Origin of the sequence: Aeromicrobium sp. 636, from assembly GCF_024433585.1 — a bacterium.
In the GTDB taxonomy this organism is placed as follows: domain Bacteria; phylum Actinomycetota; class Actinomycetes; order Propionibacteriales; family Nocardioidaceae; genus Aeromicrobium; species Aeromicrobium senzhongii.
In genome coordinates, this window is sequence record NZ_WNJU01000002.1 from 1 (window position 1) to 57,431 (window position 57,431).

Here is a 57,431-nt window from a genome sequence, read left to right on the forward strand (position 1 = left end):
GCCTACGCCGACACCCTCGCCGCAGCCGGACGCACCCAAGAAGCCATCACCTGGTTCCACCGCGTCGCCGGCACCGACACCCACGGACTCACCGACGCCCAAGACCGCATCAACCAACTCGAAAACTAGGCGTCCAACGACAAGGACCCTGCATCCCGCCCTCTGGGGCTCGGATGCAGGGTCCTTCGTCGTTGAGGATCAGCTGGTGGGCGGTCCGACGAGCAGGGCCGCACCGGTCAGGACGGCGACCGCCACGAGGCCGACGGCCACGCCCTGGACGGGCTTGCGGACGAGCCAGGCGACAACGCGATCGAGCGTGCCGGCGGGCTGCTCGGTGGTGAGCCGCCAGCGGTCGGGCAGGGCACCGCGGCGCTCGCTCGCGACGTCGAACCAGACCGTGAAGAACGGGGGAACGGCTGCCAGCAGGCCCAGGGTCGTGCGCTTGAGGCTCCACCGGGCATCGATCGCCACGACGACGGTGGTGACGACGTAGGCGACGAAGACCACCCCGTGGATCATTCCGCCGATGCGTACTCCCAGCTCGGTCGTGTCGGTGACGTACTTGAGGAACATGCCGGTCAGCAGCAGGGCCCAAGTGATGGCCTCGGCGATGGCGACCGTGCGGAACAGACGACGGGGGGACATGTCTCCATTGTCCCGGGTGGGACAAGCCCTGGGGACGCCCCGCTGGTCACTCGGCCGTCAGTCCTGCGGTCCCTCGTCCTCGCTGCGACGCCGGGCGATCAGGTACGCACCGGCAGCGACGAGCAGGAGGGCCGCCGCGGTGATCCAACCGGCAGGACCACCGGCTCCGGGGAGTTCCCCGAACCACGGGCCAGCGGGGTTGGTGTCCCCGTCAGGACTGAGGGGACCGGGAGTCGGGGGAGTGCGCGGGGTGGGCGTCGCGTTGTCGTCATTGGTGATCGTGCAGGTGATGTTCGTGCCGTTGGCCACGGTGAGCAACGGGCCCTCGGGCGGGCGAACTCCCGTGCAGACCCAGTCGCCGGCGGTGTAGCCGGCCGGGCCGTCGGCCTCCGTGAGGTCGTACCGTCCGGCATCGACCGTCGCGCCGGTCACCGCCTCGGTGCCGGTCGTGCCGGAGATCGGCGTCGGGCCATCAGCAGACAGCGTCCAGTCGGTCGCCTCGCCCGTGCCACCGTTGTCGTTCACGACCTCCTTGATCAGCGTGAGCGTGGCGGGCTGGTCGTCGTTCACGATCGTGCACGACACGTCAGCGCCGATCGGAACCGTGACCGTGTTTCCCTCGACCTCTGCGGCCGTACAACTCCAGTCGCCGGCGGTGTAACCGGCCGGGCCGTCGGCCTCCGTGAGGTCGTACGCTCCGACCTGCACCGGGACCCGGGTGACCTCCGGGCTGCCGGTAGCGCCGGTGATCCCCGCCGTCGGTCCGTCAGCCGAGAGCGTCCAGTCGGTCGCCTCGGCCGTGCCGCCGTTGTCGTTCACGACGTCCTTGACCAGGGTCAGCGTGGCCTGCCGGTCGCGGTTGACGATCGTGCACGTCACGGCACCGCCGTTGGCGACCGTGAGGCTCGCGCCCTCGACCTCTCCGCCCGTACAGCTCCAGTCACCGGCGTCGTAGCCGGCCGGACCGTCGGCCTCCGAGAGGTCGTACTGTCCGGCGTTCACCGTCGCGCCGGTCACCGCCTCAGTGCCGGTCGTGCCGGAGATCGTCGTCGGGCCATCAGCGGTCAGCGTCCATTCGCCGGGCTCGGCCGTGCCGCCGTCGTCGTTCTCGACCTCCTTGACCAAGGTGAGCGTGGCGGGCTGGTCGTCATTGGTGATCGTGCAGGTGGCCGTCTCTCCGTTGGCCAGGATCAGCGAGGACCCCTCCGACGTCCCCCCGGCCCATTCACAGGTCCAGTCGCCGGCGTCGTAGCCGGCCGGACCGTCGGCCTCCGTGAGGATGTACGCTCCGGCGTCCACCGTCGCGCCGGTCACCGCCTCGGTGCCGGTCGTGCCGGAGATCGGCGTCGGACCATCAGCAGTCAGGGTCCAGTCGGTCGCCTCGGCCGTGCCGCCGTTGTCGTTCTGGACCTCCTTGACCAGCGTGAGCGTGGCGGGCTGGTCGTCGTTGGTGATGGTGCAGGTCACGGCACCGCCGTTGGCGACCGTGACGGTCGTGCCCTCGACCGTGGCACCCGTGCAGGTCCAGTCCGAGGCGGTGTAGCCGGCCGGCCCGTCGGCCTCGGACAGGTCATACTGCCCGGCATCGACCGTCGCGCCGGTCACCGCCTCGGAGCCGGTCGTGCCGGAGATCGTCGTCGGGCCGTCAGCAGACAGCGTCCAGGCAGTCGCCTCGGCCGTGCCGCCGTTGTCGTTCACGACGTCCTTGACGAGGGTGAGCGTGGCGGGTTGGTCGTCATTGGTGATCGTGCAGGTCACGTCGGCACCGCTGGCGACCGTGACGGTGATTCCCTCGAGCTCTCCACCGGCACAGCTCCAGTCACCGGGGAGGTACCCGCCCGGACCGCCAGCCTCCGAGAGGTCGTACTGCCCGGCATCGACGGTCGCGCCGGTCACCGCCTCGGAACCGGTCGTGCCGGTGATGAGCGTCGGCCCCTCGGCGGTCAGCGTCCAGGCAGTCGCCTCGGCCGTGCCGCCGTTGTCGTTCTCGACCTCCTTGACCAACGTGAGCGTGGCGGGCTGGTCGTCGTTGGTGATGGTGCAGGTCGCGTCACCGCCGTTGGCGACCGTCACGGTCGTGCCCTCGAGGGTCGCGCCCGTGCAGGTCCAGTCCGAGGCGGTGTAGCCGGCCGGCCCGTCGGCCTCCGACAGGTCGTACGATCCGGCCTCCACCGTCGCGCCGGTCACCGCCTCGGATCCGGTCGCACCGCTGATCGTCGTCGGACCGTCAGCAGTCAGCGTCCACTCCGTCGCCTCGGCCGTGCCGCCGTTGTCGTTCACGACCTCCTTGACCAACGTCAACGCCGCCGGCGCATCGTCATTGGTGATCGTGCACGTCAGGTCCTGGCCCAGACCCACCGACACCGAACCATCCACGACCGGGACGGGACCATCCGGACCGATGCAGACCCAGTCCGAAGCCCCGTAACCCGCGGGCCCGCCCGACTCGGACAGAGCGTACGACCCGACCTCGACGGCACGGCCGGTCACCGCGTCGGTGCCGGTCGTACCGCTGAGCGGCGTCGGGCCGTCAGCGGACAGCGTCCAGTCGGTCGGCTCCGCCGTCCCGCCGGCGTTGTTCACCACGTCCTTCACCAACGTCAAGGTGGGCTGCTGTGCCGTGTTCGTGATCGTGCACGTGACGTCAGCGCCGTTGGCCAACGTCAGCGACGTCCCCTCCAGCGTCCCGCCGTCCCCTTCGCAGGTCCAGTCTCCTGCGTCGTAGCCGGCCGGTCCGTCCTCGCTCAGGTCGTAGGTTCCCGAGATCACGTCCTCGTCGGTCACGCCGTTCGCGCCGTTGCCGCTGACCGGGTCCTGGCCGGTGATCCCGTCCGGCGTCGCGGTCAGCGTCCAGTCCGCTGGCTCGTCGGTGGCGCCGGTCTCCCCGGTGTCCACCTGCTTGCGCAACGTCAGCTGCGCCGGGTCGTCGTCGTTCACGAAGGTGCACACCACCGTCTCCCCGGCACCGACCGTCACGGTCCGGATGTCGCGGGTCGCACCATCGGATTCGCAGTTCACCGCGACCAACGTGTATCCGGGGACCCCGGTCTCACCCAGCGCGTACGGGTGGCCCGGTCGCACCTCGTACGTCGTGCCGGCCGTGGTCCCGGGCCCCGAGTAGGTCTCGAGACCTGCCACCGGTGGGTCGTCGCCGGGAGTCGCGCTCAGCGTGAAGTCGCCGGGCTCGGCGGTCCCGCTGCCCTCGTTCACCACGTCCTTGATGAGCGTGAGGCGACCGGTCTGGTTCGTGGCGGTGCACTGCACCCGCTCGCCGAACGGCACGGTGACGGCGCCGTTGAGGCCGTCGGCGAAGCCCGGGACCTGCTCGCCGTCGGCATCGATGCGGATGCACGCCCAGGAGCCCGTCGACAACGGATAGGTGTCGGTGGACCGGACGTCGTTCTGGACGTACGTCGGAGGTCCGCCTGCCTCGGCCAGCTGGTACGGAACCAGTGCCGTGACGACCTGATCAGTGACGGGCTCGCTCCCCGCCGTGCCGCTCGGGCCGGGCAGTTGGCCGGCCGGTTCGTCCGGCGCCGGGAGCGCCGAGAGGTCCCACGACGTCGGGGGCTCGGTCCCGACCACGTTCTTGGCGAGCGTCAGTCGGGACTCGCAGTCGACGGTGTTGCGGATGGTCAAGGTGTTGGCACCGGCTGCCAGCGTCCGGTCGGACCCGTCCGGGATCGGGATCGGCGTGACCGCGGCGCCGTTGACCTCGACGATCGCGGGCTCGCCGATCGTGCACAGGTCGGCGTCGATGCTCGACTCTGCGATGACGACGTCCTCGTCCACGGTGACGGTGTCGCCCTCGCTGTAGCCGGGACGTGTGACACCCCAGTCCTGGCGGGAGGCGGCTGCGCCGTCGGGGCCGGTCAGGGTCAGCTCCGCCGTGAGTCCACCGGGCTGGTTGCCGTTCGGGACGGGGGCAGCACCGTTGATGACCCATTCCTTGTCGACGGTGATCGAGGCGGGCGCGACGGCCTGGTTGTAGACGATGCAGCTCACGGGGGCAGAGCTCGGCACATCGACGGTGAAACCGGTCGCACCCGAGTTCGTGACCGGGACAGCCTCCTCGGTGGCAAGGTTGCGACAGACGCCGTTGAACCCGTCGACGGGGAACAGCGCCTCGCCCTCCTGCTCGGTCTCGTTCACCGTGATCGCACCCGTGGTCACGCCACCGCCGAAGGTGATCGGGAAGTTGACGCCGCTGGTGGCATCGGTCGTTGCGCTGGTGGTCGGCAGGCTCACGCCCGGCGTGGTGGTCGCCGCGTCGAACGTCCATCCTGCTCCGCCCGGCGTCGCGTTCGTGATGTCGCCGTCCGGACCGACGATCTGCTTGATCACCGACAGCGACTCTTCGCAGTCGCCGAGGGCGAGCTGTCGGAGGGCGGCTCCCACGGCGTCGTAGTTCGCGACCTGGAAGTAGTCGGCGGTCTCGGCGTTGCTGCCGTCGTAGGCCGTCGGACCGGAGATCGCTCGCAGATTCAGGGCGGTGGCGGGGGTGCTCACGCCGGCGCCGACGCCGACCGCCAGGACGCGCGTGCCTTTGGCCTTCAGGGCGTTGGCGGAGAAGACGCCGTTCTCCACCTCGCGGATCCGGCTGAAGTTACCCGGTCCTTGCTGGGGCTGCGAGTAGAAGGTCGGGTCTCCGTCGGTGATCACGACCACGAGGTCGTAGGTGGGGGCAGCCTGTGCCGGAGCCGCGAGCCCTCGGTCCCAGTTCGTTCCGCCGCCGGAGGTCCAGGACTGGTAGCGCGCCTTGAACGTGTCCGCGCCCTGCTGCGTGGCGACCGAGGTGAGTCCGGGGTAGTTCTGCGTCGCCCCGGTGGCCGGCGACACGGTGGAGAACGAGAACAGGGCCAGCCGCGACGGCGTGCCGACGAGGGAGTCGGCGAAGGTGTCCGTCGCCGCCTTGAGGTCCTCGAGCTGCGACGACGTCACCGAGCCAGACAGGTCCTGGACGACCGCCACGTCGAGGCCACAGCTCTGGGTCGGGGCCGGATTGATCCGGGACTGCTGCCACACTCCGCCGGAGGCAGCACGGTTCGTGTTGCCCGTCGCGATCATGAAGTCCGACGTCGAGCTGTAGGTGTTCCCGGCACGGAGCGTCGACCCGGTCCGGAACTCGTACGCCGTGGTCTGCGAGCTCGTGCCGTCGCCGTTGCCCGTCCGGAACGAGGAGTTGACCGAGAATCCCTCCGGCGCGCCGACCTGCACCACCCAGAAACGGCGATCGCAGTTGGCTCCGGAGGTGATGCCGATACACGTGTTGATGGCGCTCGTCTGGGTGTCCGGGACGACGAAGCTGCAGTCACCGTCCCCGTCCGACACGCAGGTCGCCCACGCGTCGGCGACGGGGGTCGTGGGGGCCGTGGTCCCGTTGTAGAGCCGCAGCGTCACGCCGGCCAGGCTCGACACGGCGTTCGTCCCCACGCGGTCGGCGCCGACCTGGACGTTGATGACCGCGTTGTTGCCCGTTGCCGGCGGGACCTCCGCAGGCAGGACTGTCGGTACAGCGCCCATGGGCGGTGCTCCGAGGACAGCCAGCAGCAGCAGCGCCGCTGCGGACGCCATGAAGCGGCCGGTTCGCCTGGTCCAGATTCCCCTGTTGTCCATGTGGATCCCCCGATCCGGACATGCGCGCTCACGCACGTATGAGAACCATGCTGCCCCAGATTGGACGAATGAGCACGGGTCAGCCGAACCGGCGGCCAGGAAGTGGCCCTCGCCAGGTCAGCGGTCGGCGGGGCCGAAGACGAGGTGGAAACGTCGGATCACGAGGTGAGCGAGCGGGCGCAGGTCGGCGAGCTGCGCCAACGGGCCCGCGGCCTCGAAGGTCCAGCCCACCCGTGCGGGTGAGACGGCGGCCGAGCCGCGGACGGGCGTGACCAGTGCGCGACCATCGCGCTCCTGGGCCACCCGGAAACCGGCTGGCGTCTTGAGCGTCCCGCGGATGCGACGCAGGCGGGCCGAGGCGATCCCGACGGCCCGGAGCCCGTGGTCCTCGAAGTCGGCGAGCTCCTTCGGGATGGCCCACAGGGCCCGCCCGCCGGCACGCGAGGCGGGACTGTCGACCCAGATGTCGGGGATGTGCACGAAGAGCCGCAGGCCACGGCGGACGAGGACCGCCGCCATGAGCTCGTGATAGGTCAACGGGCTCGGCGCGGTGTACTGCAGCAGCACGGCCCCCACGATCGCCCGTCCCCGGATCGTCACCAGTCGCGTGCCGGGAGGGGCGCTCAGGCCCTGCGCCGGCAACAGCCCGACGGTGACCAGGCCGTGGCCGTACAGGTCCCACGGCTCGCTGGGAAAGCTCGTCACGTCCACAGGAACTCCTCGTCGTGCACCTCGGCGACCGCCGCTTCGTAGGTGTGCGTCCCGCCGGGCCAGTTCGACGTGATCCGGCCGGTCTCGGGGTGGTGGTACCAGCTCATGCACGACGCCCAGGCCGAGTGGGCCAGATCGTGCTGGACGCGGTCGTCCCAGCGCTGCTCGGCCTCCGCACGGGCCTGCACGCGGCGTGCTCCGTGATGATCCATCCGGTCCAGTGTGGCGCGGATGTGGCGGGCCTGGGCCTCGAGCATCGTGATGATCGATCCGCCGCCGAGATTGGTGTTCGGCCCGTAGGCCAGGAAGAGGTTCGGGAACCCGGGCACGTGGATGCCCAGGTGGGCTCGCGCCCCGCCGCTCCACGCCTCGTGGAGGTCACCCCCGGGCCCCGTCACCTCGATGCCGTGCAGGAAGTCCTGGGTGTCGAAGCCGGTGGCGAAGCAGATCGCGTCCACCTCGTGCCACGGTCCGTCCGCCGTCCGGATCGCGTCCGGCCGCACCTCGGCGAGAGCGTGGGGCACCAGCCGGACGTGGTCCCGGGTCAGGGTCGGGTAGTAGTCGTTGGAGAACAGGATGCGCTTGCAGCCGACCTGGTGACGCGGCGTGAGGTGCCGGCGCAGCTCCTCGTCCCGGACGCGCAGGCGCAGGTGCGCCGAGGCGAGTCGCTCGATCACGGTGGCCACGGTCGAGTCCGGGTCCAGGCCGCGGGAGAACTGCTGGGTCACCCAGTCGATCGGGCGTCGCTCGCGCTGGGCGCGGTCGCGGTACCAGTCCGGATAGGCGCCGTCCGGCTTGGGCAGGATGTGGTTGGCCGAGCGTTGCAGCACCACGAGCTCGCGGGCGACCTCGGCCAGCCGCGGCACGATCTGCACCGCGGAGGCACCGGTGCCGACCACCGCGACCCGTTGACCGGTCAGGTCCACCGCGTCGTCCCAGCTGCCGGCGTGCAGGACGGTGCCCGCGAACGACTCCCACCCCTCGACGTCCGGCGCGCTCGGCTCGGAGAGCTGTCCGACGGCGCTGATCAGCACGTCGACGGACTCGGTGGTGCCGTCGTCGAACCCGACGTGCCAGGCGTCCTGGTCCCACCGGGCCGAGACGACGCGCGCGCCGAAGCGGGTCCGCTCCGTGACGCCGTACTGGTCCGCGACCCGCCCCAGGTACGCGAGGATCTCGGCCTGGGCGGGGTAGCGGCGGGTCCAGTCGCCGTTCGGCGCGAACGAGAACGAGTAGAGGGGGCCCGGGACGTCGCACGCCGCGCCCGGATAGGTGTTGTCACGCCAGACGCCACCGACGGTCTCGGCGCGCTCCCACAGACGCACGTCGGAGTAGCCGTGCGTGAGCAGCTCGGCGGCCGTCCCGATGCCGCCGAAGCCGGTGCCGATGATGCCGATCGAGGTCATGGTGCCTCCGTCCCGGTGACGGTCAGGACGGCGGAGCACACGTCGGCGTGCACCGTCGCGCGGTCGAGCGTCTCCTGCACGAGCCACTCGCGGCACAGCGCCTTGACGTAGGCGGCGACGGGGCGGAGTCGGGCGCGCAGGGCGGCGTCGTCGGGCAGGGCCAGGGCGTCCAGCACGAGTCGCGCGGCGCGGTCGTCGGCCTCGTCGACGATGACCTGGACGTCGGAGTCGCCGTGCAGGTTCGCCGCTCCGGAGGCGGCGACCCAGGCCTGGCCGTAGGTGGTGGCCGCGTCCAGGATCCAGTCGATCGTGCGGGACACCCGCTCGGGCAGGGGGAGCGTCGAGAGGTCGGGCAGTGCGGCGTCGGGCATCATCACCGACTCGCGCATGACCTCCAGGAACAGCTCGCGCTTGCTGCCGAAGTAGTGGTGGACCAGGCCGCGGGTCACGTCGGCGGCCCGGGCGAGCTCGGTGGTGGAGACCTGGTCGTAGGGCCGGCTCGCGTAGAGCACCGCCGCGGCGTCGAGGATCGACCGGCGTCGGGAGTCGGGCGCGAGTCGGGTGCGGGCGGGGGACATGGGAGCAGTCTCGTGAGCCTATTGGCAGATTGTCAATAGAGCCCTACTGTGAGGTCGCGTGAAGGACTTCGACTATGACGTGGCCGTCGTCGGCTCGGGCTTCGGCGGCAGTGTGACGGCGCTGCGCCTCGTGGAGAAGGGCTACCGCGTGGTCGTCCTCGAGGCCGGCCGGCGCTTCGCGGACGACGAGTTCGCCAAGACCTCGTGGGACGTCCGCCGGTACCTGTGGGCGCCGTGGGCGCGGTGCTTCGGCCTGCTACGGGTCACGCCGTTGCGCGACGTCCTCATCGCGAGCGGCGCCGGGGTGGGCGGCGGATCGCTGGTCTACGCCAACACGCTCTACCAGCCCGGTGACGAGTACTTCGAGGATCCGCGCTGGGCGCACATCACCGACTGGCGTGACGAGCTGGCCCCGCACTACGACCAGGCCCGCCGGATGCTCGGCGTCGTCACGTACCCCGGGATGACCGAGCCCGACCGGTGGATGGCCGACATCGCCGCCGAGATGGGCGTCTCCGACACGGTGCACCCCGCCGACGTCGGCGTCCTGTTCGGCGACCGCCCGGGGCTGCCGTTGGCCGATCCGTTCTTCGGAGGGCGCGGGCCGGAACGCACGACCTGCACCGAGTGCGGCGCCTGCATGACCGGCTGCCGCGTGGGGGCGAAGAACACCCTCGTGAAGAACTACCTGTACCTGGCCGAGCAGGCCGGGGTCGAGGTCCGGCCGCTGACGACGGTCGTGGACGTGAAGCCCCACCGCGGTGGATACCGCGTGTCGACGCGGGCGTCGGGAGCGGCGTGGAAGCGGGACCGGCTCACGGCCGAGCAGGTCGTGTTCGCGGGCAACTCGCTGAACACCCAGAACCTGCTGCACCGGCTCAAGCGCCGTTCGTTGCCGCGGATCTCGCCCATGCTGGGCAAGCTCGCGCGGACCAACTCCGAGTCCGTCCTGACGGCCCGTGACACCGATCGCCGGGCCGACCACACCCGCGGCCTCGCGATCACCTCGTCGTTCCACCCCGATCCGCAGACCCACGTCGAGCCGGTGCGGTACGGGCCGGGCTCGGGCGTGATCGGGCTGCTCAACGCACACCTGGTCGACCCGGTCGAAGGGCTGCCGCGGTGGCGGGCGGCGATCCGGACCTATCGCAAGCTCGGATTCCGGGCGGCGTGGCGGCTGCACGACCCGCGGCGCTGGGCCGAGCAGTCGCTCGTGATCCTCACGATGCAGACGTTGGACAACTCGGTGACGACGTTCCTGCGGCGGCGGCCCTGGGGGCTGAGCATGACGACCCGCCAGGGCGAGGGGGACCCGAATCCGGAGTGGATCGAGGTCTCCCACCAGATCGCGCGACGCCTGGCCGCACGCTTCGGAGGCGTGGCGGGTGGATCGATGGCGGACCTCGTGGGCGTCCCCCTGACGGCGCACTTCATCGGCGGCTGCGTCATCGGTGCCACGCCCGAGCACGGCGTGATCGACCCGTACCACCGGATGTTCGGGCACCCGGGCCTGCACGTGATCGACGGCTCGACGATCAGCGCCAATCTCGGCGTGAACCCCTCGCTGACGATCACCGCCCAGGCCGAGCGCGCCCTGGCGATGTGGCCCAACCGCGGTGACGCCGACCAGCGCCCACCGCTCGGCGAGCCCTACCGGCGGGTGCCGCTCGTGGCGCCGCGGAATCCGCAGGTCCCGGTCGGCGCGCCGGCCGAGCTGACCTGGGCGTGACGCACGACCGAGGCCCCCGGAGCCGGCTCCCTGACGGAGCGGTCCCGGAGGCCTCGGTGTGCCTCAGTCGAGGGTGAGCCCTTCCGCGGGCGTGATCCGTGCACCGCGGCGGGCGGGCAGGGTCGACGCCGCCAGGCCGGCCAGCGCGGCCACCACGAGCACCGCCGCCAGCTGGGCCCACGGCACGACGAGGCGCGCGTCCTCCATGAGGGGCGCCACGACCGTCCGGACGCCGAACCAGGCGTAGAGGACCCCGAGCCCTGTCCCGAGCACGGCCGCGACGAGGGCCAGCAACATCCCCTCTGCAGCGAGCATCCGCCGCAGCCCGCGCCGGGTCAGGCCGAGCGCCCGCAGCAGCGCGTGCTCACGGGACCGCTCCAGGATCGAGAGCCCGACCGTGTTCGCGATGCCGACGAGGGCGATCAGGACACCGACGCCCAGCAGGCCGAGCACGGCCCACACCAGGACGTCGAGCTGCGTCGCCACCCACTGCTGGTCCGTGAGGTTGTCGGTCACGTCGAGGCCGGTGCTCCGCGTGGCCGTCCGGAGCGCCTCGCCGAGCTCGTCCCCGTCCGCTCCGTCGTCGGCCAGGACCCACAGCGCTTGGGTGGTGGGCTCCGTCGTGAGCTGTTCCAGCACGGCGGGTGAGACGATCGCGGCGGCGCCCGAGCCCAAGGGCTCGAGCCGGGTGTCGACCGCGACGGTGCCTGCCTTCGTGCGCAGGGTCAAGCGGTCGGGCACGCCCTCGTCGAACGTCGTGATCAGTGCGTGGGGCACGATGATCTCGGTGTCGCGAGCCCGGGTGCTGCCCGGATCGAGCGTCCGGGCGCGCGCGGCGTCGGACGGTGCGATGACGGGCAGCCGACCCATCTCGGTCTCGACCACCGCCCCGGTGACGGGCAGGACCTCGTCGACGCCCTCGAGTCCGCGCACGCGCTCGATCGTCTCGACGGCGATCGGACCGCCGCCCGCGAGCGCGTAGTCGACCGGGTACTCGGCGTTCATCCCCTGGGCCACGACCTGACGCGCGCTCGTCATGCCGGTCAGCACGGCCGTGGCGAGGGTGACGCCCACCAGCAGCGACGCGGTGGTGGCCGCGCTGCGCCGGGGGTTGCGCACGGCGTTCGCGGCGGCGACCCGGAACGGCCCGCCCGCCCGGCCGCCGGTGCGGCCCACCAGTCGCAGCATCGCCGGCACCAGGACCGGCCCCAGCAGCAGGACGCCGACGAAGGACACCATGCCGGCGACCAGCATGAGCTCCATCGAGGTGACCAGGTCGGCGGTGACCAGACCGGCGGCGCCCGCGGCCGTGACGAGCAGGCCCAGGGCGATCCGCACACGACCAGAGGTCGTCCGCGCCGTCGGCTGCTCGGCCGGCCGGAGTGCGGCCAGAGGGCTCACCCGCAGGACCGAGCGGGTCGGGAACCAGGCCGCGACGACCGTCGTCAGCAGGCCACCGACGAAGGCCGCGCCCATCCAGACCGGCGAGAACGAGACGGCACCGAAGTTCTCCTCGCCCGCGAGGAGGCGGACGAGCGCTCCCAGTCCGATCCCGCCGGCGATGCCCGCGACGATGCCGGCGGTGGCGGCGAGCAGGGCGAGCACCAGCGCCTCGGTCCGGACCGAGCGCAGGACCTGGCGGCGGGTCGCGCCGACGCAGCGCAGCAGCGCGAAGTCGCGGCTGCGCTGGGCGAACAGGATCGTGAACGTGTTCGCGATGACCAGCACGGCGACGAACCCGGCGACAGCGGCGAAGAGCAGCAGCAGCATCGCCAGGATGTCGACGCCGTTGTTCATCGCGACGATGCGCTCGGCGACGTAGTCGTCGCGGCTCTGCACCTGCGATTCCACGGCCTCGGACAGAGCCTGCCGGGCGCCGGCGACGTCTCCGTCGCGGACGTCGTACGCGACGGACTCGGCCATCGTGTCGGTCGCCGCCTGCAGGGCGGGCCACGGCACGTCGACATCGCCGCCGGCAGGCGAGGAGGGGCCACTGAATCCGACGACGGTGAGCTCCTGCGCCAGGTCGCCGTCGCCCACGGTGATGCGGTCGCCGAGCCCGATCTCATGGGCGGTGGCCATGCTGCGGGTCATGAGCGCCTCGTCGTCGGCCCGCGGGGCGCGGCCCTCGGCGATCTCCTGCGAGCGCAGGCCGGAGTCGGTCGAGACGGTGCCGATCTCCACGTCACTGCCCAGGGACCCGGACGGCCCGTCGACCTGCCCCTTGGCCGTGGCCAGGACCGACGCGCGGTCGCCGCGCTCGCGAGCGACGGCCAGCGTCCGGGCGACGTCCTCGTCCTGGGCCATCCAGTACCCGTCGCTGACGATGAGCTCGGCGTCCGGATAGGCCTTCTCCACGGTGACCGCGACGGCGTTGCGCGCGCCCGACCCGAGGGCGTCGATCACCACGACGAAGGCGACCGCGATCGTGACCGCGAGCAGCGCGGCGACGTACCGGCGGGTGTAGGTCCGCAGCGACGCGATCAGGACGGTCCTCATCGGACACCGGCCTCGAGGGTGGCGGCGACCTGCTCGCGCGAGGGAGCGACCAGGTGCTCGCGGATCCTGCCGTCGGCCAGGACGACGACGTCGTCGGCGTACGCGGCCGCGTCGAGCTCGTGCGTCACCATGATCACCGTGTGGCCGAGGTCGGTCACGCTGCGGCGCAGGAACGAGAGCACCTCGCCGGACGCCGTGCTGTCGAGGTTGCCCGTCGGCTCGTCGGCGAACACGACGTCGGCGTCCGACGCCAGGGCGCGCGCGATCGCCACGCGCTGTTGCTGGCCGCCCGAGAGCTCGCCGGGGCGGTGGTCGAGGCGGTCCCGCAGACCCAGGACGTCGATGACCTGCTCGATCCGCTCGGTCGCGCCGGGTTCGAGGCGCCGGCCCGCCAGCTCGAACGGCAGCATGATGTTCTGCCGCGCCGTCAGCATCGGCAGCAGGTTGAACGCCTGGAAGACGAAGCCCAGCCGGTCGCGACGGAAGCAGGTCAGCTGGTCATCGCCGAGCGAGGTCAGCTCGACGCCCCCGATCGCGACCGTACCCTCGGTCGGACGGTCCAGGCCGGCGAGGCAGTGCATCAGCGTGGACTTGCCGGAGCCCGACGGGCCCATGATCGCGGTGAAGCGGCCCGGCGCCAGATCGAGGTCCACGGACCGCAGCGCATGCACCGTGGTGTCGCCGTGGCCGTAGGTCTTGGACAGGCCGCGCACGGTCGCCGCGGGCGGCGCGTCGTGGGCCGGGAGCGGGTGGGAGAAGGAGGTCGAGGTCATGGCTCGACGCTAGGTGCGCGGACGGGTCCGGGGCGTCGCCGTACGGACGGATCTTCGGGTCAGACCACGGTATGACCCGGACCCCTCAGTCGGTCAGTCCGGCCTCGAACGCCAGCAGGACCAGATGCACCCGGTCGCGTGAGTCCGTCTTGGCCAGCAGTCGCCCGATGTGGGTCTTGACGGTGGCCTCGGACAGGAAGAGCTCGGCGGCGATCTCGGGATTGCTCAGGCCGCGGGCGATGAGAACCAGCACCTCGCGCTCGCGCTCGGTCACGGCGGCGAGGCGTCGCGCGGCGGCGTCGTCGGTGCGGCGCACCGGCCCGGGATCGGCCAGGAAGTGGTCCAGCAGGCGGCGGGTGGTCGACGGCGCCACGACGGCGTCCCCGGCGTGGACGGCCCGGATCGCGCCCAGCAGGTCCGGCGGCGCCGCGTCCTTGAGCAGGAACGCCGATGCGCCGGCCCGCAACGCAGCGAAGGCGTACTCGTCGAGGTCGAAGGTGGTCAGCACGATGACCTTGGGTCCCGCCTCGCCCGGCGCCAGGCGCCGCGTCGCCTCGACACCGTCGAGCCGCGGCATCCGCACGTCCATCAGCACGACGTCGGCCTCCACGTCGGCCAGCAGGCGCAGGGCCTCCTCGCCGTCACCGGCCTCGCCCACGACGACCAGGTCGTCCTGGCTCTCGACCAGCATCCGAAAGCCCGCACGCACCATCTGCTGGTCGTCGACCAGGGCGACGCGGATGGGGGTGGTCACAGCGGGATCCTCGCACGCACGGCCCAACCGCCTCCGGCCGCGGGACCGACGTGCAGCGTGCCGCCGTGCACCTCGACCCGCTCGCGCATGCCCAGCAGGCCGAGTCCGGACGTCTCGGCGGCCGAGGCGCCGTGGCCGTCGTCGACGACCTCGATCTCGACGGCATCCCCCGGCGCTCGGAGGCGGACGGTGGCCCGCGCCTGCGGACCGGCGTGCTTGCGGACGTTGGTGAGCGACTCCTGGACGAGCCGGAAGACGGTCAGCGCGACGCCGTCGGGGACGTCGGGCAGGGGATCGGGCACCTCGAGGTCCACGTGGTCGTTCGCCGTGACGAGCGAGGGCAGGTCGGCCAGCCCGGGCTGCGGCGCCAGCGCGGGATCCTCGGTGCCCCGCAACAGGCCCAGCAGTCGCCGCATCTCGGTGAGTCCTTCTCGTCCGACCTTCGCCACGGTCTCGAGGGTGCGGACCGCGATCTGGGGGTCCTTGGCGGCGGCGTACCGGGCGCCGTCGGCCTGGACGATCATCACGGACAGGCCGTGGGCGACGACGTCGTGCATCTCCCGCGCGATCCGGGTGCGTTCCTCGGCGGCGGCCAGCACGGCCCGCTGCTCGGCCTCGAGTGCGAGCTGGCGACCGCGCTCGACGAGACCTGCCTCGTACGCCCGGCGGATGCGTGCCTGCGATCCCAGGGCCCAGGCCGCCAGGACGATCGCCGTGATCGACAGCAGGTACGGCAGGAGGTCCTCCAACCCCATGTCGTAGTCGATGTACTCCAGGCCCGGCGGATAGGCGGCGAACTGGGCCGACGTCCACACCCACGAGGCGACGACGGCACCGCACAGGCCCACGAACAGGCCGACCAGAGCGGAGCGACCGGAGCCGTAGCGCGCCAGCGCGTACAGGGCGGCCGGGAATCCGACCTGGCCCCAGACCGGCATGTCGTACGTCGCGGCCTGCAGCACGCTGGCGCCCGCGACGACGGCGAACACCGCGACCGGGTGCCTGCGCCGCCAGAAGAGGGGAACGGTCTGGGCCAACGACAGCAGGGCCGGATAGGGCGACTGCCCGACCAGGAGTGTCAGCGGGAAGGTGGGCAGGACGAGGGCCGAGGCGAGCAGGAAGTCGAACCATCGGGCCGCCCGGGGGCCGAGGCGCCACGGGCTCCGGGACACGTCGACCTGCTCCTTCATGCGCCCGAGCCTAGGGGCCCCGGTCCGCCCCGTCGTCAGACCGTGGTCTGGTCCTGCGTGGGGCGGATGTGACACACGTCATGCCTCCGAGGGAATGTCTGGCCCTCGGGCGAAGTTGATAACGTATGACTCAAGTTGTTTGACCCACAGTTTTCAAGGCATCCGAGCAAGACCGCGAAGCACCACAGGAGGAACCATGGCCCGCGCAGTAGGCATCGACCTGGGCACGACGAACTCCGTCGTCGCCGTACTCGAAGGTGGCGAGCCCACCGTCATCGCGAACGCCGAGGGCGCTCGCACCACCCCGTCCGTCGTCGCATTCGCGAAGGACGGTGAGGTCCTGACCGGCGAGGTCGCCAAGCGTCAGGGCGTCACGAACGTCGACCGCACGATCCGCTCCGTCAAGCGCTACATGGGCACTGACTGGACGACCGAGATCGACGGCAAGACCTTCAACCCCCAGCAGATCAGCGCCTTCGTGCTGCAGAAGCTCAAGCGAGACGCCGAGGCCTACCTGGGCGAGCCGGTCACCGACGCGGTCATCACCGTGCCGGCGTACTTCAACGACCACCAGCGCCAGGCCACCAAGGAGGCCGGCGAGATCGCGGGCCTGAACGTCAGCCGCATCATCAACGAGCCCACCGCGGCCGCCCTGGCCTACGGCCTGGACAAGGCCGACGACCAGACGATCCTCGTCTTCGACCTCGGCGGCGGCACGTTCGACGTGTCCCTGCTGGAGATCGGCGACGGCGTCATCGAGGTCAAGGCCACCAGCGGTGACAACCACCTCGGTGGTGACGACTGGGACAACGCGGTCGTCGACTGGCTGGTCAACAAGTTCAAGGCCCAGACCGGCGTCGACCTGACCAAGGACAAGATGGCCATGCCCCGCATCCGCGAGGCCGCCGAGCGCGCGAAGATCGAGCTGTCCAGCTCGTCCTCGACGTCGATCAACCTGCCCTACATCACGGTCGTCGACGGCAACCCCGTCTTCCTCGACGAGACGCTGACCCGCGCCGAGTTCGAGAAGATCACGTCGGACCTGCTCGAGCGCACCAAGGCGCCGTTCAACAACGTCATCCGTGACGCGGGCGTCACCGTCAAGGACATCGACCACGTCGTGCTGGTCGGCGGCTCGACCCGTATGCCGGCCGTCTCCGAGCTGGTCAAGAGCCTCACCGGCGGCAAAGAGCCCAACAAGGGCGTCAACCCCGACGAGGTCGTCGCGATCGGCGCCAGCCTGCAGGCCGGCGTGCTCAAGGGCGAGGTCAAGGACGTCCTGCTGCTCGACGTGACCCCGCTGTCGCTGGGCATCGAGACCAAGGGCGGCGTCATGACGAAGCTCATCGAGCGGAACACGACGATCCCGACCAAGCGGTCCGAGGTCTTCACGACCGCCGACGACAACCAGCCCTCCGTGGCGATCCAGGTGTACCAGGGCGAGCGCGAGATGGCCGCCGGCAACCAGCTGCTGGCCACCTTCGAGCTGACCGGCCTGCCGCCGGCGCCGCGTGGTGTGCCGCAGATCGAGGTCACGTTCGACATCGACGCCAACGGCATCGTGAACGTGTCCGCGAAGGACCGGGGCACCGGCAAGGAGCAGTCGATGACGATCACCGGCGGGTCCGCCCTGTCGAAGGACGACATCGACAAGATGGTCAAGGACGCCGAGCAGTACGCCGAGGAGGACCGCAAGCGCCGCGAGGCCGTCGAGGTCCGCAACCAGGCCGAGACGCTCGTCCACTCGACCGAGAAGTTCCTGGCCGAGAACGGCGACAAGGTCGGCGAGGACGTCAAGTCCGAGGTCCAGATCGACCTCGACGCCGTGAAGTCCTCGCTCGAGACGGACGACACGGACCTCGTCAAGGAGGCCATCGCGAAGCTGGGCGCCTCCAGCTCCAAGATGGGCGAGGCCATGTACGCCGCCGCGGCCGCCGATGCGCAGGCCACGGACGCCCCGGCCGGCGAGTCCCCCGCCGATGACGACGATGTCGTCGAGGCCGAGATCGTCGATGACGAGGGTGAGCAGAAGTGACCGAGCAGCCGTTCGACGAGGCGACCTCCCCCCAGGGGGAGGCGCCCGCCGGCGGCGAGCCGTCGGCGGAGGAGCCCACGGAGGTCGTGGAGCCTGAACCCCAGGGACCGAGCCTGGAGGACCAGCTGGCGGAGCGCACCGGCGATCTGCAGCGGGTGCAGGCGGAGTTCATCAACTACAAGCGCCGGGTCGAGGACGCTCGCGTCCAGGCGATCGAGACGGGCAAGCAGAAGGTCCTGATCGAGCTGCTGACCGTGCTCGACGACGTGGCCCGCGCGCAGGAGCACGGCGAGCTGACCGGTGGCTTCAAGGCGGTCGCCGACCAGCTGCGCAGCACGCTGGCGAAGTTCGGCCTGGAGCCGTTCGGCGAGACGGGCGAGCCCTTCGACCCGAACCTGCACGAGGCCGTGTTCCACGCCGGCGAGGACCCGAACGTCGCGGTCCAGAGCATCGCCCAGGTGATGCGCACGGGCTACCGTGTCGGCGATCGCGTGCTGCGGCCCGCGGTGGTCGGTGTGGTCGACCCGGGAGTCGCCGCCGAGGCCACCGAAGCGCCGGTGACGACGGAGGAATGACGCATGGTCCGGTACGCCGCTCGTGCCTTCGGGTGCGAGCGGCGTACCGCGGCCTCACGAGAACGAACGAGAGGAGGGGTGAACGATGAGCGCACCGACTGACTGGGCCACCAAGGACTTCTACAAGGTCCTGGGCGTCAAGAAGGACGCCTCGGCGGACGAGATCAAGAAGGCCTACCGCAAGCTGGCCCGCGACAACCACCCCGACTCCAACCCCGGCAACGCCCAGGCCGAGGAGCGGTTCAAGGCGATCTCCGAGGCCTACGGGGTCATCGGCAACGCCGAGAAGCGCAAGCAGTACGACGAGCAGCGCTCCCTGTTCGGGCAGTTCAAGGGCGGCTTCCCGCCCGGCGGCGCGGGCGGTCCCGGCGGTGCCACGTACGGCGGTGGAGTCGACTTCGACCTCAGTGATCTGCTGGGTGGGATCTTCGGCGGTGGCGGCGGGACGCGCGGCGGCGGTGGCCGTCGTCGGCAGGCCCAGCCGCGCCGGGGCGACGACCTCGAGACCGAGGCCACGATCAGCTTCCGTCAGGCCGTCGAGGGCGCGACCGTGCCCCTGCGCCTGACCAGTGACGAGCCGTGCACCATCTGTCACGGCACCGGCGCCAAGCCGGGCACCGTGCCCAAGGTGTGCAGCAACTGCCAGGGCAGCGGCATGCAGACCAGCGCGTCCGGCGGCGTGTTCGCGATGACCGAGCCGTGCTCGGTGTGCCGCGGCCGCGGACTCATCGTCGAGCACCCGTGCGACCTGTGCGGCGGCTCCGGCCGTGCGCCGTCGAGCCGCACGATCAACGTCAAGATCCCCGCCGGCGTCAAGGACGGCCAGCGGATCAAGATCCGCGGCAAGGGTGCCAAGGGCGATGCGGGTGCGCCTGCGGGCGACCTGTATCTGATCGTGCACGTCGAGGGCGACGAGCGGTTCGGCCGCAAGGGTGACGACCTGACCGTCACGGTGCCGCTGCCGTTCGACGACGCGGTGCTCGGCGGTGAGGTGAGCGCTCCGACCATCGACGGGCCCACCGTCACGCTCAAGGTCCCGGCAGGCACGCCGAACGGGCGCACCTTCCGGGCGCGCGGCAAGGGCGGCACCCGTCGCGACGGCTCGCGCGGTGACCTGCTGGTCACCGTCGAGGTCCAGGTGCCGTCGAAGCCCTCGGACGAGATGCGGGCGGCCGTCGAGGCGTATCGGACAGCGAGGACAGGAGCGACGTCATGAGTGACTTCGTCCCCCCGGGCCCCGAGGCCAAGGTGTTCGTCATCAGCGTCGCCGCCGAGCTCTCGGGCCTGCACCCGCAGACCCTGCGGACCTACGACCGGATCGGCCTGGTCGAGGCGGGCCGCACCTCCGGCGGCGGCCGGCGGTACTCGCTGCGCGACATCGAGCTGCTGCGGATGGTCGCCCAGCTGACCGCCGAAGGTCTCGGCCTCGAGGGCGTCAAGCGCGTGATCGCGCTCGAGAACCAGGTGACGGCGCTGCAGGCCAAGGTCGCCGAGCTCCAGGCCGAGCTGGCCCAGACCCGCACGCCGCGCAACCTGCCGGCGCTCTACGGCGAGACCCAGCTGGCCCGCTGGCGCCGGCGCTGACCGCCGCCCCGGTTCGCGCCACTGGCTGCGGCGCCCTCGGTCGGTGGCCTCATCTTCGGCGCCAGCGGTCGACCGACCCCGACTGACCGTCCTCGATCCGGCGGTCGTCGTCGCGGATCTCGATTACGCTCGCGACCATGACTCGGGGCATGACGTGGCGCACGATCCTCCTTCCGGTCCTCCCGTGGATCCTGGCGATCGCGGTGGCGGTCACCCAGTTTGTGGTGATCCCGGACATGGCGGCCGACGTCGGCGGTGACCTGACCTTCACCGCCTACGTGGTGATGTTCGGTGCCGTCATCCCCGTCGCGTGGGCACTGCTCGAGACGTTATGGACCCGCACGGCGGGGTCACCGATCCACCTGGCGTTCGCGCGGACGCTCGGCCTGTCGCTGGTGATGGGCACCGTCCTGGGGCTGACCGGATCGCTCGCGCGGCTGCGGCCGGGCGTCGAGGACATCGTCGTCTCGTCGCGGCGGGACGACGGGTGGCACTACTGGTTCGACGCCTCCCGGGGCGGCGGCAGCATGCTGGCCGACCTGCCGCTCTACCTCGTGGTGAACATCGGCGCGTCGATGCTGGTCGCGCTGCTGCTGGTGATCTTCGTGGTCCTGCCGTGGTTCGCCTTCGTGCGACCGCGGGCGTTCCTCGAGGCGAACATGCTGGAGCTGCACCCGTCGGTGGTCGAGTCCAACATCGTGGCGGCGCGCGTGATGTCGGTGCTGCTGATGTTGGTCTTCGCCGTGCCCACGGCGGTGGTGCTGCTCTCCAACGCCGAGCACACCGCGCTGGCCTGGACGGTGGGCGTCGCCATGACGCTCGTGGGGCTCTGGCTGGTGCGGGTGGTGATGCGCCGACAGGTCGTCGACGAGGAGAAGTGGCGCACCCTGCCGGAGTGGGCGCAGGGTCGGCACACCCGCGGGTCGGCGTTCCGTCCCGACGATCCGCAGTACTGAGCGCCGCCGACTCCGGTCAGCCGTCGCCGGCGGGCGGCGGCGCGTCGCGTCGCCGGCTGAGCTTCCTGCGGCGGTCGATCTCGCCTGCCGTGAGGCCGATCGCCACCGCGATGCCCAAGACGATCTTGAGCCAGCCGAGGTCCCAGTCCGGCCACCACGCGAAGAGCGGCGGCACCCAGCCGAAGTCGTGGGGGACCCAGTCGAACAGGTTCCAGTCGGGCAGGTCGCCCAGCTCACGGCCGAGGGGCTCGGCCTCGAAGGGGTCAAGCGCGTCATCGCGCTCGAGAACCAGGTGGCGGCCCTGCAGGCCAAGGTGGCCGAGCTGCAGGCCGAGCTGGCGGAGAGCCGAATCTCCTCGCAGAACCTCCCGGCGCTCTACGGCGAGCGTCAGGTCACCGTCTGGCAGCGCCGGCGCTGAATCCCGCGGCGACAGTGCCGACCGCCGGAACGGCCAGGGCGAGGGCGGGGACCCAGGTCCCCGGCACGAGCGAACCCCAGAGCTCGGAGATGAAGAGACCTGCGATCAGGAGGACTGTCGCCATCCCGACGGCGAAGCCTCCCGCGACCGCCAGTCGACCGGCGTCGGCGGCGGCCTGCGCCGCCCTGATCCGACGGACCAGTCCCACCGCGACGACGAGTGCCACGAGGCCCGCGCCTGCGGCGAGCGTGCCGAGGAGCGCCGCGACCCCGTCCCAGCGTTCGGCGTAGTCATGCGCGTCCTTCCAGATGAGCGCGGCGCCGAACACCATGAGCCCGAGAGCGCCGACCCCCAACAGCACGAGCACGGTCAGCAGGGCCCGGGACCATGCGGTCAACGACGGTGACATGACGGCGAGCCTCCCACGCGCGGTGCCCGACGGGAAGGACTCGCCTAGGGTCGCCCCATGAGCCGCGGCTCCGGACCCGAGTTCCTGCGGGACGACGTCGCCTTCCGCACGGTCAACGAGCGGCGCGAGCCCGCGCCGTGGCGCCGGCTGTTCCTGCCCGTCGTTCCGTGGGTGCTCGTGCTGGTCATGATCGCGCTGGAGTACGCGCTCGTCGACGAGGTGGCGGCCGACGGCGAAGGGGACACCGCCTGGGGCCTGGTGCTGATGTTCGCCGCCTGCGTGCCCGTGTCGTTCGCCATCCTGGAGACGATCTGGCGGAGGTTCGAGAGCCCGGGGATCATCGTCGCGTTCGCGCGCACCATCGTGCTGCCGCTGCTCATGGGGCTGGTGCTCGGCGTGACGGCGAGCCTGGTCCGACTGCGGCCCGGCGTGGAGGACACGATCGCGGCCAACCGGCGGCCCGACGGCTGGCACTACTGGTACGACTTCTCCCGCGGCGGCGGCGACATCGCCTCCGAGCTGCCGCTGACGGTGCTGGCGAACATGTTCATGCCGATGCTGGTCGCCCTCGGGCTGGTCGTGCTCGTGGTCCTGCCGTGGTTCGCCTTCTTCCGCCCGGGGCAGTTCATCCGGGCCAACATGATGGACACGAGTGCCGAGGCGGCGGCAGGAAACGCCGCCGGTGCGCGTGCCCTGGCGGTCCTGGTCATCCTGATCTTCGCCGTGCCGACGGCCACCGTCTGGCTGAGCAACGAGGGCGAGACCGGGTGGGCCTGGGTGGTCGGGATCGCGATGACCGTGGTCGGGCTCGGTCTGACCACCTACGTCCTGGCGAAGCAGACCCCCGACCACGCCGCGCGGGCCACCCTGCCGACAGCGTTCCAGGGCGTGCAGACCCTCCAGCACGAGAGGGATCAGGAGTCGGACGCGGGCGGACGCTGAGAAGGCCACGTCCGTCGGCCACCTGGTGGTCCCGAGTCTCACGTGGCAGTTAACGACGCGCGCTCTGTCGGTGCGGGGCCCTACGGTCGAGACATGGAAACGATTCGGGGGATCGTCCCGCCTCACCTGCTCCGTCGCATCGCCTCGCTCGAGGACGAGCGCTTCTCGGTCGCGGTCGCGGCCGCCCGCAGTGCCCTCGCCGAGCGGACCGAGCACCACCACCACCCGAACGTGGCCCGGCCGGCGCCGGCCGGACCCGGCCTGCACCGACGAGTCCACGATGCCCAGAACGCCACCAGCCTCCCCGGGCGGCTCGTGCGCTCCGAGGGTGATCCGGCCACGGGCGATGTCGCGGTGGACGAGGCCTACGACGGGTTCGGCGCCACCGATGCGCTGTTCCGCGGGGTGTACGGACGGCGATCGATCGACGACGCCGACCTGCCGCTGGTGGGCACGGTCCACTACGGACGGGCCTACGACAACGCGTTCTGGGACGGCTCCCGGATGGTGTTCGGCGACGGTGACGGCGAGATCTTCGGCCGCTTCACCGCGTCGCTCTCGGTGATCGGTCACGAGCTCACCCACGGCCTGATCGAGTTCACCGCCGCCCTGGACTACCGCGACCAGTCCGGCGCCCTCAACGAGTCGATCGCCGACGTCTTCGGCGCCCTCGTCGAGCAGCACGCCGCCGGCCAGACCGCCGACCAGGCGTCGTGGCTCATCGGCGCAGGGCTGTTCACCGACCAGGTCGATGGCGCGGCCCTGCGCTCGATGTCGGCTCCGGGCACGGCCTACGACGACGACGTGCTCGGCCGGGACCCCCAGCCCGGTCACATGGACGACTACATCGAGACCACCGAGGACAGCGGTGGCGTGCACCTCAACTCCGGCATCCCCAACAAGGCCTTCCACCTGGTCGCCACGACGCTGGGCGGTCGGGCGTGGGAGGTCGCCGGCCGGATCTGGCTCGAGACGCTCCTGGGCGGCGCCCTGTCCCGGCAGGCCACGTTCGATCAGTTCGCCCGGGCCACGATCGCGGTCGCCGGGCAGTACGACGCGGCTGACGTGGTCAGGGACGCGTGGCAGGCTGTGGGGGTATGGACCACATCGACCAGCCCCTCCTCGTCGTCCGGGTGATCCGCACGGGCGGCTTCGCCGGATTGCGCCGGCAGTGGGAGGTCGAGGCCACGTCCGAGGACGAGGCGCAGGCCTGGTGGCCCCTGGTCGAGGCCTGTCCCTGGGACGACGCTCCCGATGACGGCCGTCCCGACGGGTTCGTCTACGAGCTGCACGCCAACGAGCGCGCGGCCGTCCTGCCCGAGCAGCAGGTCGACGGTCCGTGGCGCGACCTCGTCGAGGCCGTCGTCCACCGCGCCACCTGAGCCCTGCCGCTCCGCTGTCGCGTGGCTAGGGTGGGAGCAGGCAACGGCGCCCACTCATGTCCGCCTGCCGAGGGGAGCCCCATGACCGCCTCCGAGTTCGATGCCATCGCCCACTCCAAGGACCGCGCACTGCGTGCCGACGTCCGCCGGGTCGGGGACCTGCTCGGCGAGACGCTGCGGCGCCTCGAGGGTCAGGAGTTCCTCGACCTCGTCGAGCAGGTGCGCGCCCAGGGCCGACTCCTCGAGGAGTCCGACGACCCGGCCCAGCGCCGTCAGGCCGGCACCCTGATCCGCGAGATCATGGCAGGGCTCGACCTGCCCACCGTGGGCAAGCTCGTCCGGGCGTTCGGCGTCTACTTCAACCTCGCGAACGTGGCCGAGCAGGTCGCCCGGGTGCGCGCCATCGAGGCCCGCCCCGACGACCAAGGATGGCTCGCCAGCACGATCAGCGAGATCGTCGCCGAACAGGGTCCCGAAGGACTGGCCGCCGGCATCGACCGACTCGACGTCCGCGCGATCTTCACCGCCCACCCCACCGAGGTCAGCCGCCGCACGGTCCTGACCAAGCTGCGGAAGATCGCCGACCTGCTGGCGTCGTCGGCCGAGCCGGGCACCCGCCGGCGCGCCGCCCAGGACAAGGACCTGGCCCAGCTGATCGACCTCATCTGGCAGACGGACGCCGTCCGGCGCACCAGACCCACCCCGGTCGACGAGGCGCGGCACCTGGTGTTCTTCCTCCAGCAGATCCTCGAGGAGGCGCTGCCCGACGTGTCGGCCGACCTGGCCGACCTGCTCGCCGAGCACGGCATCCGACTCGACCCGACCCGTCGTCCACTCTCGTTCGGCACGTGGATCGGCGGCGACCGCGACGGCAACCCCAACGTCACGCCCGAGGTCACGCTGAACATCCTGCAGCTGCAGAACCGGATCGCCACGCGGATCATCGACACGAACCTCGACGTGCTGATCCGCGAGCTGTCGTCGTCGGCCGAGTTGGTCGACATCAGCGTGGAACTGGCGGAGTCACTGGCGGCCGACATCGATGCGCTGCCCGATCTCGATCCCCGGCTGCTCTCGGTGAACGCCCACGAGCCGTACCGGCTCAAGCTGTCGTGCATGAAGCTCAAGGTCGCCCATTCGGCCGAGCGCGTCGCCTCGGGTGGGCCGCACGTCCCGGGGCGCGACTACGCCGACCGCGCCGAGCTGTTGGCCGACCTCGCGATCGTCGAGGCGTCGCTGCGCGCGCACGGCGGCGAGCTGGTCGCCGACCGCATGCTGGCCCGGGCCATCCGCACGATCGCCGCCGTGGGCCTGCACCTGGCGACGATGGACATCCGCGAGCACGCCGACGCGCACCACCGCGCGCTGGGCCTGCTCTTCGACCGGTTGGGCGAGTCCGACCGGCCGTACTCCGAGCTGAGCCGCGAGGAGCGCTTCGCGCTGTTGTCCGACGAGCTGGTCCGGCCGAGGCCCCTCGCCCTTGACCCGCCGCCCCTGGACGAGTGGGGCGCGCGCACCTACGGCGTCTTCACCGCGGTGCGCGAGCTGAAGCAGACCTTCGGCGACGACGTCATCGAGTCCTACATCGTCTCGATGACCCTCGACGGCGACGACCTGTTGGCGCCCATCGTGCTCGCCCGCCAGGCCGGTCTGGTCGACCTGGTCGGCGGCGAGGGCATCGAGCCCTACGCACGTCTGGACTTCGTCCCGCTGCTGGAGACGATCGAGGAGATCCGCCGCGCGGGCACCGTGCTGGACCAACTGCTCTCCGACCCGAACTACCGCCGACTGGTGGCGCTGCGCGGCGACGTGCAGGAGGTCATGCTCGGGTACTCCGACTCGAACAAGGCCGGCGGCATCACGACCTCCCAGTGGGAGCTGCACCGGGCCCAGCGGGCCTTGCGCGACGTCGCGCAGCGGCACGGGGTGCGGCTGCGGCTGTTCCACGGTCGCGGCGGCACGGTCGGCCGCGGTGGCGGCCCCACCTACGACGCGATCCTGGCCCAGCCCTACGGCGTCCTGACCGGCGACATCAAGTTCACCGAGCAGGGCGAGGTCATCAGCGACAAGTACTCGCTGCCGCGACTGGGCCACGAGAACCTCGAGCTGTCGCTCGCCGCCGTGCTCGAGGCCTCGACGCTGCACCTCGAGGCGCGGACTCCTCCCGAGACGATGCAGCAGTGGGACGAGACGATGACCCGCATCAGCGACGCCGCATACGCGGCCTACCGCAAGCTCATCGACGCCCCGGGCCTGTTCGACTACTTCCTGGCCTCGACGCCCGTCGACCAGCTGGGCGGACTGAACATCGGGTCCCGTCCGGCCCGCCGTCCCGACGCCGGCGGCGGCATCGAGTCCCTGCGCGCGATCCCCTGGGTGTTCGGCTGGACGCAGAGCCGCCAGATCGTGCCCGGGTGGTTCGGCGTCGGCAGTGGCCTGCGGGCGGCCCGCCTGGCCGGCGAGGAGAAGGTGCTGACCGCGATGCTCGAGCAGTGGCACTTCTTCCGGACCTTCATCTCCAACGTCGAGATGACGCTGGCCAAGACCGACCTCGATGACGCCGCCCACTACGTCGAGACGCTGGTGCCGGTCGACCTGCGGCCGATCTTCGACCTGATCCGTGCCGAGCACGCCGTCACGGTCGAGGAGGTCCTGCGCGTCACCGGCGAGAAGCACCTGCTCGACGACCAGCCCGCCCTGAAGCGCACCCTCGACATCCGCGACGTCTACCTGCAGCCGATCTCGTTCGCCCAGGTCGACCTGCTGGCCAGGTACCGCGAGGACCCGGACGCCGTCGACGAGGACATGCGCGCCGCCCTGCTGCAGACGGTCAACGCGATCGCGAACGGCATGCGGAACACGGGTTGAGACGACTCGCGCCGCCAGCGCGCGATTGCCCCTAGGGTGGTGGCCATTCGGTCGGCACGAGGGGAGCGACGGTGGCGATATCCTTGCGATTCGTGGGATATTTGGGGGCGCTGATGCTGGCGTTCCCCCTGTTATCAGCGTGCGGGGAGGGCGACGCCGTCGACCCTGAGGCGACCGCCTCGGCCCCGCCCTCGCTCGACGCCGACGGGTACACCACCGAGCAGCGTGAGGCGCTCGACCTGGTCGACGCGTTCCTGGTCGCGGCGTACGACCGCGGCACCCAGCCGATCGCCGAGACCTCCCGGGACCTGGTCACGGACGAGTTCGGCGCCGACCTGATCAAGACCAACAAGGCGCAGGTGGAGGACGCCGGCCTGAAGTGGCTGGGCCCCTACACCTTCGAGCCCTCGGAGGTCGAGATCGAGGGCGACGAGGCCGCGGTCAGCGGCTGCCTCGACCTCACGGCGATGTTCCTGGTGCCGCGGAGTGCGAAGGCGGCCGGTCCGGGCTCCACGAACGTCGGGGAGGTGCTGCCCGCCACCTATCGGCTCGAGAAGTCCGGCGGCCGGTGGTTGTTGAGCGGATATGACGATGCGGAGACGCCATGCTGATCCACGTGCGACGTGCCATCGTCGCGATCGCGGTGGGGGCGCTCGCGTTCGCCGGCGCGCTGGTCGCGATGTCGTCGAGCGCCACGGCCGCGGCGCCGACGTGCGTCCCACCGGCCGTCGTGAAATGGGTGGGAGTCAGTCAGTACGTGTGCGTCATCCCGGCCGACGAGCCCTCGCCGGGCGCGACGACTCCCGGTGGTGAGGACTCATCAGGCCCGGGTGCGCCCTCGTGTGACCTGGCGGCGGCGCCCGCCCCGTCGGGCCTGGTGGCCGAGCACCTCCTCGAGGGGCCGTACTGCCTCGGGACGCGCTTCTGCGTCACCACCGATCTGATCGTGCCGCTCGCGTTGCCCGACGGCGAGCCGCCGAACGAGGACTCCGAGGAGCGGTACCGGTGGTGCTCGACCGGCGGTGCGTACCAGCTGGAGTCGAGCTGGTGGACCGGCGAGAACGAGCCGCCCTCGCTGCTCGAACGTGCGCTGAGTGCCATCGGCCAGATCGACCTGGCCACTCCGACGCTGAGGACGAGTCCCACCGGCCGCACGCTGGTCACCCTCGACACCTGGTTCTGGGCCTCGGGCGCCTCGACGTCGGCGACCGGGTCGGCGTTCGACCTCGTCGCCACCGCCACCTTCGCGTCGATGAGCGTCGATCCGGGCGACGGATCGGGAGCGTTCTCGTGCCCCCTGACCACCACCCGCGCGGCGGCCGAGAGCGACTGCCGGCACGCGTACCGGCGGGCATCGCTCGGCGGCAGCACCTCGGTCGAGGGGCGGCCGGCCTACAGCGCCTCGGTCCGGCTCGTGTACGACCTGTCGTTCACCGTCGGCGGCACGCCCGTCGTCGTGCCCGGCGCGCCCACGACGCTCGAGGCGCCGGTGGCATCGGCGCCGATCCGGGTCGACGAGGTGCAGTCGATCGTGACCGAGGTCGACTGACCGGCCGGGGCGCGCGCCCCGGCCGACGGTCAGTTGACGAGGCGGTCGCGGCCCTCCCAGTACTCGGCGCGCAGCTTGAACTTCTGCAGCTTGCCGGTGGCGGTGCGGGCCAGCTCCTCGCGGAACTCGACGCGCTTGGGCACCTTGTACCCGGCGAGGAGCTCGCGGGTGTGGCTGCGCAACTCGTCCTCGGTGACGTCGCCGTCGACGACCACCAGGGCCATCACCAGCTCACCCCACTTGTCGTCGGGCACGCCGATGACGGCGACCTCGCGTACGGCCGGGTGGGACGCCAGGGCGTCCTCGACCTCGATGGACGAGACGTTCTCGCCGCCCGAGACGATGACGTCCTTCTTGCGGTCGGCGATCGTGACGTACCCGTCCTCGTAGGTGCCGCCGTCGCCGGTGTGGAACCACCCGTCGGCCAGGGCCTCCTGCGTGGCCTCGGGGTTCTCCCAGTACGACTCCAGCACGGTGTTGCTGCGCGCCAGGATCTCGCCGTGGTCGTCCACCATGATCCGGGTGCCGATGGTGGGGGCGCCGGCGCGCGACAGCAGGCGTGCCTGCTCCTGCGGCTCGTAGTCCTCCCACTCCTCGCGCATCCGGCTCATCGTCAGCAGCGGCGAGGTCTCGGTGAGGCCGTAGATCTGGATGAACTCCCAGCCCAGCTCCTCGCGGACGCGCTGGATGGTGCGGGTCGGCGGCGGGGCGCCCGCGACGATGCAGCGCACGCGGTCACGGCCGGTGTCGCCGGTCCAGTCCGGGAGGGCGTCGAGCACCGCGGTCAGGACGGCCGGCGCGCAGGCCAGGACGGTGACGCCGTGCTCCTCGATGCGGCGCAGGATCTCGGCGCCGTCGATCTGGCGCTGCACGACCTGCTTGACGCCGACGCCGGTGGCCGCGTAGAGCAGGCCCCACCCGTCGCAGTGGAACATCGGCAGCGTGTGCAGGTAGACGTCGCGGTCGGTCAACGTGGCGTGCCAGCCGAAGGTGGTGGCGTTGACCCACCGCGCGCGGTGGGTCTGCTGGACGCCCTTGGGACGCGCGGTCGTGCCCGAGGTGTAGTTGATCGTGGCGGTGGCGTTCTCGTCCGGTTCCCACTCGGCCGGCTCGGCCCGGGATGCCCAGATCTTGTCGTCGTCGCGACCCAGCACGAACACGTGCTTCGCGGTCGAGCAGGACGCGGCGAGGTGCTCCAGCTCGGGGTCGAGCATGACGACCTCGGCACCGCAGTGCTCGACGATGTAGGCGACCTCGGCCGGCGCCAACCGGAAGTTGACCGGCACGAAGATCCGGCCCCAGTTGGCGACGCCGTAGAACGAGGCCAGCAGCCGGGCCGCGTTGTGCGAGATCATCGCGACGCGCGCGCCCTGGGGGACGCCGAGCTCGTCGAGGGTCGCGGCCTGGCTGCGCGCCCGCGCGTACAACTGGGCGTAGGTGACCTCACCCCACGAGTCCGCGACCTGGTTCGGCTCGTCGACCACGGCGACGCGGTCGGGGTAGACGGTGCGGGCGCGGTCGAGGAAGTCGCGCAGGGTCAGCGGGACGATCATGGTGCCTCCGGCGTGCGATGTCGGTGAGCGCGTGGGTCACGTCACGGTGCCATTGTGGCGACTCCGCGGGTCCGTGTGCACCTCGGGCCCGGGCGCATCGGTGAGCGGTGGACGCCACCGGCCGAACGGCATACTGGCGGCGTGCACATCCTCGATGGTGGCCTCTCGAACGCGCTCGAGGAGCGTGGCCACGACCTGTCCGGCGGCGAGTGGACGGCTCGCGTGCTGCGCTCCGAGCCCGACGCGATCGTCGCCGTGCACCGCGACTACTTCGCCGCGGGTGCGGACGTCGCGACGACCGCCAGCTACCAGAGCCGCGACCCCGGACTGATCCGGCTGAGCGTCGACCTGGCCCGCGAGGCGACCGACGGGGTCCCCGGCCGTCTGGTCGCCGGCTCGGTGGGACCGTTCGGGGCCCTGCTCGCGGACGGTTCGGAGTACCGGGGCCGGTACGGGGTGCCGGTGTCGGCGCTCGAGTACTTCCACCGGCCGCGCATCGAGGCGCTGCTCGCGGCCGCGCCCGATCTGCTGGCGGTCGAGACCATTCCCGACACCGACGAGGCCGAGGTCCTCGTGCGACTGCTGGCCGAGTACGACCACCCCGCATGGCTGTCCTACTCGATCGACGGCGACCGGACGTGTGCCGGCCAGCGTCTGGAGGAGGCCTTCGCGCTGGCGGCGCAGGTCGACTCCGTCGTCGCGATCGGGGTGAACTGCTGTGCGCCGGTCGACGTGCTGCCCGCCCTGCAGCTGGCCGCCGCCACGGGCAAGGCGGGCGTCGCCTACCCGAACGCGGGCGAGGTGTGGGACGCCGAGACCCAGCAGTGGCTCGGCACGGCCACGTACGACGTCTCGCTGGTGCCGCGATGGATCCAGGTCGGCGCCGCGTGGATCGGTGGCTGCTGCCGGGTGGGGCCCGCCGCGATCGGCCGCATCGCCGAGCAGGTCCGGTCCGTCCGGGAGACAGGTGGCGCCGGCCCGGCGGAGGCTGCTCGGTAGCCTCGGCCCGTGAGCTGGGAAGAGATGTTCCGCGGCGACTTCGCCGCCGACGACGTCCGCGCCTACGGCGAGCTGATCGAGAACCTGCACGGCGTGCAGAACGCGCTGGCTGCCCTGAGCATGGACCGCGAGGCGATCGACGGCCTCGCGGCCGACCTCGCCGTGTGGCGTGACCGCCTCGAGAAGAGCACCACCGACGAGCAGCACCAGGTCAACGGCCGGGTCGCCGAGCTGCCGGTGCGAGGACACGCGATGCTGCCCGAGCTGCTGGTCACCTCGCGCACGACCGAGCGCGTCGAGGGCACGGTCCGCTTCGGCCGCTGGTTCATGGGCGGCGGCATGGCGGTGCACGGCGGCGCGGTCAGCCTGCTGTTCGACGAGGTGCTGGGCATCCTGGCGTCCCTGGCGGCCGGCGGCATCACGCGCACGGCGTACCTGCACACCGACTACCGGGCGCTGACCCCGATCGACACCGAGCTGCAGGCCGCCGCCTGGATCGACCGCGTCGAGGGCCGCAAGTGGTTCGTCCGCGGCGAGATCCGCCACGGCGACACCGTGTGCGCCGAGGGCGAGGGCCTGTTCCTGCGGCTGCTTCCCGAGCAGGGGCTCGGGAAGCGCACCACGGACTAGGGACTCAGGGGTAGGGGTAGAAGCCCTGACCGGACTTCTTGCCCATCAGGCCGGCGTCGACCATGCGGTCGAGCAGCGGCGGAGGGGAGTAGAGCGGCTCCTTGAACTCCTCGTACATCGACTCGCCGATGGCCTTGATCGTGTCGAGGCCGATGAGGTCGGCCAGCGCGAGCGGTCCCATGGGGTGGCCGCAGCCGAGCACCATGCCGTTGTCGATGTCCTTCGCCGAGGCGTAGCCCGCCTCGTACATCCGGATGGCCGACAGCAGGTACGGCACCAGCAGCGAGTTCACGATGAAGCCGGCGCGGTCGGTGGCGTCGATCGGCTGCTTGCCGAGCGTCTCGGACACGTAGGACCGCATCCGGTCGAGCGTCTTGTCCGACGTCGTCAGCGAGGGGATCAGCTCGACCAGCTTCATGACGGGCGCCGGGTTGAAGAAGTGGACGCCCATGACGCGGTCCGCGCGGCCCGAGGCGGCGCCGAGCTTCACGATCGGGATCGACGAGGTGTTGGAGGCCAAGATGGCGTCCGGGTCCTGCAGGATGCGGCCGATCCGGGTGAAGAGGTCGAGCTTGATCGACTCCTTCTCGCTGGCCGCCTCGACGACCAGCTGGCGGTCGGCCAGGTCGTTCAGGTCGGTCGACACGACGATGGCGTCGAGCGCCGCGTCGCGGTCCTGCTCGGACAGCTTGCCGCGATCGACGGCCCGCTGCAGCGAGGCGCGGACGCGGTCACGCGCCGCCTCTGCGGCGTCCTCGGACACCTCGATCAGGACGACCGAGATGCCGGCGCGGGCATTGACCTCCGCGATTCCGGAGCCCATGAGGCCACCGCCGACGACTCCGATGCGTTCGATGGTCACGCGACCTCCCAGAAGATGATGAATCCCTCACTTTCGATGTTATCGGCCGCCGGGTGAGCCTCCGCGGTCGGCATCGGCGGGCGTGATGGGATGGCCCCATGCGTGCGTGGATCTCGGTGCTGCTCGTCCTGGCCGTCGCGGGGTGTGGCGGAAGTGACGATGCGCCGACCCCGGAAGCGGGCTCGACGGCGGCCAGCTCCACCGGTGTCGCCTCGCAGGCGGCCGGCACGATCGATCCGCTGGCGATCACCTCGTTCACCTGCCGCAAGGTCGCCGGCGGGGCCTGGAAGGTCAAGGGAACGGTGCAGAACTCGGGCCAGAAGGTGCGCGACTACCGGCTGACGGTCTTCATCGGCCAGCAGACCGGGCCCGCTCGGACGGTCGACCTGGACAAGGTCAAGGCCGGCTCCAGCGTGCCGTTCGCGCTCGATCCGATCGTGGCCGCGCCCGACGGCCCGTGCCGCATGCAGGCTGCCGTCGTGCACTGAGCGACTGTTCCCCGGCTCTTAATCGAACTGTCATCGCCGGTCGGCGTTCTTGGGGGTTTCTCAGGGTTACGGTGTGCGCACCGGTTCTCCTGCGAAGCAAAGGACAGATGATCGTGAAGTCCCGTCGTTCCCTCTCGGCCGTCGCGATCGGTGCGCTGCTGAGCGCCCCGATCTTGGCAGCACCCTCGGCCCACGCGGCCGATCCCGTCGACATCACCCTCGTCGACATCAACGACTTCCACGGTCGTATCGACGCGAACACCACCAAGTTCGCCACGACCCTCGAGCAGATCCGCCGGAGCGCCGGTGAGGCCAACACGCTGTTCCTGTCCGTCGGTGACAACATCGGCGCCTCGCCGTTCGCCTCGGCGACGCAGCAGGACGAGCCGACGATCGACGTGCTGAACGCGCTCGACCTCGACGTCTCGGCCGTCGGCAACCACGAGTTCGACCGTGGCTTCGCCGACCTGACCGGCCGCGTCAAGGACCGTGCGGACTTCTCCTACCTCGGCGCGAACGTGCGGCTGAAGGCCGACGGCTCCGCCGCGCTGCCCGCGTCCGACACCTTCACGGTGGGCGGCCTCAAGCTCGCGGTCATCGGTGCCGTCACGCAGGAGACGCCGACGCTCGTGACGCCGACCGGGATCAGCACCCTGACGTTCACCGACCCGGTCGACGCCGTCAACGACGAGGTGGACCGCCTCGAGGCGCTGCCCGAGGCCGACCGGCCCGATGTCATCGTCGCGGCGTACCACGAGGGCGCCGGTGCGGGCACGCCCGACGGATCGTCGCTCGCGCAGGAGCTGGCCCATGGCGGCGCCTTCGCCGACATCGTCAACAACACCGATGCCTCGGTCGACGCGATCTTCACCGGCCACACCCACAAGGCCTACGCCTGGGACGCCCCGATCCCCGGCGGGTCCGGGACCCGTCCGGTGATCCAGACCGGCAGCTACGGCGAGAACGTCGGCAAGGTCACCCTGTCCGTCGATCCCGACACGGGCGCCGTCGCCTCGAGCACCGTCGCGAACGTGCCCCGTGTGGGCACCGCCGACGAGTCGCTGCCCCGCGTCGCCGCCGTGAAGAAGGTCGTGGACGACGCGCTCGAGCACGCCACCGCCATCGGCAACGAGAAGGTCGGCGACATCACCGCCGACATCACGCGCGCGTTCAGTGGCGGCAGCTTCGTGGACGGCACGTACACGGGCGGCACGACCGACGACCGCGCCAGTGAGTCGACCCTCGGCAACCTCGTGCCCGACGCCATGCTGGCCCAGTCCAAGGGCACCAACGCCCCCGCCGACCTGGCCATCAACAACCCCGGCGGCCTGCGCAACTCCGAGCTCTTCTACGCGGGCAACACGTCCACCGGCGGACCGAACAACACCGACGGCGTCGTCACCTTCGCCGAGGCGAACTCGATCCTGCCGTTCACGAACAACCTCTACACCGTCACGCTCACGGGCGCGTCGCTGAAGAAGGTGTTCGAGCAGCAGTGGCAGCGCAACGCCGACGGCAGCGTCCCCAGCCGCCCGTACCTGCAGCTGGGCGTCTCGGACAACGTCCGCTACACCTACGACGCCACCCGGCCCGAGGGCCAGCGCGTCACGAGCGCCTGGATCGACGACCAGCCGATCGACCCGGCGAAGTCCTACCGGGTCATCGCCCCGTCCTTCCTGGCCACCGGCGGCGACAACTTCCGCGCCCTCACCGAGGGCACGTGGGTCGACACCGGCGTCGTGGACTACGAGGGCTGGATCGAGTACCTGGGCGCCAAGTCCCCGATCACGCCGGACTTCGGTCGCCGCGCGGTCGCGGTCACGGGTCTGCAGGACGAGTACACGGCCGGCGACACCGTCCGGTTCTCGCTGCCGAAGCTCGACCTGACGTCACTGGGCAGCCCCGCCAACACGTCGGTCAGTGCGACGCTCGAGTACGGCGACGGCACGACGAAGAACCTCGGCACCCAGGCCGTCGCCAACGGCGCCAGCGGGACATTCGAGTTCACGTTGCCGCGCGGCGCCCACGCGAGCCCGGTCATCCGGGCGACCGCGTCGCCGAGCGGAACGGTCGCGACCATCCCGCTCTCGGTCGACGCGCTGGCCGAGGCCACCACGACGACCCGGGCCACGGCGCCCGCGAGCGTCTCCAAGGGTGATCGGTTCGACGTCGACGTGACGGTGGAGTCCTCGGACGCACTCGCGCCCGAGGGTCGGGTCGTCGTCAAGGACGGCGCCACGACGGTGGGCTCGGCGACGCTGGCGAACGGCGCGGCCACGGTCGAGGTCGACGCGTCCGCGCTGCGGGTCGGCCCTCGCCGGCTCACGGTCGAGTACGCCGGCGAGCCTCGCCTCGGCGCTTCGTCCACGACCGTGTCGGTCACCGTGTTCAAGGCCGAGACCCCGTTCTCGGCCCAGGGGTCGACGACCCCGTACGGCACGGCCCCGCGGATCACGCTGACGGCGGCCCCGGGCACGACCGGCATCGTCTACGTGGCCAACCAGCTGGGCATGACGGTCGGCACGGCGTTCCTGTCCGACGGCAAGGGCACGTTCCGCTTCGGCGGCACGGCGCTCAAGCCGGGCACGTACCGCTACGGCCTGTTCTTCAACGGCAGCAGCTCGTACGAGCCGGCTGACGCCACGGCGACCGTCACGGTCAGCAAGGCCGACGTCAGGCTCCGCGCCGCCGTGGCCAAGAAGATCACGGCCGGCAAGCGCGCGACCCTGAAGGCTCGCGTCACCGCGCCGGGCTTCAAGCCCGGTGGCACGGTCATCGTCAAGCGCGGCTCGAAGGTCGTGGGCAAGGCCACCGTCAAGAACGGCGTCGCGCGGGTCAAGCTGGCCAAGCTCAGCCGCGGCCGCACGACGCTGACCGTCCACTACAAGGGCGGTGCCGTGGCCAAGAACACCAAGACCTCCGTGAAGACCACGGTCGTCAAGAAGAAGTGAGAGAACCCGGGGCGGTCTGCACGCAGACCGCCCCGGGTCCACTCCGGCAGCATCCATCTCGAGGGGAACACCGATGTCTCGTCCTGTCCTGCGTGGTCTGACCGCGCTCGCTCTCGCCGCCGGCACCGCCGCGGCGGTGCCGACCACCGCGCACGCCGCGCCCGACGGGTCCGGGCTCGTCATCAACGAGGTCTACCTCAACGGCGGCTCCACCGGCGCCACGTACAAGAACAAGTTCGTGGAGCTGTACAACCCCACGGACTCCGACATCAGCGTCAACGGCTGGTCGGTGCAGTACCGGGCGTACAACCAGACCGCCAACTTCTCGGCCACGATCCCGCTGGGCGACCACCACGTCGAGCCGGGCGGAACCCTGCTGGTGAGCGGCAACGCGAACGCCGCGAACGGCCTCGACCTGCCGACGCCGGACGTGACCAGCAGCGTCGCCTTCTCGGGCAACGCCAACGGCGGGACCATCGCCCTGGTGAAGTCCGAGACGCCGCTCACGGGCGACCTGGCCACCGTCCGCGCGAACGCGGCGCTGGCCGATCTGATCGGCTACGGCGCCTCGAACACCTTCGAGGGTGCGGTCAAGGCCAGCGGATACACCCTGACGCAGTCCGTCACCCGAGCGTCCGGCGCCGACACCGACACCAACGCGACCGACTTCTCCGCCGGAGCACCCTCGCCGGTTCCGTGCGGCACCGCCTGTGACGGGCCCGGTGACGCCGGTCCCCAGGAGCCCGAGCCCACGCCGACCGTCACGATCGCCGACATCCAGGGCACCGGCACGACCAGTCCGCGGGTGGGCCAGACCGTCACCACGACGGGTGTCGTCACGGCGCTCTACGCCTCCGGCGGCTTCAACGGCGCGTACGTGCAGACGCCCGGCACGGGCGGCTCGGCCGGACCGGCGTCCCACGGCCTGTTCGTCTACGGCTCGTCGTTCGCCGGGGCCGTCCAGCTCGGTGACACGGTCGACGTCACCGGCGCCGTGTCGGAGTTCAACGGACTGACCCAGCTGACCGCCGCCTCGTGGCAGGACGCCGCCGTCGAGGGCACCGTCACGCCCACGCCGGCGCAGTTCCCGCTGGCCGAGGAGCAGCGCGAGGCGCTCGAGGGCATGCTCGTCGACGCGACGGACGGCACCTTCACGCTGACCAACAACTTCGGAACGAACACCTACGGCGAGCTCGGTCTGGCCGCGGGGGACACGGTCCTGCCGCAGCCGACCAACGAGGTCCGCCCGCGCACGGGTGCCTACGACGCGCTCGTGGCGCGCAACGCCGCGCGGCTCATCACCCTCGACGACGGCAAGAGCATCAACTTCACGTCGGGCGCCAACCGTGCCGTGCCCGTCCCGTGGCTGACCGCGGGCAACGAGGTCCGCACCGGCGCCTCCGTCACGATCGACGACGTGCTGGTCATGGACTACCGCAACAACACGTGGAAGCTGCAGCCCACCGAGCCGTTCGCGGCCGGCGACGAGTCCGCCTCGATCGATCCGACCAGCACGCGCGACGCGAAGCCGAAGGACGTCGGGGGCGCGGTCACGCTGGCCTCGTTCAACGTCCTGAACTACTTCACGACCACGGGCGAGGACTGGGTGTCCTCGGGCCGCGGCACGTGCACCTGGTACTCGGATCGCGACGGCGAACGCATCACCGTGAACAGCTGCACGAACAACGGCCCGCGCGGTGCCGCGAACGACGCGAGCCTGGCGCGGCAGCAGGCCAAGATCGTCCAGGCGATCACGACGCTCGACGCCGACGTGGTCTCGTTGGAGGAGATCGAGGACACCGGCTCGCTCGGCGGCGCCGACCGCGACGAGGCCCTGAAGACGCTCGTCGCGGCGCTCAACGCCGAGGCCGGCACCGACCGGTGGGCCCCGGTGTTGTCGCCGGCGACGATCCCCACGACGGGGCGCGACGTCATCCGCACCGCGTTCATCTACCAGCGCGACGTCGTCGAGCCGGTCGGCCCGTCGACGATCCTCGACTCTCCCGCGTTCGAGAGCGCTCGCGCCCCGCTGGCCCAGGAGTTCCGCCCGGTCGACGGTGATGCGGGCCAGGACTTCCTGGCGATCGTCAACCACTTCAAGTCCAAGGGCTCGGGCGAGGGCGCGGACGCCGACCAGGGCGACGGCCAGGGCGCGTCCAACCGCGCGCGGGTGCGCCAGGCCGAGGCGCTCGTCGACTTCGTCGCCTCGCTGGAGGAGCGGAGCGACACCGACCGGGTGTTCCTGCTGGGCGACTTCAACTCGTACGCCAAGGAGGATCCGCTGGCGATCATCGAGGACGCCGGGTTCGTCAACGTCGAGCAGCGCCTGACCGACGAGGAGACCTACCAGTTCGACGGGATGCACGGCTCGCTCGACCACGTCTTCGCGTCGACCGCGGCCTTCAGCGGCGTCACCGGCGCCGACGTGTGGACGATCAACGCGCCGGAGTCCATCGCTCGCGAGTACAGCCGGTTCAACAACAACGTGACGAACCTGTTCGACGCGTCGTCGCCGTTCCGGGCCAGCGATCACGACCCGGTGATCGTCGGCTTCGATCCCGGCACGGCCGCCGAGGTCGCCACGACGACGACCGCGAGCGTCCCCTCCTCGGTGTGGGCGGACGAGGCGTTCGACGTCGCCGTCACGGTCGGCTCGGCCACGGGTTCGCCTCGCGGCACGGTCACCGTGTCGTCGGGCGGCAAGGTCCTCGGCTCGGCCGCCGTCGCCGACGGCAGGGCGACGGTCAGGATCCCGGCGGACTCGCTGCGCGCGGGTCGGCGGGTGCTCGACGTGGCCTTCGCGGGCGAGAGTCGTTACGCCGACTCCGCCGGCACGGTCGCCGTCGAGGTGCGTGCCGAGTCCACGCTGACGGCGCAGGCGGCTCGTGGCGCGTACGGGAAGCCGACCACCATCACGGTGACGGGCGCTCCGGGCGCGAGCGGTTCGACGTACGCCACCGTGGGCGGGCGCATCGTCGCCTCGGCACTGATGATCGACGGCCGGGCGATCCTGCGCGTGCCCGGCACCGCCCTGCGGCCCGGCACCACGCCGGTCACGGTCTTCTACGGCGGCAACGCCAGCGTCGACCCGAGCCACACGACCGTTCGGGTCACCGTCGCGAAGGCGACGGCGTCCCTCTCGGCCCGGGTCCTGAACGGCAAGGTGACGACGAAGACGCGGGCCAAGGTGCGGGTCGTCGTCCGGACCTCCGGCTTCACCGAGACCTCGGGCAAGGTGCGGATCTACCGCGGCACGAAGCTGCTCGGGTCCGGCTCGGTGAAGAACGGCAAGGCCACGGTCACCCTGCCGAGGCTGACGTCGAAGGGGACCATCCGGCTGAAGGCGAAGTTCAGCGGCACGTCGCTGACCTCGCCGGCCACCCGCGCCTTCACGGTGCGCGTGCGCTGATCGAACGTTCGAAGGCCGGCCCTCGGATCGCGGGGGCCGGCCTTCGAACGTCCTCAGACCACCTCGCCGGTCATCAGCAGGTACTCCCACTGCATCGCGAACCCGTCGGGTCCGGCCGTCCCCTCGCGGTCGCCGAGGGCCGCCAGGTCGCGGTCGAGGTCGGCGGTCCGCTCCGGATCGCCGGCGTGCGCCGCATAGGCGGCGATCGTGGGGCCGTAGTGGGCGGCGAAGTAGTCACGGAAGCCGGCGCCGTCGTCGAAGTGGTCGACCGGCAGCACGCGGCGCTCCACCCGCCACCGGTCGACCCGGTCGCCGAACAACCCGCGGACGTGGTCCTCCGTCCCCCACAGCGGGGGAGGCGAGACGCCCGGAGGCGGCGCGGGCACGTACGGCCTCATGGTCGCGAAGAGCCGGCCGATGGTCCCCTCGGGCGTCCACGACACGACCCCGATCCGCCCGCCCGGCCGACAGGTGCGGACCAGCTCGTCCGCCGCCTGCTGATGATGGGGCGCGAACATGACCCCGATGGCGGACAGGACCACGTCGAAGGCGGCGTCGCCGTAGGGCAGCGCCTCGGCGTCGGCGACGTCCCAGGTCAGGTCCTCGTCGGGATGCTCGGCTCGACCGGCCTCGAGGAGCTCGGGGGTGAGGTCCGACGCCGTGACGGTCGCGCCGCGACCGGCGGCGCGGACCGCGGCGCTGCCCGTGCCGGCGGCGACGTCGAGGACGCGCTCGCCCGCCCCGACGTCGAGTGCGTCGACGAGTACGCCGCCCAGCGGCGACACGATCTCGCGGGCGACGCGCGGGTAGTCGCCCAGCGCCCACATGCGCCGGTGTCGGGCCTTCAGGTCGTCGAGGGGCGCCGAGTCGGCGCCCGTGGTGTCGGTGGTGCTCATGGTCTTCTTCCTCCGTGTCGGGGTCCTGCCTCCCAGACTCGGTCGCGGACCGGTGGCCCGACCAGTTCTGTTTCTGTACCACCCGGCCGGACGATGGCGCCGGTCGGCGAGGAGGGCGCACGATGGTCGGAACGAAGGAGAGTCCCATGGCGACGTCCTACGGCCAGTTCTGTCCCCTCGCGAAGGCGATGGAGATCCTCGACGAGCGATGGACGATCCTGATCGTCCGCGAGCTGCTGCTCGGCAGCACCCGGTTCAACGAGCTGCGACGCGGCGTCCCGCGGATGTCTCCGGCGCTGCTGTCCAAGCGGCTGCAGGCACTGGAGCGGCACGGGCTCGTCGACCACGAGGACGGCGCCTACCGGCTGACGGAGTGCGGGCGGGACCTGCACGCCGCGGTGATGAGCCTGGGCGTCTGGGGACTGCGGTGGATCGAGGACTTCGGCGACGAGGATCTCGACCCGCACCTGCTGATGTGGGACGTCCGGCGCACGATCGGGGCGGCGTGGCCGGCCGGGCGCACCTGCGTGGCCGTCGAGTTCACCGATCTGCGGCGGGCCGGACGCTGGTGGCTCGTGGTGACCGACGGGACCGTCGACGTCTGCGACTACGACCCCGGCTTCGACGTGACCGCGACGGTGCGCACCACGCTGCGGACCCTGACGCGGGTCTGGCGCGGCGACGTCTCGTGGGAGCAGGCGATCCGGGCGGAGCGGGTCGCGATCGACGCTCCGCGCGACGTGCGCGCCGAGGTCCCCGGCTGGTTCGGCCGGTCGGTGCTGGCGGCCGCGCGGGACGAGGTCAGTGCGTCGTGACGACGTCGGTGAGCCGGGCCGTGCCGACGTCCAGGGCGGACCACGGCCCGTCGACCTCCAGTACGGCGATGGCCGCGGTGGGGAAGCCGGTGCGCACGCGGTCGACCACGGCCGGGTCGGAGGCGTCGTTCGCCAGCCGGGCGGCGAGCCCCGGAGTGCCGGGGGCGTGGCCGATCAGCAGCACCGTCGAGGCGGCGTCGTCGACGGATCGGACGGCGTCCAGCAGGCTGCCCGTCCAGCCCTCGTAGATCTCGTCGAGGAACCGGGTCGGCGCCTGCAGTCCCGTGGCGTCGAGCGTCTCGCGGGTGCGCACCGCACTGGAGCACAGCACCGCGTCGACGGTGCCGACGTGCTCACGGATCCAGTCGCCCGCGCGCGCCGCCTCGTGCCGACCGACGTCGGCCAGCGGACGCTCGAAGTCCTCGAGCCCGTCGCCGAACGAGGCCTTGGCGTGGCGCATCAGCAGCAGTCGGCTCATGTCGCGAGTCTAGGAGCGCGATGCTCCCGGGGTCAGCCGCGCGCGATGGAGACCATCTCGTCGCGGGGGACGACCTTCTTGCGCTCGCGCGGGTGGGCGTCGTTCGCGCCGAGGCTCTCCTCGTGGGCGTCGAGCCTCTCCCAGCCCTCCCACGTCGTGTACTCGACGCCGCGGCTGTCGAGGTGACGATCGAACGCCTCGCGCTCGGAGACCTCCGGGGCGGGCAGCTTCGGCAGGTCCTCGACCAGCATCTTGATGGTCTGGGCCGCATCCGACTTCGTGTGGCCGATGAGGCCGACCGGGCCGCGCTTGATCCAGCCGGTTGCGTAGACGCCCTCGATCGGGGTGCCGTCGATGTCGAGCACGTGGCCGCCGTCGTTGGGCAGGACGCCGGTGTTGGCGTCGAACGGCAGGCCGGGCAGGTTGTCGGAGTAGTAGCCGATCGCCCGGTAGACGGCCTGGACGGGCCAGTCCTTGAACTGGCCGGTGCCGCGGACGTTGCCGGTGCCGTCGAGCTCGGTGATCTCGGTGCGCAGGCCCACGACCTTGCCGTCCTCGCCGAGGATCTCGACCGGGTTCTGGCAGAAGTGGATGTGGATGCGGTGCGGGGCGCCCGAGGGCTCCTTGGCGAGGTAGTCGCCCAGGACCTTGACGACGAGCTTCTGGCTCTTGGCGGCGGCGAGCGCCTCCATCGAGCCGTGGTCGAACTCGTAGCCCTCGGGGTGCACGACGACGTCGATCGTGGGGGAGTGGCTGAGCTCGCGCAGCTCCATCGGGGTGAACTTGACCTGGGCCGGGCCGCGGCGCGCGAACACGTGCACGTCGGTCGTGACGTTCTTCTTCAGACCCTCGTACACGTTGTCGGGGATCTCGGTGACGAGCAGTTCGTCGGCGGTCTTGGCCAGGATGCGGGCCACGTCCAGGCCCACGTTGCCGACGCCGAGGACGGCGACCTCCTTGGCGTGGGGCTGGAAGTCCCACTCGCGGGGGGCGTCCGGGTGGCCGTCGTACCAGTAGACGAAGTCGGCCGCGCCGTACGAGCCGTCGAGGTCGACGCCCGGGATCTGCAGGTCGCGGTCACGGCGCGCGCCCGTGGCGAACACGACGGCGTCGTAGAACCCCTTGAGGTCCTCGAGCTTGATGTCGGTGCCGAAGTTGACGTTGCCGAAGAAGCGGATGTCGTCGTTGGCCATCACGCGCTTGAGCGCCTTGATGATCTCCTTGATCCGCGGGTGGTCCGGCGCCACGCCGTAGCGGATCAGACCGAAGGGGGTCGGGTCCCGATCGAGGATGTCGACAGTGACGTCGAGACCCTCGGTCTTCGTGAGGATGTCGGCGGCGTACACGCCCGCGGGCCCGGCGCCGACGACGGCGACGCGTACCTTCCTGTCCACAGTCATGAGGCAAGCCTAAGACTCTCGGCCCAACGGTTCGGCACCCGACCGCCATCTGGACGGGTGCACCGTCGGCCGGGACCGCGGCGGTGGCGGGGGAGTGCTGGGCGGGTGCAGGGTGGAGGCAGGTCCCACGAGACGGAGTCCCTCATGAGCCTCGACGTCCAGATCACCTTCGACGCCCAGGACGCACCGGCGCTGGCCGACTTCTGGGCGGCAGCCCTGGGCTACGTCGTGCCGGGCCCTCCCGGGGTCACGCTCGAGCCCGGCGCCGACCCGTGGCCGGCCTGGGACGCCTTCCTCGAGCGTGTCGGTGTCCCGGTGGAGCAACGGCGGTCCAAGGCCGCGATCGAGGACCCGCAGGGCCGGGGTCCGCGCGTGTTCTTCCAGCAGGTGCCCGAGGACAAGGTGGCCAAGAACCGGGTCCACCTCGACGTGCGGGCGGCGCCGCCCGAGCTCGAGGGCGACGCGCGGATGGAGGCGCTCGAATCGGCCGCCGAGGAACTCGTCGCGCGGGGCGCGACGCGGGTGCGGCGGTTCGACCCCGATCCGCCGCTCGAGGTCGGCTTCGTGGTGATGCGCGATCCCGAGGGCAACGAGTTCTGCCTGACGTGAGGGCGGCGAGTTAAATGAATTGAGGCACCTAGCCGACGCGGTCATCGGTGCGTGCATCACCAGTTGCGGTCGTCCGGCTCCCCCACAGGAGCATGTCTCTCAAGCTCGCCGTTCTCGTGCCGCCACCACCAACGACCAGCGCCGTCTCGGAACTGGATCGCGTACTTCAGCTTGCCTTCGGGTTTGTGGACGAAGCCGAATGTGTGGGACGTCAGAGAGCCGTGAGTGGGAGATGGTGCGAGGCTACCGCCGCGGCGAACGCCTTGCACAAGTCTTTCGCCCCTGCGCTTCGGCTCCAATTCCAAAGCTAGGAGATGATAAACGGGCGCACGTCCGAGGTTGGTCGCGGTCAGGACGACGTCGGCCGACGCCATCCTGACCTCCAGGTTGACGGCTTCTGCGTCCCGCCTCTCGGCCGATTCGTATGTCTTCTTCGCATAGATTCCCGCCGCGGTCGCGGCCACCGCGGCGACGACCGTGCCCCAAGCCTGCCAGTCGCCACTGTCGTTGAAGAGAACGTCGAAAGGCATGGGCGCACGCTACTTCCGCAGCGGCCACGGAACCTGCCACGGAACCTGTCATTCCTGAGAAACCGTCAGCTCCGGCCACGCGCTGAAGTCCATTCTCGTCCTGCCGTGATCGGGTCGCCGTCACGAGCCCAGCCGTTCAAATCCTGAGCCTGAGAAGTCCCTGTGCGTCCGGCCGCCAGTCGGGGCTCAGCCTCGAAATCGGCGCCCGGGTCAACTACGTTGGGCGCAGACGGTTGAACCAGAAACCATCACCCCCGAACGAGGAGCCGCATGACCCTGACGAAGCGCCGCGCCTACGCCGCACTCGCCGCATCCACCGCCCTGCTGACGCTCGCCGCCTGCGGCGATGACGACGGCGGCGAGCAGGACGCGGCTTCGAGCGCGACCCCGCCGGCGACGTCCGCGACCCCGTCGGAGCCCGCCGGCTCCGCTCCCGCCGGCTCCGCTCCCGCCGGCGGCGCCTTCAGGCCCGGCGAGTACGAGGCGACCGGCACCTACACGTCGCCCGACGGGCAGACGCAGTCGATCGAGGTCGAGGTGGACCTGACCGCCGACGGCACCATCACCGACCTCGACGCCGACGGGCAGGCCGAGAGCGGCAACTCCGAGCAGTACCAGAAGAAGTTCGAGAGCGGGATCGACGCGCAGGTCGAGGGTCGCAAGATCACCGAGCTCGACGTCGACAAGGTCTCGGGCTCCTCGCTGACCAGCGGTGGCTTCAACGACGCCATCGAGCAGATCATCAGCCAGGCCAAGGCCTGAGCCGAGCATGACCTCCGAGTGGCGTTTCGACGCCATCGGAACCCCGTGGTCGATCGGGACCCCCGACCCGATCGCCTCCGGACAGCGAACCGCGATCACGGATCGGATCGAGACTTTCGACCGGACGTGGTCGCGGTTCCGCGCTGACGCGACCGTCCAGCGCCTGCGCACCGAGCGCTCGGTCGACCTGGGGCCCGATGCACCCGCGATCCTCGCGATCTACGACCGGTTGTTCACCCTGACCGCCGGCTCCGTCAGCCCGCTGGTCGGGGGTGCGCTCGAGCAGCTCGGCTACGGCGCGGGATACCGGTTGACGCCGCAGGGCGGGCCGGTGCGCGTTCCCTCGTGGGCGGACTGCGAGCTGGACGGGACGGTCCTGCGCGTGCCCGAGCCCGTCGTGCTCGACATCGGCGCGGTCGGCAAGGGCTGGCTCGCCGGTCAGGTGGCCGCGATGGTCGACCAGCCGTGCGTCGTCGACGCCAGCGGCGACCTGGTCAACCGGTCCGGCCGCACCCTGCGGGTCGCCCTCGAGGACCCCGACGACCCCACGCTGGCGATCGCGGTGGCCGAGGTGCCCGACGGTCAGGCCATCTGCGGCTCGGCCAGCAACCGGCGGCGCTGGGCCGACGATCTGCACCACGTCCTTGACGCCCGGTCGGGCCGCCCCACGCGCGACGTCGTCGCCGCCTGGGCGGGCGGTCCGGACGCGGGGTGGGCCGACGGCCTCGCCAGCGCGGCCTTCTTCACCGCCGACCTGCCGGTCGCGGGACACTGGTGGGCCGCCCTCGACCGCGACCACCGCCTGGTGGCGCGGGGACTCCCCGGAGAGGTCTTCGCATGACGTTCCTGGATCGACAGCTCGGCCGGTTCACGATGTACCGGCTGGTCACCGTGGTGCTGCTGGTGCTGGCCGCCGTCGCGGTCGTCCAGGCCGCGCTCGGCGTGCTGGACCCCTCGATCTTCAGCGTCGGCGCGATGCTGCTGACCCTCGTCGTGATGGTGGCGTCCTCGGTGGTCGCGAACGTCGTGTTCGGCCGGTCCGTGGGCGTGCACCCGCACCTCGAGTCCTCCGTGGTGACCGCCCTCATCCTGTGGTTCCTGTTCTGGCCGTCGACCGACGCCGAGCAGTTGGGCTGGCTGGCTCTGGTCGCCGCGCTGGCGCAGGCCTCGAAGTACGCGTTCGCCTGGCGCGGCCGGCACGTCGTGAACCCGGCGGCGGCAGGCGTGGTGCTGACGCTCATGCTGGGCTGGGCCACCGGGTGGCCCGTGCCCTTCACCGGCTGGTGGGTCGGCAGCGAGTCGCTGTTCTGGTTCGTCCTCGTCGGTGCCCTCGTGGTGCTGTACCGCACCCGCCGGCTCGCGCTCGGGGCGATCTTCACCGTCATCGCCGCCGCGATCACCATCTGGTGGCAGCTCGGCATCGGTGCGGACATCGGCGACGCGGTGCGCTTCACCGCGTACTCGACGCCGATCGTCTTCTTCGCGGGCTTCATGCTGAGCGAGCCGTTGACGCTGCCGCCGCGCCAGCGCCAGCAGTGGGGTGTCGCGGCCCTGGCCGCCGTGCTGTTCACGTGGCCGCTGCTCACGTCGCGGCTGTTCGGCGAGCCGTGGACCGTCGAGCCGTTCACCAGCACGTACGAGCTCACGCTGGTCGTGACGGGTCTGGTCGCCCTGGTGCTGCGGCAGGGATCGCGATCGCTCGTGCTGCGGGAGCGGCGGCCGCTGTCCGGTGACGTCGTCGAGTACGTCTTCGACGCCGACCGTCCGTTGCACTTCGCGCCCGGCCAGTACGTCGAGGTCGACGTGCCGCACCGCGCCGACTCCCGAGGCCGCCGGCGCATGTTCAGCGTCCTGTCGGCCCCGGGTCCGGAGGTGGTGCTGGCGACGCGCCATCCCGAGCCGGGCTCGTCCTACAAGCGCGCCCTGGCCACGCTGCAGCCGGGCGACCGGGTGCGGGTCACGTCCGTCCACGGCGACTTCGTCTGGCCCGAGTCCGGGCCTGTCCTGCTGGTCGGCGCCGGGATCGGGGTCACCCCGTTCCTGAGCCAGCTCGCCGCGCATCGCGACCGCGACGTGGTCGTCGTGCTGGGCGAGCGGGACGACCAGCCGTACGTGGCCGAACTCGAGGCCGCCGGGGCTCGAGTCGTCCGGCTACCCGTCGACGAGGTCGATGGCCCGACGATCGCCGAGCACGTTCCCGACCTGGCCGACCGCACGGCCTTCGTCTCGGGCCGCCCCGACTTCGTCGACGCGGTCGCCCGCGGGCTGCGCGGCCGTGCCAAGCAGGTCCGGCGCGACGCCTTCCTCGGATACTGAGCCCTTGCCGTCGCGGACCCGGCGGAGGACGCTCGACGGATGAGGATCACCGCGACGGTCGAGAACGCGCCGGGGCGCCACGAGGTGTCGGTGACGACGGGGGAGCGGACGACTCCGCTGGACATCGCCGCCCGCGCCGAGGGCGGCTCGGCCGTCAACGGCGGCGAGTTGCTGGCGGCGGCGCTCGCGACCTGCTTCGTCAACGACCTGTACCGCGAGGCTGCGGCCCGCGGACTGCGCATCGACGGCGTGCGGGTGACCGTCGAGTCCGACTGGGGCGACCCCGGCGAGCCGGCCCTCCGGCTGGCCTACGCGGTCCACGTCGACTCCCCGGAGGATCGGGAGGTCGTCGACGCCCTCGTGCGCGAGACCGACCGCCTCGCGGAGGTGCACGGGACCGTCCGAGGCGGCATGGTCGTGGAGCTGGCCGACGTCCAGGTCGGCTCCCGCTGATGCCGACGGCGTGACGACCGGCACAATGGTTACCGACGAGTATCGAGGAGGCCGCGTGCGGATCGCACTGTTGTCGTACCGCAGCAAGCAGCACAGTGGCGGCCAAGGCGTCTACGTGCGCAATCTCAGCGCCGGACTGGCAGACCTCGGGCACGAGGTCACGATCTTCTCGGGCCAGCCGTACCCGGAGGACCTGCACCCCGCCGTGCGCCTGGAGAAGGTGCCGAGCCTGGACCTCTACCGCGACGACGACCCGTTCCGGACGCCGAAGCTGCGGGAGTTCCGCGACTGGATCGACGTCCTGGAATACCTGCAGATGCTCACGGCGGCCTTCCCCGAGCCGCTCACCTTCAGCCTGCGGGCCCGTCGCCTGGACCTGTCGGGCTTCGACGTCGTGCACGACAACCAGTCCCTGGGCTTCGGACTGCTGCCGATCAACCGGCGCCAGCCCTTCCTGGCCACGATCCACCACCCGATCAGCCGCGACCGCGCGCTCGACATCGCCGCCGCCCCGCTGCGCAAGCAGGTGACGACGCGGCGCTGGTACGCGTTCGTCCGGATGCAGGCGTTCGTCGCCCGGCGGATCCGCACGATCCTGGGCGTCTCCACCGCGTCGGCCGCCGACACCGTGGCCGACTTCGGCCTGCAGCCCGAGCAGATGACCGTCGTGCCGCTCGGCGTCGACACCGACCTGTTCAGCCCGCCCGTCGAGCGTGTGCCCGGGCGCCTCGTGGTGGTCGCGAGCGCCGACTCGCCGCTCAAGGGCCTCTCGCACTTCCTCGACGCGGCCGCCAAGCTCAGCACCGATCGCGCCATCGACGTCCAGCTGGTCTCGAACCTCGACCCCGAGGGCCCGGCGCACCAGCGCATCCACCACGGCGACCTCGCCGGCATCGTCACGGTGCACAGCGGGATCTCCGACGAGGAGCTCGCGGCGCTGATCTCGTCGGCCGAGGTCATGGTCGTCCCCTCGCTGTACGAGGGCTTCAGCCTGCCCGCCGTCGAGGCGATGTCCTGCGGCACGCCCCTGGTCGCCAGTGCCGCCGGCGCCCTGCCCGAGGTCGTGGGCGACGCCGGCGTGCTGGTCGAGCCCGGGGACGTCGAGCAGCTGGTCACCCAGATCGGCCGGCTGCTGGACGATCCCGCCGAGCGCGAGCGCCTGTCGGGGGTCGCCCGGCAGCGGGCGCTCGACCGCTTCAGCTGGATCGCCGTGGCCCGAGCCACCGCGCAGACCTATGAGAGGGTGATCGCCGATCACCGAGCTCGCCAGTACCGGGACGGAAGGAACCCCCATGCTGACCGTTGACTTCGACCGACTCCGAGTGGGGCGCGGCACGCGTTTCATCGATGTCGGCGCCGGTGCGGGCCGTCACTCGTACGAGGCGCTGCGCCGCGGGGCCCACGTCACCGCCTTCGACCTCGACGAGGTCGAGCTGAAGGGCGTCGAGAACATGTTCGGCGCGATGGAGCTCGAGGGCGAGGTCCCGCCGGGCGGCAGCGGCCAGGTCAAGGTCGGCAACATCCTCAAGATGCCCTACGAGGACGGCTCGTTCGACGTCGTGCTGGCGTCGGAGATCCTCGAGCACGTGCCCGAGGACGTGCAGGCGATCAGCGAGCTCGAGCGCATCCTCGCGCCCGGCGGCGTCCTGGCCGTCACGGTGCCCCGCTGGCTGCCCGAGCGGATCTGCTGGGCCCTGTCGGACGAGTACCACGCCAACGAGGGCGGGCACATCCGGATCTACAAGGCCGATGAGCTGCGCGCCAAGCTGGAGGCCACGGGCCTGCAGTTCCGCCACCAGCACCACGCCCACGCGCTGCACGCGCCGTACTGGTGGATCAAGTGCGCCGTCGGCGTCGGCCGTGAGCAGCACCCGCTCGTCCGCGGCTACCACCAGCTGCTGGTGTGGGACATGATGAAGGCGCCCCGGGCGACCCGGTGGGCCGAGCAGGCGCTCAACCCGCTGATCGGCAAGAGCGTCGCCCTGTACTTCCAGAAGCCGTTCTGATGCCGCTCCTCGGTCGCCCCGCCTCCCTTCGTCGCGCCGCTCACCGCCCCCCTTCCCACTTTTGGAACTCGTTCCACCTTCTTGGGCCGCGGGAACGTGGATCCGTTTCCAAAAGTGGCGAGAGGCGGGCGCGGTGACGCCCACCGAGGCCGCCTCCACGGCGAAGTGGATCGCGTCCGTCCAGCTGTCCACCGGCGCGATCCCGTGGTTCGAGGGCGGTCACCTCGACCCCTGGGACCACGTGCAGGCCGCGATGGGTCTGGCCACCGAGGGTTTCGTCGACGAGGCCGTCGCGGCCTACGACTGGCTGCGGCACGCCCAGCGTCCCGACGGGTCGTGGGGACGCAAGTACTGGCCCGGCTCGAACGACGACGGCGTCGAGGAGCCCGAGACCGACGCGAACTACTGCGCCTACGTCGCGACCGGCCTGTGGCATCTCGAGCTGCTCGGGGTCGACGCCCGGTCGTTCTTCGAGATGCTCGAGCGAGCCGTCGACGTGGTCCTGGAGCTGCAGGTCGGCGACGGCCCGATCGCCTGGGCGCGCGGCGTTGACGGAAAGGTGGCCGACGAGTGCCTCGTCACGGGCAACGCGAGCATCGCGTTCAGCCTGCGCTGCGCCGCCCGTCTGGCCGAGCGGTGGGGCCACCCCCGCCCGCACTGGCAGCACGCGGCCGAGGCGATCGCCGACGCCCTGACGCACCGCCCCGAGCTGTTCACGCCCAAGCCGCGGTTCTCGATGGACTGGTACTACCCGGTCATGACGGGCGTCCTCGAAGGTGACGCGGCCGCCGCGCGCCTCGACGAGCGCTGGGACGAGTTCGTCGTCCCCGGCTTCGGCACGCGCTGCGTCACCGTCAACCCGTGGGTCACCGGCGGCGAGACGCTCGAGCTGGTCCTGGCGCTGGTGCGCGCCGGCCGCACCGAGGCCGCCGCCGCGCTCTACGCCGACATCGCGCACCTGCGCGACCCGGACGGCGCCTGGTGGACCGGCCTGGTCTACAACGACGACAAGCGCTGGCCCGTCGAGCAGTCCACCTGGACCGCCGGCACCGCGCTGCTCGCCCGCGACGCCCTCACCGGCACCACGCCCGCTGCCGGGTTCATGGGTCGCTGAGCGGGGCGTCGGTTTACCACGGTCCCGTGGTAAACCGCCGCCTCCCCGGGGAAACTTCCCCGGGGAGGCGCCAGTTTGCCTCGGTCAGCGCGACGGATCGATGAGGATCTTCGCGTGCTGCTCGGGATCGGCGAGGTCGTCGAACGCCTGCGCCACCTCGTCGAGGCCCACCACGCCCGTGACCAGCGGCGAGGCATCGACCTTGCCGGAGGCCACCAGGTGCAGGGTCTCGCGGAACTCCGCGGGGTCGTAACAGAACGAGAAGATCAGGTCGATCTCCTTGTTGCTGGCCATCGTCGGACGGAAGGTGTCGGGCTCCATGCAGACGCCGACCACGACCACGCGGGAGCGGAACGGCGCGTGCGTGACGATGTCCTCGATGACGCCGGGGACGCCGACGCACTCGAACACGACGGGGCCCCGGGGCACCGCGCCGGCCTTCTCGGCCGCGCGCATGACGCGCCACCACGGAATGCCGGGCACCTTCTGCAGCAGGTGCATCGCGTCGATCGCCTCGCCGAACAGGCCGGTCGCGGTCGTGTGGTGCTTCTTCGGTCGGTCGTACGCCTCCCACGGCGACTGCTCGGCGGGATCGACGACGATCGTGGCGCCGCACCGCCGGGCCAGCTCACGGCGTCCCGCGGAGTAGTCGCTCGCCACGATCGTGCGAACGCCCGCCGCCTTCAGCATGCAGATGACCGCCAGCCCGATGGGGCCGCAACCGATCACGATGGCGACCTCCTTGCGACCGACGCGACCGCGGCGGACAGCGTGGTGTGCGACCGCGAGCGGCTCGGTCAGGGCCGCGAGATCGACGTCCATCCCCTCGGGGACCGGCATCGTCATGTCCTCGGCCGCGATGACGTACTCGGCGAAGCCGCCGGGCGCGAGCTCTGACAGGCCGGTCATGTGCACCTGGTCGCCATGACGCAGCACCGGCAGCGTCGCGACGAGCGTGCCGACGTCCCAGCGGCCGCGGGTCCTCGGCCCATAGGAGACGACCTCGCCCACGAACTCGTGGCCCATGACGACGTGGTGGTCCTGGCGCATGAAGTGGTCGTAGCCGACCTCACGGGCCACGTCGGCGCTGGCGTCGCTGTGGTGCCGGGCGTGCAGGTCCGAGCCGCAGATGCCGCAGCGGACCACGCGCAGCAGGACCTGGCCGGGACCGGGGACGGGCTGGGGGAGGTCCACGACGTCGAGGACGCCCTCGTGCGAGCTGACGGCCCTCATGCGTCGACCCCCGCGCGCGCCGGAGCGGTGGTCCACGACAGCCCGTCGTCGAGATCGGCTCGGTTCGTCGACCAGGAGTCGACCAGGAAGTTCTGCTTGAACGACCAGGGGTACGAGCTGGTGGCACGAGGCATGAGGTGCGCGCCGCGCTGCAGGTAGCCCGACTCCATGTCCATCAGCGGTGTCGACTCCGAGGCGCCGGGGAAGACCGGCACGACCGACGTGGCCCCGGAGTCGATCAGTCGCCGCAGCACCCGGGCGACCAGGCGCGACGTCAGGTCCGAGCGCATCGTCCACGACAGGTTGATGTAGCCGACGCAGAAGGCGAAGTTGGGCAGGCCGGTGAGCATCGCGCCGTGGAACGCGAAGGACTCGGCGGGGTCACGCAGCTCTCCGTCGACGGTCAGCCTCGCGCCGCCGAGGATCTTGATCGACAGGCCGGTCGCCGTCACGACGACGTCAGCGGGGACGACGGTGCCGTCCTCGAGCCGCACGCCCTCCTCGACGAAGCGGTCGATCCGGCCGGTCACGACCGAGGCGTCGCCGGACTTGATCGAGGCGAAGATGTCACCTTGCGGCGTGACGCACAGGCGCTGGTCCCACGGGTCGTACGGCGGGCTGAAGTGCTGCTGGGCGATCTCGGCCGAGCCCGTGCCGGCGGCGACGCCCTTCAGCAGGACCTTGCGCATCGTCCGCGGGGCGCGCTGACAGGCCTGGAACAGGGTCCACTGCAGCAGCATGTTCTTGGTGCGGACGACGTGGTGCGCCACGCGCGGCGGCGCCACCTTGCGGACGACGTCGGCGATCGGGTCGCCCTTCGGCTGGGCCAGCAGATAGCTCGGCGTGCGCTGGAGCATCGTCACGTGCTCGGCCCGCTCGGCCATCGCGGGCACGATCGTCACGGCGGTCGCTCCACTGCCGATCACCACCACCTGTTTGCCCGCGTAGTCGAGGTCCTCGGGCCAGAACTGCGGGTGCACGACGGTGCCGCCGAAGTCCTCCAGGCCGACGAATCCGGGATCGTACGGCTCGTCGTAGTCGTAGTAGCCCGTGCAGGCGATCAGGAAGCGCGTCGTCCACGTCTCGGGTCCGTCCGGTCCGTCGATCTCGACGGTCCAACGGCCCTGCTCCGACGACCAGTCCGCCGCGTCGACGCGGCGCCCGAAGCTGATGTGCCGGTCGATGCCGGACTCTCGCGCCGTGTCGTCGAGGTATTCCAGGATCTGGTCGCCGTCCACGATGGAGTCCTTGCCCCGCCACGGGCGGAACGGGAACGCCAGCGTGAAGAAGTCGGAGTCGGAGCGGACGCCGGGGTACCGGAACAGGTCCCACGTGCCGCCGATCCGCTCGCGTCGCTCAATGATCGCGTAGGACAGCTCGGGGCAGGCTTCCTGGATCCGGTGGGCCATGTTGATGCCGGACAGGCCGGCTCCGACGATCAGGACGTCGACGTCACGCTGCGCATTCATGGACTGATTGTGGCCTGTGTCACGTCGAGTACGACGCAGGCCCCGCCCGCGGGCGTCAGGCGATCGTGACGCGGCGGGTCAGCAGGGCGCGGTTCTTGCCCCGACTGTGCGGCGCATTGAGCGCCTTGACCTTCACCGTGGCGGTGCCCCGGCGCAGGCCCGGCGTCGCGATGCGGTGCGAGAAGCCGAACCGGGTGGCCTTCGCCGTCCGGGTCCAGGTGCGCCGCCCCTGGGTGACGGTCACGCGGATCCGGGTGCCACGTCGCTCGGCGTCGGTGTCGACGGCCCGGCCGCTGACGACGACGGCGCGGCGGTTGGCCTTGACCGAGGTGACGACGCCGCGCGGGCTGCCGTCGGTGGGCTTGAAGCGCAGGAACCCCCGGGGGCGCGAGGCGCCGCGGTACCGCACCGACCGGAACCGCCCGGTGCTCGTGACCTCGCTGACGTCCACGACCGTGTTGTCGGCCGAGACGCGCTGGACGAGGCCGACGTGTCCCTGAGCGGAGGGAGCCACTCCGGGCGGCGCGGTGGGCCACCAGGCGATGTCGCCGGGCTTGGGGTGCGCGGTCTGGACCGCGCTGCGCGACCGCACGGCCTCCGAGCGCCAGGCCTTCGCCGAGCCCGCCTGCAGGACGGGGGCCGGTCGGCCGCTGGTGGTGAGCGCGTGCGCGACGAAGTGGCGCGGGCTCGGTCCGGCGACGCCCCACAGGCGCTTCGGCGCCTTGGCGTAAGTGAAGGTCCGCACGCCGGCCGCCTTGCATGTCCTCAGGCTCTGGCAGCGGACGCGGCCCTGGGCGGTCGCGACGGCACCCGAGCGCTTGCCGCGAGACGCGATGGCGACGGCCACGTCGGAGGCCTTCAGGGTGCCGGTGCCCAGGGTTTGCGCGCCGTGGGCGTTGGGGTGCACGCCGTCGGTGGTCTGGGCCTTGGGCAGGGCGGCGAGCGGGATCCACGAGAATCCGTGGCTCCGGGCGAGGCTCTCGTAGAGCGAAGCGACCGCGGGGTGGTGGTTGCTCTGCAGCGAACCCCAGGCCGTGAGGACGTAGACCCTGGAGCGGGCGACGCCGTTGCGGTCGGCCTCCTGGGCCAGCCGGGCGAAGTACGAGGTGGCCAGACGCTGACGCTTCAGCGGATCGACCGCGACGCGCCGGGTGCCGACGCAGTCCCAGATGTCGTTGCGTCCGACCTCGACCATGATCACGTCGGGGCGGGTCAGCGACACCTTGCCCAGGCGGTCGCCGAAGGTCGAGCCCGTGCAGACCCGCCCGCCACTGCCGCCGCCGCGGGGGACGATCCCGGAGCCGGCCTCGGCGCTGACCATGACCTCACGAGGGTTCATGCCGGCGCCCTCGGCCACCCAGGCCCACCAGGCCTTGATGCGGTTCGAGCTGGCGGTGGCCCGGTAGCGGCCGGGAGCGGAGATCGAGTCCCCGAAGACCAGGACGCGCGGGGCGGACGGGCCCAGGGCCGTCGGGTCGGGCACGATCACGTCGCCCCCGCCTCCGCCGGTGCCGCCGTCGATCGGGGTGGGGACGGGCGGAGCGGTGGTCGCAGGGCTGGTGGGAGTGACGACGGGCGCGGCCCCGTCCCCGGTGGACGGGTCGGTCTCGTCGGCGGTCGCCGAGGCGACACCGGGGGCCATCATCAAGGAGGCCGCCACGGCGAACGTGGCGGCCCACGTCATCACGCGTCGACTCACCGGTCGATCGTACGTGACACTTGAGTCACACCTGCCACAAACGAGGATTTCTGCCCGCGGCCCGTAGGATGCGCCGGGTGAACGCACTCCCCGAGGACCTTGCCCGCATCGCCGCCGACGTGCGGGGCTTCCTGCCCGACGTCGAGGCACAGGCCCTGCGCGACGCCGCCGCCGAGCACGTCACGGCCGGGGGAGTGATCGTCGAGATCGGCACCTACTGCGGCAAGTCGACGGTCCACCTGGGCCACGTCGCGCGCCAGGCCGGAGCCACGCTGGTCACGATCGACCACCACCGCGGGTCCGAGGAGCACCAGGTCGGCTGGGAGTACCACGACGCCTCGTTGGTCGACCCCGAGACCGGAGCCTTCGACACCCTGCCGGTGCTGCGCCGGACGCTGTGGCACGCCGGCCTGGAGGACGTCGTCGTCCCGATGGTCGGCCGCTCGTCGACGATCTCGTCGTGGTGGCGCACCCCGGCCGATCTGGTCTTCATCGACGGCGGCCACACCGAGGAGGCCGCCCAGGCCGACTACGCCGGATGGGCGCCGTGGGTGCGCCCGGGCGGCGCCCTGGCGATCCACGACGTCTTCCCCGATCCGAACGACGGCGGGCAGGCGCCCTTCCACATCTACGAGCGCGCGGTGAGCGACGGCTTCGTCGAGATCGGCCACACCGAGAGCCTGCGCGTCCTGCGCCGCCCCGCCTAGAGCTGCGGAGTCGGGGGCCGCCGCTTGGGGCAGGGTGATATATGCCTAGTGTTAGGCAAAAGAGCTGAGGAGCGCGGTACGCTCCGAACACCCGCCGCCCGGCGGCCACCCGAGAGGCGACTCATGACACTCTCCGACGAACTGACTCCGGACGCGATTTCGGTCGGGGCCCACGCAGAGGACTGGCGCGACGCCGTCCGGCAGGCGGGGGCCCTGCTCACGGCCACCGGGGTCACCACCGACGACTACACCGACGAGATGATCGCGACCGTCGAGAAGCTCGGTCCGTACATCGTGCTCGCGCCGGGCATCGCGCTCGCGCACTCGCGCCCGTCCCCGGCCGTCCGGCGCGCCGGCATCTCGTGGCTGCAGCTCGCCGAGCCGATCGAGTTCGGGCACGAGAAGAACGACCCCGTCTGGCTCGTCGTGGCGCTCGCCGCGCTCGACCACGACGGACACATCGGGCTCATGTCCTCCCTGGCCGCCGTGCTGGGCGACACCGAGCTCCTCGACACCTTGCGCGACGCCGACTCCCCGGCGCGCGTCCTGGAGATCCTGACAACAACCGGCAACGAAGGGCCAGCGTCATGAAGATCGTCGCAGTGTGCGGAATGGGCATCGGAACCTCGGTGCTGCTCAAGATGAACGCCGAGAAGGCCCTGCGTGCCCTGGGCAAGGACGCCGACGTGGAGGCTGCCGACATCGGCACCGCGCGCGGCGCCGCCCGCACTGCCGAGGTCGTGCTGACGTCGGCCGAGCTCGCCCCCGAGCTCGGTGACGTGCCCGCGAAGGTCGTGATCATCGACAACTTCATGGACGTCGCCGAGATCACGGAGAAGCTGACCCCGCTCGTCTCCTGATCGGAGCGGCGGCCAACAAGGAGAAAGTGAACATGGACTGGTTTGTCGACGTACTCGAATTCATCGGGCAACAGATCCTCAACGTGCCGGCGTACCTGATCGGCATCATCACGGCGGTCGGCCTCATCGCGCTCAAGCGCTCCAGCGGACAGGTGATCGGTGGCGGCCTCAAGGCGGCGCTCGGCTTCCTGATCCTCGGCGCCGGCGCCAACGTCGTCGTGGCGTCCCTCTCGCCGCTGGGTGACATCATCCTCGACGTCACGGGTGCCCAGGGCGTCATCCCGACCAACGAGGTCATCACCGCGATCGCGTCGGAGAAGTACGGAGCCCAGAGTGCGTACGTGCTCGTGCTCGGCTTCCTCGTGATGCTGGCGCTGGCTCGTTTCACGCCGTTGCGCTACATCTTCCTGACCGGTCACCACATGGTCTTCATGGCCCTGATGCTGACGGTCGTGCTCTCGGTCGGCCTCGACGACAAGAACGACTGGGTCGTGGTCATCGTCGGCGCCCTGCTGCTCGGCGCGATCATGGTCGTGATGCCGGCGTTCGCGCAGCCGTGGACCCGCAAGATCA

Annotated in this window: 50 protein-coding genes and 1 pseudogene (1 of these 51 running past the window's edge); 31 read left to right on the plus strand and 20 right to left on the minus strand. The window is 71.2% G+C overall.

All coding sequences use genetic code 11. The annotated features are described in order from the left end of the window. Positions 1-198 precede the first annotated feature (198 nt). The 5 genes from GL325_RS06645 to GL325_RS06665 form a co-directional block, all read right to left on the minus strand. A complete protein-coding gene (locus tag GL325_RS06645; RefSeq protein WP_187769044.1) occupies positions 199-645 on the minus strand; it encodes a DUF3817 domain-containing protein in 447 nt (148 codons plus the stop codon). Between the two features lie 57 nt (positions 646-702). Continuing rightward, a complete protein-coding gene (locus GL325_RS06650; protein WP_187769045.1) occupies positions 703-6,219 on the minus strand; it encodes a VWA domain-containing protein in 5,517 nt (1,838 codons plus the stop codon). 159 nt (positions 6,220-6,378) lie between these two features. Then, a complete protein-coding gene (locus GL325_RS06655; RefSeq protein WP_187411583.1) occupies positions 6,379-6,966 on the minus strand; it encodes an acetoacetate decarboxylase family protein in 588 nt (195 codons plus the stop codon). Then, positions 6,963-8,378, minus strand: coding sequence for an NAD(P)/FAD-dependent oxidoreductase (locus GL325_RS06660; RefSeq protein WP_187769046.1), 1,416 nt, complete (start codon positions 8,376-8,378; stop codon positions 6,963-6,965). The genes GL325_RS06655 and GL325_RS06660 overlap by 4 nt, the downstream gene beginning before the upstream one ends. Then, positions 8,375-8,956, minus strand: a complete 582-nt coding sequence (locus GL325_RS06665; protein ID WP_154596410.1) for a TetR/AcrR family transcriptional regulator — start codon at positions 8,954-8,956, stop codon at positions 8,375-8,377. The genes GL325_RS06660 and GL325_RS06665 overlap by 4 nt, the downstream gene beginning before the upstream one ends. Positions 8,957-9,014: 58 nt before the next feature. Here GL325_RS06665 and GL325_RS15940 point away from each other — a divergent pair, with 58 nt between their 5' ends. Then, positions 9,015-10,685 carry a GMC family oxidoreductase gene (locus GL325_RS15940; RefSeq protein WP_187769047.1) on the plus strand — a complete coding sequence of 557 codons (1,671 nt, stop codon included), beginning with the start codon at positions 9,015-9,017 and terminating at the stop codon, positions 10,683-10,685. Positions 10,686-10,748: 63 nt separating this feature from the next. Here the strand turns inward: GL325_RS15940 and GL325_RS06675 are convergent, their stop codons facing one another. From GL325_RS06675 to GL325_RS06690, 4 genes are all read right to left on the minus strand, one after another. Next, a complete protein-coding gene (locus tag GL325_RS06675; protein WP_187769048.1) occupies positions 10,749-13,184 on the minus strand; it encodes an FtsX-like permease family protein in 2,436 nt (811 codons plus the stop codon). Then, positions 13,181-13,957, minus strand: coding sequence for an ABC transporter ATP-binding protein (locus tag GL325_RS06680; protein WP_187769049.1), 777 nt, complete (start codon positions 13,955-13,957; stop codon positions 13,181-13,183). The genes GL325_RS06675 and GL325_RS06680 overlap by 4 nt, the downstream gene beginning before the upstream one ends. Before the next feature lie 85 nt (positions 13,958-14,042). Beyond that, positions 14,043-14,711, minus strand: coding sequence for a response regulator transcription factor (locus tag GL325_RS06685; protein ID WP_222865795.1), 669 nt, complete (start codon positions 14,709-14,711; stop codon positions 14,043-14,045). Continuing rightward, positions 14,708-15,901, minus strand: a complete 1,194-nt coding sequence (locus GL325_RS06690) for a sensor histidine kinase (protein WP_187769050.1) — start codon at positions 15,899-15,901, stop codon at positions 14,708-14,710. Before GL325_RS06690 ends, GL325_RS06685 begins: the two co-directional genes overlap by 4 nt. Positions 15,902-16,097: 196 nt before the next feature. On the opposite strand from GL325_RS06690, the gene dnaK reads away from it, so the two are divergent. The 5 genes from dnaK to GL325_RS06715 all read left to right on the plus strand — a co-directional run bounded on the left by dnaK (position 16,098) and on the right by GL325_RS06715 (position 21,051). Next, positions 16,098-17,936, plus strand: coding sequence for a molecular chaperone DnaK (gene dnaK / locus GL325_RS06695; protein ID WP_154596414.1), 1,839 nt, complete (start codon positions 16,098-16,100; stop codon positions 17,934-17,936). After that, a complete protein-coding gene (locus tag GL325_RS06700; protein WP_154596415.1) occupies positions 17,933-18,511 on the plus strand; it encodes a nucleotide exchange factor GrpE in 579 nt (192 codons plus the stop codon). Before dnaK ends, GL325_RS06700 begins: the two co-directional genes overlap by 4 nt. Before the next feature lie 85 nt (positions 18,512-18,596). Continuing rightward, entirely contained in the window at positions 18,597-19,727 is a 1,131-nt protein-coding gene (dnaJ, locus tag GL325_RS06705) for a molecular chaperone DnaJ (RefSeq protein ID WP_154596416.1), read from the plus strand. After that, positions 19,724-20,095: a heat shock protein transcriptional repressor HspR gene (locus tag GL325_RS06710; protein ID WP_154596417.1), complete on the plus strand. Its 372-nt coding sequence runs from the start codon at positions 19,724-19,726 to the stop codon at positions 20,093-20,095. The genes dnaJ and GL325_RS06710 overlap by 4 nt, the downstream gene beginning before the upstream one ends. 137 nt (positions 20,096-20,232) lie before the next feature. Next, on the plus strand, positions 20,233-21,051 hold the full coding sequence (locus tag GL325_RS06715) for a hypothetical protein (protein WP_154596418.1): 819 nt from the start codon (positions 20,233-20,235) through the stop codon (positions 21,049-21,051). Between the two features lie 16 nt (positions 21,052-21,067). On the opposite strand, the gene GL325_RS06720 is transcribed toward GL325_RS06715, so the two are convergent. Beyond that, the gene (locus GL325_RS06720) at positions 21,068-21,226 is read right to left on the minus strand and encodes a hypothetical protein (protein ID WP_154596419.1); all 159 of its coding nucleotides are present in this window, start codon (positions 21,224-21,226) and stop codon (positions 21,068-21,070) included. A 12-nt stretch (positions 21,227-21,238) separates the two neighbouring features. Here GL325_RS06720 and GL325_RS06725 point away from each other — a divergent pair, with 12 nt between their 5' ends. Beyond that, positions 21,239-21,469, plus strand: coding sequence for a hypothetical protein (locus GL325_RS06725; RefSeq protein ID WP_187769051.1), 231 nt, complete (start codon positions 21,239-21,241; stop codon positions 21,467-21,469). Here GL325_RS06725 and GL325_RS06730 read toward each other — a convergent pair. Then, positions 21,444-21,878, minus strand: a complete 435-nt coding sequence (locus tag GL325_RS06730) for a hypothetical protein (RefSeq protein ID WP_187769052.1) — start codon at positions 21,876-21,878, stop codon at positions 21,444-21,446. The genes GL325_RS06725 and GL325_RS06730 overlap by 26 nt on opposite strands. A 57-nt stretch (positions 21,879-21,935) precedes the next feature. Between GL325_RS06730 and GL325_RS06735 the strand changes: the two genes are divergently transcribed. The 6 genes from GL325_RS06735 to GL325_RS06760 all read left to right on the plus strand — a co-directional run bounded on the left by GL325_RS06735 (position 21,936) and on the right by GL325_RS06760 (position 28,619). Then, positions 21,936-22,820: a hypothetical protein gene (locus tag GL325_RS06735; protein ID WP_154596422.1), complete on the plus strand. Its 885-nt coding sequence runs from the start codon at positions 21,936-21,938 to the stop codon at positions 22,818-22,820. A gap of 93 nt (positions 22,821-22,913) precedes the next feature. Beyond that, positions 22,914-23,957 carry a M4 family metallopeptidase gene (locus GL325_RS06740; RefSeq protein ID WP_154596423.1) on the plus strand — a complete coding sequence of 348 codons (1,044 nt, stop codon included), beginning with the start codon at positions 22,914-22,916 and terminating at the stop codon, positions 23,955-23,957. Further along, the gene (locus GL325_RS06745; RefSeq protein ID WP_154596424.1) at positions 23,918-24,202 is read left to right on the plus strand and encodes a protealysin inhibitor emfourin; all 285 of its coding nucleotides are present in this window, start codon (positions 23,918-23,920) and stop codon (positions 24,200-24,202) included. Before GL325_RS06740 ends, GL325_RS06745 begins: the two co-directional genes overlap by 40 nt. An 81-nt stretch (positions 24,203-24,283) precedes the next feature. Next, positions 24,284-27,070, plus strand: coding sequence for a phosphoenolpyruvate carboxylase (ppc, locus tag GL325_RS06750; RefSeq protein WP_187769053.1), 2,787 nt, complete (start codon positions 24,284-24,286; stop codon positions 27,068-27,070). Positions 27,071-27,162: 92 nt separating this feature from the next. Beyond that, positions 27,163-27,681, plus strand: a complete 519-nt coding sequence (locus GL325_RS06755; RefSeq protein WP_187769054.1) for a hypothetical protein — start codon at positions 27,163-27,165, stop codon at positions 27,679-27,681. Continuing rightward, the gene (locus GL325_RS06760; protein ID WP_187769055.1) at positions 27,675-28,619 is read left to right on the plus strand and encodes a hypothetical protein; all 945 of its coding nucleotides are present in this window, start codon (positions 27,675-27,677) and stop codon (positions 28,617-28,619) included. Before GL325_RS06755 ends, GL325_RS06760 begins: the two co-directional genes overlap by 7 nt. A gap of 29 nt (positions 28,620-28,648) precedes the next feature. Here GL325_RS06760 and GL325_RS06765 read toward each other — a convergent pair whose 3' ends face one another. Further along, positions 28,649-30,172 carry an AMP-binding protein gene (locus tag GL325_RS06765; RefSeq protein ID WP_154596428.1) on the minus strand — a complete coding sequence of 508 codons (1,524 nt, stop codon included), beginning with the start codon at positions 30,170-30,172 and terminating at the stop codon, positions 28,649-28,651. Positions 30,173-30,313: 141 nt separating this feature from the next. On the opposite strand from GL325_RS06765, the gene mmuM reads away from it, so the two are divergent. Together mmuM and GL325_RS15945 are read left to right on the plus strand one after the other, a co-directional pair. Beyond that, a complete protein-coding gene (gene mmuM, locus GL325_RS06770; protein ID WP_255955737.1) occupies positions 30,314-31,171 on the plus strand; it encodes a homocysteine S-methyltransferase in 858 nt (285 codons plus the stop codon). 9 nt (positions 31,172-31,180) lie between these two features. Next, positions 31,181-31,801: a PaaI family thioesterase gene (locus GL325_RS15945; RefSeq protein ID WP_187769056.1), complete on the plus strand. Its 621-nt coding sequence runs from the start codon at positions 31,181-31,183 to the stop codon at positions 31,799-31,801. Positions 31,802-31,805: 4 nt separating this feature from the next. On the opposite strand, the gene GL325_RS06780 is transcribed toward GL325_RS15945, so the two are convergent. After that, entirely contained in the window at positions 31,806-32,657 is an 852-nt protein-coding gene (locus GL325_RS06780; RefSeq protein ID WP_187411991.1) for a 3-hydroxybutyryl-CoA dehydrogenase, read from the minus strand. A 104-nt stretch (positions 32,658-32,761) separates the two neighbouring features. Between GL325_RS06780 and GL325_RS06785 the strand changes: the two genes are divergently transcribed. From GL325_RS06785 to GL325_RS06795, 3 genes are all read left to right on the plus strand, one after another. Next, on the plus strand, positions 32,762-33,151 hold the full coding sequence (locus GL325_RS06785; RefSeq protein WP_187769057.1) for a hypothetical protein: 390 nt from the start codon (positions 32,762-32,764) through the stop codon (positions 33,149-33,151). 113 nt (positions 33,152-33,264) lie between these two features. After that, complete coding sequence (locus tag GL325_RS06790; protein WP_187769058.1) at positions 33,265-36,102, plus strand: bifunctional UDP-sugar hydrolase/5'-nucleotidase; 2,838 nt, start codon at positions 33,265-33,267, stop codon at positions 36,100-36,102. A gap of 73 nt (positions 36,103-36,175) precedes the next feature. Then, entirely contained in the window at positions 36,176-39,511 is a 3,336-nt protein-coding gene (locus GL325_RS06795; protein WP_187769059.1) for an ExeM/NucH family extracellular endonuclease, read from the plus strand. 53 nt (positions 39,512-39,564) lie between these two features. On the opposite strand, the gene GL325_RS06800 is transcribed toward GL325_RS06795, so the two are convergent. Beyond that, positions 39,565-40,407, minus strand: a complete 843-nt coding sequence (locus GL325_RS06800) for a class I SAM-dependent methyltransferase (protein WP_187769060.1) — start codon at positions 40,405-40,407, stop codon at positions 39,565-39,567. A 146-nt stretch (positions 40,408-40,553) separates the two neighbouring features. Here GL325_RS06800 and GL325_RS06805 point away from each other — a divergent pair, with 146 nt between their 5' ends. Further along, on the plus strand, positions 40,554-41,222 hold the full coding sequence (locus GL325_RS06805; protein ID WP_154596434.1) for a helix-turn-helix domain-containing protein: 669 nt from the start codon (positions 40,554-40,556) through the stop codon (positions 41,220-41,222). On the opposite strand, the gene GL325_RS06810 is transcribed toward GL325_RS06805, so the two are convergent. Further along, positions 41,209-41,700, minus strand: coding sequence for a histidine phosphatase family protein (locus GL325_RS06810; RefSeq protein WP_187769061.1), 492 nt, complete (start codon positions 41,698-41,700; stop codon positions 41,209-41,211). The two genes, GL325_RS06805 and GL325_RS06810, sit on opposite strands and share 14 nt — an antisense overlap. A gap of 32 nt (positions 41,701-41,732) precedes the next feature. Further along, positions 41,733-43,100 carry an FAD-dependent oxidoreductase gene (locus GL325_RS06815; protein WP_187769062.1) on the minus strand — a complete coding sequence of 456 codons (1,368 nt, stop codon included), beginning with the start codon at positions 43,098-43,100 and terminating at the stop codon, positions 41,733-41,735. A gap of 144 nt (positions 43,101-43,244) precedes the next feature. Here GL325_RS06815 and GL325_RS06820 point away from each other — a divergent pair, with 144 nt between their 5' ends. Next, positions 43,245-43,709, plus strand: coding sequence for a VOC family protein (locus GL325_RS06820; RefSeq protein ID WP_187769063.1), 465 nt, complete (start codon positions 43,245-43,247; stop codon positions 43,707-43,709). 56 nt (positions 43,710-43,765) lie between these two features. Here the strand turns inward: GL325_RS06820 and GL325_RS06825 are convergent, their stop codons facing one another. Then, complete coding sequence (locus tag GL325_RS06825) at positions 43,766-44,239, minus strand: hypothetical protein (protein WP_187769064.1); 474 nt, start codon at positions 44,237-44,239, stop codon at positions 43,766-43,768. 270 nt (positions 44,240-44,509) lie between these two features. Here GL325_RS06825 and GL325_RS06830 point away from each other — a divergent pair, with 270 nt between their 5' ends. The 7 genes from GL325_RS06830 to GL325_RS06860 all read left to right on the plus strand — a co-directional run bounded on the left by GL325_RS06830 (position 44,510) and on the right by GL325_RS06860 (position 50,890). Continuing rightward, complete coding sequence (locus tag GL325_RS06830) at positions 44,510-45,001, plus strand: FMN-binding protein (protein ID WP_187769065.1); 492 nt, start codon at positions 44,510-44,512, stop codon at positions 44,999-45,001. A 7-nt stretch (positions 45,002-45,008) separates the two neighbouring features. Continuing rightward, on the plus strand, positions 45,009-45,842 hold the full coding sequence (locus GL325_RS06835; RefSeq protein WP_187769066.1) for an FAD:protein FMN transferase: 834 nt from the start codon (positions 45,009-45,011) through the stop codon (positions 45,840-45,842). Further along, positions 45,839-47,317, plus strand: a complete 1,479-nt coding sequence (locus GL325_RS06840; protein ID WP_187769067.1) for a ferredoxin--NADP reductase — start codon at positions 45,839-45,841, stop codon at positions 47,315-47,317. Before GL325_RS06835 ends, GL325_RS06840 begins: the two co-directional genes overlap by 4 nt. Before the next feature lie 39 nt (positions 47,318-47,356). After that, entirely contained in the window at positions 47,357-47,770 is a 414-nt protein-coding gene (locus GL325_RS06845; protein ID WP_154596441.1) for an OsmC family protein, read from the plus strand. 55 nt (positions 47,771-47,825) lie between these two features. Further along, positions 47,826-49,076 (plus strand): glycosyltransferase family 4 protein, encoded by a 1,251-nt coding sequence (locus GL325_RS06850; protein WP_187769068.1) that lies wholly within the window; start codon positions 47,826-47,828, stop codon positions 49,074-49,076. After that, positions 49,063-49,776 (plus strand): bifunctional 2-polyprenyl-6-hydroxyphenol methylase/3-demethylubiquinol 3-O-methyltransferase UbiG, encoded by a 714-nt coding sequence (locus GL325_RS06855; protein WP_187769069.1) that lies wholly within the window; start codon positions 49,063-49,065, stop codon positions 49,774-49,776. Before GL325_RS06850 ends, GL325_RS06855 begins: the two co-directional genes overlap by 14 nt. A 133-nt stretch (positions 49,777-49,909) precedes the next feature. Continuing rightward, positions 49,910-50,890 (plus strand): prenyltransferase, encoded by a 981-nt coding sequence (locus GL325_RS06860; RefSeq protein WP_187769070.1) that lies wholly within the window; start codon positions 49,910-49,912, stop codon positions 50,888-50,890. Between the two features lie 84 nt (positions 50,891-50,974). Here the strand turns inward: GL325_RS06860 and GL325_RS06865 are convergent, their stop codons facing one another. Genes GL325_RS06865 through GL325_RS06875 form a run of 3 tightly spaced genes read right to left on the minus strand, consistent with a single transcriptional unit; the run spans position 50,975 to position 55,291 of the window. After that, positions 50,975-52,123: a zinc-binding dehydrogenase gene (locus GL325_RS06865; protein ID WP_187769071.1), complete on the minus strand. Its 1,149-nt coding sequence runs from the start codon at positions 52,121-52,123 to the stop codon at positions 50,975-50,977. Further along, positions 52,120-53,592, minus strand: a complete 1,473-nt coding sequence (locus GL325_RS06870) for an NAD(P)/FAD-dependent oxidoreductase (RefSeq protein ID WP_187769072.1) — start codon at positions 53,590-53,592, stop codon at positions 52,120-52,122. Before GL325_RS06870 ends, GL325_RS06865 begins: the two co-directional genes overlap by 4 nt. Before the next feature lie 55 nt (positions 53,593-53,647). Next, positions 53,648-55,291 (minus strand): GDSL-type esterase/lipase family protein, encoded by a 1,644-nt coding sequence (locus GL325_RS06875; RefSeq protein ID WP_187769073.1) that lies wholly within the window; start codon positions 55,289-55,291, stop codon positions 53,648-53,650. Positions 55,292-55,368: 77 nt separating this feature from the next. On the opposite strand from GL325_RS06875, the gene GL325_RS06880 reads away from it, so the two are divergent. The 4 genes and pseudogenes from GL325_RS06880 to GL325_RS06895 form a co-directional block, all read left to right on the plus strand. Beyond that, entirely contained in the window at positions 55,369-55,998 is a 630-nt protein-coding gene (locus GL325_RS06880; RefSeq protein WP_255467070.1) for a class I SAM-dependent methyltransferase, read from the plus strand. A gap of 123 nt (positions 55,999-56,121) precedes the next feature. After that, a complete protein-coding gene (locus GL325_RS06885) occupies positions 56,122-56,589 on the plus strand; it encodes a PTS sugar transporter subunit IIA (RefSeq protein WP_187769074.1) in 468 nt (155 codons plus the stop codon). Continuing rightward, on the plus strand, positions 56,586-56,858 hold the full coding sequence (locus GL325_RS06890) for a PTS sugar transporter subunit IIB (RefSeq protein WP_154596450.1): 273 nt from the start codon (positions 56,586-56,588) through the stop codon (positions 56,856-56,858). Before GL325_RS06885 ends, GL325_RS06890 begins: the two co-directional genes overlap by 4 nt. Positions 56,859-56,890: 32 nt before the next feature. Further along, positions 56,891-57,431: pseudogene (locus GL325_RS06895) on the plus strand (PTS ascorbate transporter subunit IIC); its annotated part runs 753 nt beyond the window's last position; the annotation flags it as partial.

What these genes read in the sequence shown, in the direction of transcription:
- GL325_RS06815 (WP_187769062.1), bottom strand. Translation starts at nt 43,100, where the DNA reads ATGACTGTGGACAGGAAGGTACGCGTCGCCGTCGTCGGCGCCGGGCCC.
- GL325_RS06730 (WP_187769052.1), bottom strand. Translation starts at nt 21,878, where the DNA reads ATGTCACCGTCGTTGACCGCATGGTCCCGGGCCCTGCTGACCGTGCTC.
- GL325_RS06855 (WP_187769069.1), top strand. Translation starts at nt 49,063, where the DNA reads ATGCTGACCGTTGACTTCGACCGACTCCGAGTGGGGCGCGGCACGCGT.
- GL325_RS06870 (WP_187769072.1), bottom strand. Translation starts at nt 53,592, where the DNA reads ATGAATGCGCAGCGTGACGTCGACGTCCTGATCGTCGGAGCCGGCCTG.
- GL325_RS06890 (WP_154596450.1), top strand. Translation starts at nt 56,586, where the DNA reads ATGAAGATCGTCGCAGTGTGCGGAATGGGCATCGGAACCTCGGTGCTG.
- GL325_RS06840 (WP_187769067.1), top strand. Translation starts at nt 45,839, where the DNA reads ATGACGTTCCTGGATCGACAGCTCGGCCGGTTCACGATGTACCGGCTG.
- GL325_RS06820 (WP_187769063.1), top strand. Translation starts at nt 43,245, where the DNA reads ATGAGCCTCGACGTCCAGATCACCTTCGACGCCCAGGACGCACCGGCG.
- GL325_RS06645 (WP_187769044.1), bottom strand. Translation starts at nt 645, where the DNA reads ATGTCCCCCCGTCGTCTGTTCCGCACGGTCGCCATCGCCGAGGCCATC.
- GL325_RS06805 (WP_154596434.1), top strand. Translation starts at nt 40,554, where the DNA reads ATGGCGACGTCCTACGGCCAGTTCTGTCCCCTCGCGAAGGCGATGGAG.
- GL325_RS06765 (WP_154596428.1), bottom strand. Translation starts at nt 30,172, where the DNA reads ATGATCGTCCCGCTGACCCTGCGCGACTTCCTCGACCGCGCCCGCACC.
- GL325_RS06735 (WP_154596422.1), top strand. Translation starts at nt 21,936, where the DNA reads ATGAGCCGCGGCTCCGGACCCGAGTTCCTGCGGGACGACGTCGCCTTC.
- GL325_RS06660 (WP_187769046.1), bottom strand. Translation starts at nt 8,378, where the DNA reads ATGACCTCGATCGGCATCATCGGCACCGGCTTCGGCGGCATCGGGACG.
- GL325_RS06800 (WP_187769060.1), bottom strand. Translation starts at nt 40,407, where the DNA reads ATGAGCACCACCGACACCACGGGCGCCGACTCGGCGCCCCTCGACGAC.
- GL325_RS06715 (WP_154596418.1), top strand. Translation starts at nt 20,233, where the DNA reads ATGACTCGGGGCATGACGTGGCGCACGATCCTCCTTCCGGTCCTCCCG.
- GL325_RS06785 (WP_187769057.1), top strand. Translation starts at nt 32,762, where the DNA reads ATGCGTGCGTGGATCTCGGTGCTGCTCGTCCTGGCCGTCGCGGGGTGT.
- GL325_RS06745 (WP_154596424.1), top strand. Translation starts at nt 23,918, where the DNA reads ATGGACCACATCGACCAGCCCCTCCTCGTCGTCCGGGTGATCCGCACG.
- ppc (WP_187769053.1), top strand. Translation starts at nt 24,284, where the DNA reads ATGACCGCCTCCGAGTTCGATGCCATCGCCCACTCCAAGGACCGCGCA.
- dnaJ (WP_154596416.1), top strand. Translation starts at nt 18,597, where the DNA reads ATGAGCGCACCGACTGACTGGGCCACCAAGGACTTCTACAAGGTCCTG.
- GL325_RS06885 (WP_187769074.1), top strand. Translation starts at nt 56,122, where the DNA reads ATGACACTCTCCGACGAACTGACTCCGGACGCGATTTCGGTCGGGGCC.
- GL325_RS06740 (WP_154596423.1), top strand. Translation starts at nt 22,914, where the DNA reads ATGGAAACGATTCGGGGGATCGTCCCGCCTCACCTGCTCCGTCGCATC.
- GL325_RS06845 (WP_154596441.1), top strand. Translation starts at nt 47,357, where the DNA reads ATGAGGATCACCGCGACGGTCGAGAACGCGCCGGGGCGCCACGAGGTG.
- GL325_RS06795 (WP_187769059.1), top strand. Translation starts at nt 36,176, where the DNA reads ATGTCTCGTCCTGTCCTGCGTGGTCTGACCGCGCTCGCTCTCGCCGCC.
- GL325_RS06825 (WP_187769064.1), bottom strand. Translation starts at nt 44,239, where the DNA reads ATGCCTTTCGACGTTCTCTTCAACGACAGTGGCGACTGGCAGGCTTGG.
- GL325_RS06835 (WP_187769066.1), top strand. Translation starts at nt 45,009, where the DNA reads ATGACCTCCGAGTGGCGTTTCGACGCCATCGGAACCCCGTGGTCGATC.
- GL325_RS06760 (WP_187769055.1), top strand. Translation starts at nt 27,675, where the DNA reads ATGCTGATCCACGTGCGACGTGCCATCGTCGCGATCGCGGTGGGGGCG.
- GL325_RS06680 (WP_187769049.1), bottom strand. Translation starts at nt 13,957, where the DNA reads ATGACCTCGACCTCCTTCTCCCACCCGCTCCCGGCCCACGACGCGCCG.
- GL325_RS06865 (WP_187769071.1), bottom strand. Translation starts at nt 52,123, where the DNA reads ATGAGGGCCGTCAGCTCGCACGAGGGCGTCCTCGACGTCGTGGACCTC.
- GL325_RS06710 (WP_154596417.1), top strand. Translation starts at nt 19,724, where the DNA reads ATGAGTGACTTCGTCCCCCCGGGCCCCGAGGCCAAGGTGTTCGTCATC.
- dnaK (WP_154596414.1), top strand. Translation starts at nt 16,098, where the DNA reads ATGGCCCGCGCAGTAGGCATCGACCTGGGCACGACGAACTCCGTCGTC.
- GL325_RS06665 (WP_154596410.1), bottom strand. Translation starts at nt 8,956, where the DNA reads ATGTCCCCCGCCCGCACCCGACTCGCGCCCGACTCCCGACGCCGGTCG.
- GL325_RS06690 (WP_187769050.1), bottom strand. Translation starts at nt 15,901, where the DNA reads ATGAAGGAGCAGGTCGACGTGTCCCGGAGCCCGTGGCGCCTCGGCCCC.
- GL325_RS06675 (WP_187769048.1), bottom strand. Translation starts at nt 13,184, where the DNA reads ATGAGGACCGTCCTGATCGCGTCGCTGCGGACCTACACCCGCCGGTAC.
- GL325_RS06810 (WP_187769061.1), bottom strand. Translation starts at nt 41,700, where the DNA reads ATGAGCCGACTGCTGCTGATGCGCCACGCCAAGGCCTCGTTCGGCGAC.
- GL325_RS06650 (WP_187769045.1), bottom strand. Translation starts at nt 6,219, where the DNA reads ATGGCGTCCGCAGCGGCGCTGCTGCTGCTGGCTGTCCTCGGAGCACCG.
- GL325_RS06830 (WP_187769065.1), top strand. Translation starts at nt 44,510, where the DNA reads ATGACCCTGACGAAGCGCCGCGCCTACGCCGCACTCGCCGCATCCACC.